This window comes from Treponema berlinense, assembly GCF_900167025.1.
In the GTDB taxonomy this organism is placed as follows: domain Bacteria; phylum Spirochaetota; class Spirochaetia; order Treponematales; family Treponemataceae; genus Treponema_D; species Treponema_D berlinense.
The window spans coordinates 1-57,671 of sequence record NZ_FUXC01000012.1 but is presented as its reverse complement, the minus strand read 5'-3'; the positions used below and the strand labels follow the sequence as shown (position 1 = coordinate 57,671).

The window sequence follows — 57,671 nt, the reverse complement described above, 5'->3', positions numbered from 1 at the left end:
CCACCCTTCCGCATCCGCTCCATTTCCTCCGGAAACTCCGGGGTTCCAATCGGGGCTATAAATTTTCCTCTAATTGAAAGTCTTATCCATAAATGATAAAATCAAACATTATTTTTGGAGGCTTCTAAAATGGCATTAAAGTCTATACAAGACGTTGTAAAAACTGTAAAACGTCCAGAAAAAATTCTTCAGTTTGGTGAAGGCGGATTCCTCCGCGCATTCGTAGACTGGCAGATTGATATTGTAAACGAAAAAACCGACTTCAACGGAAATGTTGTAATCGTTCAGCCGCTCGAAAAAGGCATGGTTGACACAATGAACGCTCAGAACAACCTTTACACAACTGTTCTCCGCGGCATGAAAGACGGAAAACCAACAGTTGAAACACGCACAATCAACTCTATCAGCCGTTCTATCAACCCTTACACAAATTACGATGATTACATTGCATTGGCTTCAAACCCGGACTTGCGCTTTATCGTATCTAACACAACTGAAGCAGGTATTCGTTTCGACGCAGAAATCGACGGCGTTCCAGTAACTCTTGACCAGAAGCCACAGAAAAACTTCCCTGCAAAAGTTACAGCATTCCTTTATAAACGTTTCCAGGCTTTTAACGGCGATGTTTCAAAGGGAATGATTCTTATTCCTTGTGAACTTTCTGACCAGGCAGGTCTTAACCTCCGCATCAACATTCTCCGCTATGCAGAAATGTGGCAGCTCGGACCAGACTTTATCAACTGGTTTGACGAAGCTTGCGATGTCTGCTCTTGTCTTGTTGACCGCATTGTTCCGGGATATTTCCCACTTCTTACAAAAAATGAAAAAACAGGCAAAACTCAGGCTGAAGAAATTTGCGAAAAACTTGGCTACGAAGATAAACTCCTCGACTCAGCAGAACTTTTCCACTTCTGGGTTATCGAATCTAAAAAATCACACGAAGATGAGCTTCCACTCGTTAAAGCAGGACTTTCTGTTAAGTGGGTTCAGAACATGGATTACTACCACACAAGAAAAGTACGCATCTTGAACGGCGCACACACATCTTCTGTATTGGCAGCTTTCCTTGCAGGTTCAAACTACGTTCAGGACATTGTATGTTCAGAAAAAGTTGGAACAGGCTTTAACACACCAAACGCTGACGCCCAGAAATTTATGCGCAACGTAATCTTCAACGAAATCATTCCTTCAATCAACGGAGATCAGGAAGACCTTAAGGAATACGCAGAAAATGTATGGTCACGCTTCCAGAATCCGTTCAACCCGCACCGCTTGATCGAAATTTCTTTGAACTCAGTTGCAAAATACTGGACACGTTGTCTTCCATCTGTAACACAGTACATGGCAAAGAACAACTCAGTTCCAAAACTTCTTTCGTTCTCAATTGCCGCTTTGATTGCTTTCTACAACGGAACAGAAATCAAAACAGACGAAAAAGGCGCAAAATATCTTGAATCAAAGAGAGAAGAAGGCGTTTATCCAAACAAAGATACACTTCCAGTTCTCGAATTCTTTGCTGCCCTCAACAAAGAAACAAAAGACGCAAAAGTTATTACAAACAAAGTTCTTTCAAATGTTGACTTCTGGAAAGAAGACCTCACAAAATACAAAGGACTCGAAGCAAGCGTAGCACAGAACCTCGCAGACATTCAGACTAAGGGTATGAAAGCCGCACTTGCAGACATTGTAAAATAGTTAATTTCAAATACTATAACAGCAAAAAAAGGCTGTCCTGATTTTTAGGACAGCCTTTTTTTGTTTATAGAAAGAGATAAAAAGTAAAGCCGCCAAAGACCCTTTCCGCTTATGCGAGAAAATATGCAAAAACGCACTAGCGATGTGCAGGGTGCGAAGCAGACGGCATTTTTGCCGGCCGGAGCGAATAGCGCAGCCCGGAACGTAGCGCCGCCTTTTGGCGGAGTGCCCGAATTTTGATAATGACTTTTTACTTATAAAATGATAGATTTTCAGAACGCACGTAACTTATTTTTAAGTTACTTTTGGGGGTACTATGAGCAAAATCGCTATTAGAATTAATTCGGCTGACATTGTAGCTGTCGCACTTCAGCCACTGGCAAAAGGTACGGAAGTTACTCTTGAAGCTTCTGGAAATGCGCCGGAAACTAAGGTAACTCTTACAGAGGATATTACAGCCGGTCATAAATTCGCAATCCGCGACATTAAAAAAGACGAGCCTATCATAAAATACGGATATCCGATTGGCGCTGCTACTCAGGATATTCCTGTTGGAAGCCATGTTCACACACACAACATTCACACCTTGCTTTCTGAAAAATTTGAATACACTTATAATGAAGAAAACGCAAAAGCCGCTTACGAAAAATGGTACAAGGAAACCGAAGACTTGCGCAAAAATGTTCCTTCTGTAAACGTTTACAAACGCGCAGACGGCCGCATTGGTATTCGTAACGAAATTTGGATTGTTCCGCTTGTTGGCTGTGTTAATAAAATTTCTGAACGCCTTGCAACATGGGCAAACGCAAAATTTTTTGATGGCGAAGAGCCAAAACCAAATACAAATGGCGGTCTTGAAGGAATTTTTGCATGGACTCATCCTTATGGCTGTTCTCAGATGGGTGGCGACAAAGAAACAACTGCAAAAATTTTGGCAGATTTAGTTCATCACCCGAATGCCGGCGGCGTTCTCGTTGTTTCTCTCGGTTGTGAAGAAAACAATATTCCTTATTTTAAGGAGTTTTTGGGCGAATATGATGAAAACCGCGTAAAATTCATGACAACTCAGCAAACAGAAGATGAACTTTCGGCTGGAAAAGAACTGATTACTGAACTTGTAAAATATGTTGGCCAGTTTAAGCGCGAGTCTGTTCCTCTTTCAGAAGTTGTTCTTGGAATGAAGTGCGGTGGTTCGGACGGAATGTCTGGAATTACGGCAAATGCTTTGATTGGCCGGGTTTGCGATGCTATGACCGGAATGGACGGCCGCGTAATGCTCACTGAAGTTCCAGAAATGTTTGGCGCTGAGCAAATGCTTATGAACCGCTGTGTTGATAAAAAACGCTTTGACGAAACTGTAAATCTTATCAACGGATTTAAAGATTATTACGCCCGCCATAATCAGGTTTGCTACGAAAATCCAAGTCCAGGAAACAAGGCCGGTGGAATTACAACTCTCGAAGACAAATCTTTGGGTTGTGTTCAGAAGGGTGGAAAAGCGCCTGTTACAGGTGTCCTCAAATATGGTGAACGTCTGACAGAAAAAGGTCTTACTCTTCTTGAAGGTCCAGGCAACGACATTGTTTCTACAACAGATATGACTGCTGCTGGAGCAAACATTATTCTGTTCTCTACTGGACGCGGAACTCCTCTCGGTGCTCCTGTTCCAACTGTAAAAATTGCAACAAATCATCCTCTCGCAGAAAAAAAATCTGACTGGATTGATTTTGACGCAGCACGCCTTTTAGACGAGCCAAGCGACAAAGTACGCGACGCTCTCCTTGAATTGATTTGCGATATTTGTTCTGGAAAAAAACAGACAAAGAACGAAATCAACGGCTACCGCGAAATTGCAATCTTCAAAGACGGTGTAACTCTGTAATTTTTATTGAATAACAGATTGCCTGAAAAGTATAAATTTACTTTTCAGGCTTTTTTTTTATTTAAAGTTGTTCGAGCAAAGCACTAAAGGGAATTGTTTTTTTCTGAGAACTTTTATGTTCTCCTAAATGTTTTTCCATCCAAACCATGCTGTACCAGCGGTCAAATTTGTATCCGCAGTCTTTAAAAACTCCTACCATTCGGTAGTTCATTTTTTCGTGGAACTTTACACTGGCTTTTGTAAGAAATTCATCTTCTCGTTCTGTATAGGCAATACAAGCATAACAGTTCAAAATATTTTGTTTTTTAAGAAGAAATTCGAGGTTTTTGAGCAAAATTCCGCCAATTCCCATCTTTCTGTATTCTTTTTTCACATAAATTGATGTTTCTATTGACCAATCGTACGCAGCCCGGGATTTTAATTCTCCGGCATAGGCATATCCCAAAATTTCGTCTTCTGGAGAAACTGCAATCAAATACGGATATTTTTTAAGAGTTTTTTCGATTCGAGCGCGAAATTCCTGCAAAGTTGGAGTTTCAATTTCAAAACTAATCGCCGTATTTTCAACATAAAACTTGTAAATATCTAAAAGCTCGGCTGCATTTTCTGGAGAAGCCACCTTTATTTTTATATTTTCTTTAATATTCATAAATACTCTCGCTTAAACAAAGATTTTCCGGTAAAACTTCAATTTCCTTTCCAAAACGCAAATAAAACAAAAAGGTTCTTATTTTTTCTTCTGGAACTGACAGCATTTGAGAAACTGCGCGTCTATAACAGGCCAATTGTGAATAATAAATTTCCGGACGAATTTCCTGGTTTGTTTTGTAATCAACAACAAAAAAATTTCCATCCTTTTCTTTAAAAACCAAATCAATTATACCAGACAAAATTTTTTCGCCAAACCGGCTTTTAAACTCAAATTCTTCTTTGCGCCAGATTGAACTCAGTGCTTTTTTTCCAAGTTCAGAATTCAAAAATTCTTTCGTCATTTGTTCACAAATTTTTTCAACTTTCTTAATATCACCCGTGCTATTTTCCAATCCCGAAACGTCCTGATTATTATACGGAACTTTTATTTCCTGTCCGTAAAATTTCAACGCAGTTTCGAGATAGGAATGCGCGATTGTACCAAAATTGTTAAAGTCAAAATTTTTGTGTCTTTCAATAATTTCATTTATTTCGGCAAATGGTAAATCCGTCCGGTTTTTATTTTCTAGAGATTTTTTAAATTCATCTTTTTCAGCTTCTTCGTACAGTTTGCTCGGAGAAACATAAATTTTTTCAACCAGATCTTTTTTTATAATTTGAGAGCTTTCGTAAGGACTTTGTTTTGAAAGAGCTTTTACAAAATCAATTTTTGCTTTTTGAGTATTTGGGCGTTTTTGTTCCGAAAAAATTTCGACTTGAGAAAATGGTTCAATTATTTCAATTTTTGAAAAAGGCGAGGCGTCTTGATAATTTGAATTTCCACTTTCGTCCTTTTTACTGTAAAAATCTATAACCGGAGCAAGAACTTTATAAATTGAATCGGCATTTTTTGTTCCGCCTGGCAAATATTCTTCAACATCTTTTGGAACTTCGTAACTGCTGTTTGTAATAAAAATTTCGTCTTCAGCGCGAGTAAGGGCAACATAAGTCAGACGACGCATTTCCGCACATTCTTTTAGCTCATTTTCGTTTTTTGCGAGAATATAAAAATAGTTTTTTGAATCCTTAAAATATGCCGGAGTATTCAGCGCAAATCCAAATTTTGAACTGTAATAAACAGGAACCGTGCTTTTTTCGTTTACAGAACCTCGTTGAGTATCGCAAATAAAGACGATTTTAAATTCAAGGCCTTTACTTTTGTGAACCGTCATAATATGAACGCCTTCTGATTTTTCGACAGGGACGTTTATTTCAAGTTTTGAATTTTCTTCTTCGTATTCAAACAAATAATCGACGAAACTGGCAAGATTTAAATTCTTTTCATCGCCTTCGCGGGCAAGCGCAAACAAAAGGTCGTAAAGTTTTTCGTACATTTTGACAGTTTCGTTCCACATTGTCTCAAACCGATAACCAAATTCATACCAAAGTTTTGAAACAGTCTTTGTAAGAGAATTTTCTTTTGCAAATTTTTTAACTTCTTCATAAAATTTTGCGGCATTTTTAAAACGAATTAAAGAATCTTCCTGCAAAATTTCTGCACTTTCGTCAGAAAAAACATCCTGCTTTAAGGAAAGAACAGCTTCAGTTTCCGTCACTGTTAAATTTACAAAAGGTGAACTCAAAACTTTTCCGTATGCCATTCTGTCGTCAGAATATGCACAAAGTTTTAAATAAGCGGCAATGTCGCTAACAGGTCCATCAGAAAAAAAACCTTTTAAGGTTTCTGTGTTGTACGGAATTCCATGACGCAAAAATGCGCGTTCAAAAACGGCTTGTTTTGAATACGACCTGAGCAAAATCGCCATATCCGAAAAATCATATCCCTCGCTGTGCTTTTCTGCAATTTTTTGGGCAACCCATTCGGCTTCGGCAAAAGTTCCGGTAAAAAATCCATTTGGAGCTTCTGTATTTTTTTCGTAAAAAGCAAGATTTACTCTTCTTTTTGAATTTTCATTTTTTTCTTCAATTTCGAGTTTTTTTTCATCTGGCAAAACAGAATGATAAATTGCTTCGTAAGGCGGAATTTCGTAATTATTTTTTTGCTGACGTTCGTTAAAAAAAACAGACGGCGGAGTTACCGCAAATTCAACATTTTTTGCATTTTTGTCAGAATACAAATCTCCGCCAAAAATTGTATTAAACGCAGAAATCAGTTTTGGATTTGACCGATGGTTTGTGTACATTTGCAAGGTTCCATCAGAAAAATCTTTTGCAAGATTATTAAAAACTTCGACATCTGCTCCACGAAAGCGATAAATACTCTGTTTTTCGTCGCCGACAAAAAACAATTTTTCTTTTTCAAGCTCTTCAACCGATGGAACGCCTTTTTCCATTCTTTCTTTTTTTTCTGCCAGAAGAAAAAGCATATTGCGCTGATCCAGGTTGTTGTCCTGAAATTCATCAATCATAATTGCCTTGTATTTTTCTTTTTCCATGGCACGAATTTCCGGATAATCGCAAAGAATCTGCAATGCCATATTAGAAACGTCGGCAAAAGTCAGGCAGTTCGATGAACGTTTTACATTCATTACAATTTCCTGGAATTCTTCCAGAAGAGGCAAAATTTTTTCCAAATATGGAATTCCGTAAATATAATTTGCAAGCGAAAGCAAATCGCTTTTTGCAGAACGAAACAAATCAATATTTTCCTTAAGCAAATCAACTTCTTCCGATTTTACCCTCGGTTTTGAATAATTTATTCCGTTTATTTTTTCCGCATATTCTTTAATTAACGAAAAATTTTGGTCTTCGATGTTTTCGTCTGTAATCTCTACAATTTCTGGAGAAACATTTTTATTTTTTTCTTTTATATACGCTTCAAACGACTTACTTTCCCGATTTCCAGAAAATTCATCTTCAAACCTTTCAATTTCGCTCAAAATTTCTGAAATTTTGTGAACTGTTTTATTCCATTCCTGAACAATTTTTGCAAACTGCTTTTTAAAATCCGCACGAAAATCTATTGGATTTGCGATTTTTGAATGGGCAAGAACCGGCTCAACAAAAAGTTTGTCCGCAACCGTCTCGTAATCTTGAACTTTTATAAATTCTTTTAAAGTTTCATTGTCGCGATGCTCAAGCAAAAAGGGCAGGGCTTTTGCCTTTACCTGAGTTTTTATGGTTTCATCATCCTGAACAAAATCTGGACTTATTCCGTAAAAACGGCAACCAAGTTTTGCGACGCTATTACAATAACTGTCCAAGGTTTTTATATTCGCCTTATAGAAATTCGCAGCCTGCTCGGGCGCTTCATTTTTTAAGACGTTGTAAATTCTTGAGGACATTTCGACCGTAGCCTTTTTTGTAAAAGTCAAAGTCAAAATCTGCTCAACGTTGTATTTATATTTTTTTATCAAATTCAAATATCGTAGAGAAAGAACTGTCGTTTTTCCAGAACCTGCTCCAGCTGCAACTACCGTATTTTTTATTGAATCAATTGCTTTTTGTTGTTCTGGCAACATCTGTTTTATATCAGCCATTTTTTCCTCCGTTATTCGTGTTTTCCGACGTTAAAAGTTTTTCGGCAGATTGAATTGTATTCACAGGCAGAACATTTTTCGTAATTTTGAACTTTTTCATTCAATTTAAAATCGCCAATTCTTATTCGCTGAACATAATTTTTTACAAATTCTATAACTTTTTCTGTAGTTTTTTTGAATTTTTCGCAATCTGGAATTTCTTTTTTTGAATTTGCCCGTCTTTGCATTTCGTAACCAAAAACCGGCCAAACCTTTGCTTCGTTTATGCTAAAAAACGCCGCATTTTGAATGCAAATATTTTTCTGCTTTTCCATAAGCCAAGTATAAGCCGGCATTTGAAAATCCGGAAAATTTTGTTCTTCAAGCGGCAAATTTTTGTTTATTTCGGCAGATTGAAGATTTTCGCCTTCTTCAGAAGTTTTAAATTCCTCTTCCTTAAAATACAAATTTTTTGGAACCGCCAAATCAGAATTTTTAAAATCGACCAAATAATACTGTCCATTTTCGCAATCTTTTAAAAGACAGTCGATTCTGCCGTTAAAAGTAAAATTAAATTCTTCGTCTTGAATCCGAAGCTCTCCTTCGCAATCGTCAACTTCGCAATTATTAAAAATTTTTGTAAATTCTTTTATGAAATTTAAAATTGTTCTTTTTATTGCAGGTCGCGTGGTTTTTAAGAGTTCCTTTTTTAAGAAGCAGTTTTTTTCGTTTCCTTCTCCGTCAAAATTTATTGCTTCCGTAATTGCGTTTTCAAGAATTTGTTCGTATTTTTCTTCAAGTTTATCTTCTTCAATTTCCAGATGAAAACCATTGTTTTTGAGCGCTTTTAAGTAAATTTCAAGAATTTTATGATACAAATTTCCGGCAGCAAATCTGTCGAGCAAAACCGCAGCCTTGTCCTGTTCTTTTAAATTCATTTCGCGGCAGGCAAAAAGCCACTTTCTCGGACAATCGTAAAATTTTGAAAGCAAACTTTTTGAAACATAAATTGAATTCTCGCCCGCGTTTCCGGCTGATTTTGAATTTAATTCTGTCACGGCATCGACCGCTTTTTCCTGCAAAACTGGTACGATTTTTTGAAAATTCATCCAGTTCTTAAAACTTTTTGACTGAATTTCTGTGATTTTTGGAGGAAATTCACAATTTTCGCTTCCAATAAACCATTCTTTTTCTAAATTATATGGATTTTCCGAAAAAAGAATTTTTTCATTTCTCAAATCGTTCATTTTTAAATAACTCACCGGCTGAGCATAAGCGTCGAGAGTTCTTTCTGCACACGTAAAATATGCTGGTTCTTTTAAACTGTTAAGCTGATAAAGTTGCACAAATTTGTCAGAAACGTTCGATTCGTCGCGATTTAAAAGCTTTTTACGCTTATTTTCGTTCAAAAAAGAAAAATCCTTATAAGAAACATTTAGCGAAGCCTGGCTCGAATCAATAACCAAATGACAGTCAAACGGAGCGCAGGCCGCCGTCTTATATTCATAAATTTGAACTCCAAATTCAGAAGCCTGTTCAAGATATTTTTTACTTTCAAGTTGTTCTGCAAAAAAATCAAACGGAGATGGAACTGTGCAGTCATATTGATTTTCAAGATCTATCAACGCTCCAAGTTCAGAAACGCATCTTCCAAGAATTTTATTTGCGCTGTCGCTGCAATTTTCCATATCAAAAAATTTGTTTCTAAACTCAAAATAAGAGGTTCGAATCGAATTGAAGTTTTTTGCCTGATTGAATTTTTTTAGATAAGTTTTAAGTGAATTATAAAAATTCTCAACCTCAAAATCTTTGTATTTTGCGTCGCCAAAAGATTTTTCCCAAACGTCTATTTTTTCGCCACCGTAAACATAACTGCAAATACAGTGATTTTCCTGACCAAAAGCAATCAATTTTTGAGCAAGCTCCGGGTTTTTCCACGGAAGAGAATCGTTTAAGAGCAATTTTTTTATTGAATCGTAACTGTTTTTTGAACTTACGCATTCTTTTATTTGATTGAATAGATTTCCGGCAGGAGTTCCGCTCAAAGGTCGCGAAAACCTTAATACATGCGGAATTTCCATAAGTTCAAGCTCGCGGTCAATGTATGAACCGTAAAGTTCCATATCTGGAACGCTGATTGCCATTGATTGCCAATCGATTTTTTTTTGATGATGAAGTTCAAAAATTTTATTTGCAATGTTTTTGAGTTCTACGCGCGAATTATTAAAAAATTTTACTTCGCTTTTATTAAAATTATTTTTTTCTGAAAAATCAGGAACGTTTACAAGTGTAATAAATTCTTTTGTTGATTCGAGAATAAATTTGTATTCTTCCCAGTCGGAATTGATTTCTGGAAAAAATATAAAATAATGCTTTCCATTGCTTTTAAAAGGCGGTTTTTCCCAGGCTGGATCAAAAAATCCGTATTTATTTAAGAATTCGGTGTATTTTTCGTAAAGAACGAGCAAATCCTGGTCTTCGGCATCTTTTTGAGAAGAATTTTTTTCGAAATATTCTTTCCACATTCCAAGTTTTGGCAAAATCGAAGCAATCCAGGTGCTAAAACTTTCCGCAGTTTTTGAGTATTTTTCTGAAATTAAACTCTTAAAAAAAGGTTTTTCGGCATTTTGTTCAATCAACCGCGAAACAAAAATCTGGCGCATTGTTGAAGGAACAGAAATTTTATTTTGATTTTCGCTTCTTACGGCTTCGCCTTTAAATTTATCCCATGCCAAAAATCTCTCGAGAGCAACTGCCTGACAGTCCGTAACAAAAATTGAACGGTCTGCCCAAAGAGATGCTGCAATTTCCGTAGGAAAAACAAAAACCGTATCTTGATTTTTTATATTTTCTTTTAAGATTTTTTCAACTATATTTTCTGAAATTTCTGCCATTTTTATTCTGCCAACCTTTTTTCAAAAGAATTTAAATTATACTACGATTTTTATAATCGCGAAACAGAAAAACTTACGCCGGATGCGCAAGGCCCAGGTTTTTGGCGGCGGTTGAGCCGTCAAAAATGAAGCAAAGCGGAACCTGAAGCAGCCGGTTTTTAAGAAAATGTTTCGCAATAAAAAAAATTATTTTTTTTGAGGGAAATGCCGTCCAAAATTTTCATAAATTTTTTTTAGAAAAAGTTCATTTTTGTTTGCCTCGTGTACAATTTTCTAAAATCGTACTAAAATATTAGTGATTGTGATTCTAAAATTTGGAATCGTAAAATTATTTTTTGGAGTTAGATATGAAAAAATTCATGGACAAAAACTTCCTGCTGGACACAAAAACAGCACAAAAACTTTTTGAAGCCTGCAAAGACGAGCCACTTTGGGACTATCACTGTCACCTTATTCCAGCTCAGATTGCTGAAAACAAAAAATTCAAAAACCTTACAGAGATTTGGCTCGGTGGTGACCATTACAAATGGCGTCAGATGAGAACTTACGGAATCACTGAAGATTATATTACTGGCGACAAACCTGATTATGAAAAATTCCTTAAGTGGGCAGAAACAATCGAACACCTTATCGGAAACCCTCTTTACCACTGGACACATCTCGAACTCCAGCGCTATTTTGGAATTTACGAGCCTTTGACAGTTGAATCTGCTCCACGCATCTGGGAAAAAGCAAATGCAATGCTTCAGTCTGACGAACTTTCTGTAAAGGGAATTTTCAAGAAATTCCACGTTTATGCAGTTGGAACAACTGACGATCCTATTGATTCTCTTGAATATCACAAGGCAATCGCTGCAGGAACAGCTCCAATCGGAAAAATTGAAACTAAAGTTCGCCCGTCTTATCGTCCAGACAAGGCTCTCAACATCAACCTTCCGACATACAAAGACTACATTGCAAAACTTTCAGAAGTTTCTGGAATCAACATTAAAACTTCTGACGATGTAATTGCCGCTCTGATCAAACGCCTCGATTACTTTATCGAAAATGGCTGCCGTGCTTCTGACCACGCTCTCGAATATCCACCATGCAAAGTTGATTCTGATGCAAATATCGACGCAGTAGTTGCCCGCGCCATCAACGGCGAAGTTATTTCTGAAGCCGAAGCTGAAGCTTACAAGACAAAAGTTCTCGTAGCTCTTGGACGCGCTTACGAACAGAGAGGAATCGTTCAGCAGTGGCATATGAACGCAATCCGCGACAACAACAAGGCAATGTTCAAAAAACTCGGTCCAGATACAGGATTTGACGGTTCTCACGACAAACCAATCGCAGAAAATCTCGCAGGTCTTCTTTCCTTGATCGAAGCTGCCGGCGGAACTCCAAAAACAATTCTCTACACACTCAATCCAAAAGATTACTACTCAATCGGAACAATCATGGGTTGTTTCCAGGGCAGCGGAATTAAAGGAAAAATCCAGCTCGGTTCAGGCTGGTGGTTCTGTGATCATAAAGACGGAATGGAACAGCAGATTAAGGTTCTCGGAAACCTCGGCATGATTCCAGCATTTGTCGGAATGTTGACAGACTCACGCTCATTCCTTTCATACTCTCGTCACGAATATTTCAGAAGAATTCTCTGCAATATCATTGGAACTTGGGTTGAAAACGGTGAATATCCAAACGACATGGAAATGCTCACAAAAATCGTAAAAGACATTTCGTTCGGAAATGCTCTCAACTACTTTGGAAAATAAAATTTCTAAAGTCTTTAGTAGAATGAACTAACGTTCGTTAGTAAATAACTGCTAAAATAAAAGCCTTTGCACAAAGTTCTTAAAAACCAAGTGCAAAGGCTTTTTTAATCTATTTTTGCTTTTCAAACTTCTTTTTTTCAAATTCAAACTTTTCTTTAAGTTTTTCAACAGCGTCTTTTAATTCCAGCGATTCTGATTTTGTAGACAGCCAGAAGTGTATTTTTTCTTTATTTTCTTCGCTCGCTTTTCTAATCTGCTGCTGCAAATTTTCAAGCCGGACTATAAATTTGCTTTCCTTTGCAAATTTTCTGATTTTTGCCATAAGATTTAACGAATAAACAACATCAACCGTAAAAACACCGTAAAAAAAACCAATCACCATGCAAAAAGTCAGATGATTTGTAAACCAGGCAAGCCACGACAAAATTCTCGGATGAATAAAAAAATAGTAAACCGCGCTTAAAATCCACCAAAAAACAGTATAGAGAGGGCAAATTATTCCCTGAATATTTCCCCTGCAATTTGAATAATCCCAAAGTTTAATTTTCATTCCTTTTATAAAAATCAAGCCGGCAATATACTCAAAAAGCGTAATGCAAAACGCCATAAGCACAAAAAGCACAATTTTTCTCGCAAATGCGTTTTCCACAAAACTTACATCAATAAAACTCAGCAAAAACAAAATCGTAAGCGAAAAACCGTAAAGCGGCAAATAAGGCCCAATCAAAAATCCCGGATTAATCCATTTTTTTTCAGGATTGTTGCTGCTAAAAAAACGTCGCCAGACAACTTCAATTCCCCAGCCAATAAGACTTCCAGCAAAAAATAAAAACTCAACAATTAAAAATACACTCATTTTTCTAAAATACTCAAGTTTTGTTTTATAGTCAATTTTTTTGGACGGCATTTCCCTTAAAAATAAAAATCGACCGTCGGTGTTCTTTTTTCTCAAAAACCGGCTGCTTCAGGTTCCGCCTTTGCTGCATTTTTGGCGGCTTATAGACGCCAAAAACTTACGCCTTACGCATCCGGCGTAGAACTTATTTTTCCACAAAATTCACTTAAAAATTGCAAATTTTGCAAAAAAAGTCCGTTCAATTCAAAAGAATCAAACGGACTTTTAGACTACCTGTTGTTAGTTTAACTAATGCTTGTTAGTTACCTTGCTTTTACAACTTCAATGTCAAATGCAATATAAGCACCGCCAGGAATTACTCCAGGATAACCTTGATCGCCATAAGCAAAATCTGAAGGAATTACAACAGTTCTTTTTTCGCCAAGTGACATATCCTGAACCATAATATCAAATCCCGGAATCATCTGGCCACTTGCTGTAACAAATTCCAATGGACCGCGTCCAGCCGACTGATCAAACACACGGCCATCAACCAAATATCCTTTGTATTCGCAGGCAACGTTTTTGCGTCCGCCAATCTTTACACCGTTTCCGGCTTTTGTTGTTTTCCAATAAATTCCGTTTGCATCAACTGCAAAACCAGGGAAATTCTTTTCAACTTCTGCAATTTTCTTTGCATTTGCAGCTTTTTTTGCTTCTGCAGCCTTTGCTTTTACTTCGCCTTCAAGTCTGTCAAAATCTGCCTGAGTAGCAGTAAAACTCTTTGCTTTTTCTCCCTGACGAACGATAGTTATTTTTTCAATCTTATCATCCTGTTTTACATCATTTACAACTTTCTGACTGTCAGCATTTACAACTTGTCCAAAAATTGTATGTTTTCCGTTCAACCAAGTTGTCGGAACATGTGTAATAAAAAACTGAGAACCGTTTGTTCCCGGACCGGCGTTTGCCATTGCAAGATAACCAGGCTTGTCAAAAGTCAAATCGTCAAAACATTCATCTGCAAAACGATAACCTGGGCCGCCTCTTCCTGTTCCTTCCGGATCTCCGCCCTGGATCATAAAATCTGCAATTACACGGTGAAATTTCAATCCGTCGTAAAAATGTTTTCCTTTGCAAACGTCCAAGGTTCCTTCAGAAAGACCGACAAAGTTTGTTACTGTCAAAGGTGTTTTTTCATAAAAAAGTTCAAGAACAATTGAACCTTTTGAAGTTTCCATTATTGCAAAAACACCGTCTTTTCCTTCAATAGCTTTTAATTCTTTATCCATTGTTTTACATCCTCCAAAACCGATTGTTAGAAAGCAAAATATTGCCGCAAAAAATCTAGTTTTCATATATTTCTCCCAATTAAAATTGCAATGTAAACCAGTTGAAAATTGCATCGATTCTATTTGCAAGTGATTTTTGAATTCTTTCTCCCAAAAGAGGAACTTTTTTGTGCTTAGCAAAAAGAACCATGTAAACGATGAACGAATCTCCATTGTCAATTACAACCATATTTATTTTTACATTTTCAGGATTAAGGGCTTTTACAAAAGCATAAGTCCAGCTTTCTGCATTTGTCAGAAAAAATCCAATTTCTTGCTCGGTTTGCGCATATTCGAGAGAATAAACACTTTTTCCAAACGAATTGTCTTCCAAAAACGCAAAAATTTTCAAGCCGTCAGCAGAACCTTCAAGCACATCTGGCAAAGGCTCGTTTTTTTCTTTTACAGATTTGCAAACATAAGCCTGATGATAAAGTGTTTCCCAACGCTGAGCTCCGTTTGAAAAATATTGCATTCCTTTCATTTTGGAAATCGAACGCACAATTTTAGAAACCTTGCCCATCGAAACTTCTGCATTTTCAGGATTTGAACTTTTTTCTTTTAATTCTTCCTTGCTTATTAAAAACAAGTTTTCAGAAACTAAATTTGGATTTTCAGAAAGATTCCACGCATTTGCCGCGCGTTTACAAAATTCTGTATCCGGAGTAAGAGAAAGTTCAAAACCATCTTTAGACTGAATTAAATGTTTTATAGAGCCTTTTTCTTTTAATTCTGCATAAATTTCATCTTTTAAGAAATTATTCTGTTCCTGACAAAAAATTTGCCCAAAAAAAAGAAAAAATAAACCTGTAAACAAAAAATTCCGTCTATTCATCAAATTCATTAAAAAGTTTGTCCCTTAAAAATTACACGAACCTGCTTGTAAAGTCCTTCGCCTTCGCTGATTGTTTCAACTTCTGGAACATCATTGAGAGTAGTGTGAATCAAACGGCGTTCAAAAGGATTCATTGGTTCAAGCAAAATTGATTTGTGTGTTGAGCGAACTTTGTCTGCTGTGTTGTAAGCAAGATGAACGAGGTTTTCTTCACGACGAACGCGATAATTTTCTGTATCGAGAATTACACGTACATCTTCACGTCCAAGATGTCCTGCATAAACGTTTGCAAGCAACTGAAGGGCATCAAGATTTTTACCACGGCGACCAATCAAAATTGAAGAAGCTTCAGAAGTAAGTTTAATTCCAATTTTTTTGTCTTCGCGGAAAGAAATTTGAACTGCGGCTTCATATCCCATTTTAGAAATTATTTCGTTTATAAAATCAATAAGTTTCTGCTCAAAATCATCCTGCGCAAGCGGATTTGTAACAGTTCTTTTTGCAACATTTTCAGGGTCATAAGAACGTCCGCTGTCAGAATTTACATTTGTTTCTTTTACAGGTGTAATGCGAATTTTTACATAGCCTGCCTTAAAAAGTGATTTTTTCTGTGTTTCAATAATTTCTACATCAAATTCATCACGTTCAAGACCAAGTTCGGCAGCAGCTTTTTCAATAGCTTCTTTTTCGTTTTTTCCTTCAAATTCGTAATTCATTTATTTCTCCATGTGCGTATTGAATGTGCAAAATTTTTTGAATAACTTCCACATCCAATAAAAAAACATCTCCAAAAAATTTAGAGACGTTTTTTAAATTTATTTTTTTATTTTTGCGTTGATGTACAACTGCTGTCCAAGCTGAATCAAGTTGCTGACTGTCCAGTAAAGCAAAAGTCCAGACGGAGCATTGTAGAACAGGAAGAAGAACAAAATCGGCATACCGTACATCATCATCTTCATCTGCATAGCACTCTGACCAGCAGTAGTTCCACCGTTTTGTGTAATTTTTCCAAACAAAAGCTGGCTGATTACATAAATTACCGGCAAAATTCTGATTTGATTTCCAAGGAAAGGCAGATTGAATTTCAATGTTGCCACATGGTCACCAGCGCTCAAGTCGCTAATCCATCCAGGAATAAAACTTGCTCCACGGAATTCAAAATAATTGTTAAACAAATTGTACATTGCAAACAAAATTACAAACTGGAAAAGCATTGGCAAACATCCAGAAAGCGGATTATAACCAATTTCTTTATAAAGCTTCATTGTCTGCTCGTTGAGTTTTTGCGGATTATCCCTGTACTTTTCCTGCAAAGCCTGCATTTTTGGCTGCAAAGCCTGCATTTTTACCGTACTTTTTGCAGTTTTAGCTGTAATAGGGAACATTGCAAACTTCAAAATTGCTGTGACGATTATGATAGAAACGCCCCAGTTATGAACAAGTTTATTTATCATTTCCAGCAAGAATTTAAGAACAATTTCAAGCCAGCTTAAAAATCCGCTTGTCTGAATACTGTTGTCAAAACGAACTCCATCAAGTTTCCAAACGTTGTTTTCCGGTACGTTGTAAATTCTCAAATCTTTTTCGTTGCGAGGTCCAACATAAACGTAATATGTATCGTTAGAACCATTTGCATCTACAGATTTGCGGGAAACAATCGCCTGAGCGTCTGTTTTATCTTTTAGTTCAGTTTTTGAAGAATAGGTAACTTTACTGTTCATCGAAGAACTGTCAGAAGGGCAGAGCAAAACTTCAAAATATTTTCCTGCCATAGAAACCCAGTTCCATTCTTTTTCGTAAGATTTTGTCTGGTTTGTGCCAAGAATAATTCTTTTTTTATTTTTGCCGTTGTATGAAATAAACTGACGATTTTCGTAGCGATTAACTTTTGGATTATAAAAAGGTCCCATCTGAGGAGAAGTTCTCAACGAATAACTTGAACCGTTTAAATCCAAGCCTTGAAAATTTTCTCCAGGAGCAACTGTAACATCAAGCTTAAAAACATAATCGTTTGGATTAAAGGTGTATGTTTTTACGAGAGTAAATTCGCCTTTAGAACCGTCCGGATTATTTACAACATAATTTTTGAAAAATCCGATTTTATTGTCATCAATTTTTTTAGAAACAAAAATATCGTTTACGATTGAATTTTCAGCGCCACCGATAGAAATTGCAAATGCCCGGTTAGAATCGGTAATATTATCTGCCATCTGAATAAAACCGTTTGTATCTGAATCGATGTGGTCTTTTAATTCATAACTGATAATATCGCCACCACGATTTGTAAAAGTAACTTTTACTTTATTTGTTTCGAGTGTGAAATTTTCTTCTGCAAGAGAATCCGAATTCTGTGAATTTACAATGCCAATTTTTTCAGGAATATTTTTTTCAATACTTTCTGAATTTTCAGCGGCAGCTTCAACAGCAGTAGTTTCATTTTTCTGAGTTACAGGCTGCGGCTTTGGCATAAAATAAGTCTGCAAAAAGAAAAATCCAATCAAAACAACAGACGAAAGGCCAATTGCCCACGCAGTATTTTTTTCCATTGTTTTCTCCGGAAATTTTATTTTTTAGTTTTTTTCAGTTATGGAACTGGATCGTAACCGCCCTTAAATAAAGGATTGCATTTTAAAATCCTTTTCGCAGTAAGACAACAACCCTTAAAAGCACCATGTTTTTTTAACGCCAAAAGTGCATATTCTGAGCAACTTGGATAAAATCTACAGCATTTCGGAAATAGTGGCGAAATACAAAGCCTGTAAACTTTTATAAAAAAAGACAAAAATTTTACAACGAAATTTCGCATTATTTTAAAAGTCCAGCTTTTTTACATAATGTTTGAAATTGATCACACCGCGAGTGGAACGAATCTTTTTCGGCAGGAGGATACACTAAAAAAAGCATATCATAGCCAGTGTTCAGGTATGATTTTAGATTTCTAAAGATTTCTCGGCTAAACCGCTTTGCACGGTTACGTTCAACAGCATTACCAAAACCACGGGGAAGAGGAAATCCAATTCTATTGAATTTCAAGTTGTTGGGAAGGTAAAACAATTTTGCCCCAACAACGCTCACTCTTTTCCCGTTTTTAAACAGATTCTTGAATTCTGAAGCACGCTTTATTCTTTCATCAAAAGTAAAACGCCTAGACTCTGACAAGACTGTTTTCATTTTTAAAAGAATTAGTATTTATTCTTTTCGTCAGCTACAGAAAGCTTTGAACGACCCTTTGCACGACGACGAGCAAGAACTGCGCGTCCACCACGAGTTGCCATGCGAGCACGGAATCCGAATTTTCTATTTCTTTTAACTTTACTTGGTTGATATGTTCTTAACATGGGAACATTCTCCTTATTTTACGGACACTGTTAGACAGAATCCAAATTTTAAACAAAAAAGTATAGTGCGATAGAATATAACAAATTTAATTGCTATTAGTCAACATATCGTTTTTTATATCATCGAACATTTTTTGAATTTCCGACGGTAATTCTTTTTTCTGACCAGAATTTTTATAAACAAATCCTTTTTTTTCAAGTTCTTTTTGTTCTTTGTTTATTCTAAATTCTTCGGCATTCCGCTGTTTTTCTTCATCAATTTCCCGATGAATTTTTGAAATTTCTGCATTTGTTCCGGCAAGACGAAAGGCGAGGGTTTCAATTTTAAGTTCTGGAATCTTCATCTGGAAACCTTTTAAAATATATTTTTTATAATTTCCAAGCATTTGAATCCAGCCAGGATGATCCGCTTCGACAAGCAAAATTCCGTTTTTTAAATCGATTACACGCGAATGGCTCGCCATATTTTTGCCAATATTTTCTCCGTTTATGCTGTTCGACCTTATTGATTCAACAATCTGTGTCCACAAACTTGAAATTTTATTTCCCTGGCGAACTTGTTCCGGATCGATATTTTTCATAATTCTTAAAACCATATCGGAAGCTTTTATAAAATTACTGTCGTTCATTCCAAGTTCCTCCGTTGATTTCAAAAATTTTCGTTCCTTCTTTCATATACCTTTCGTAAGGTTCTCCAGGCAAAAATGTACAAAAAAGTTGATCGTATTCTGGCAAAAGCTGAGTTACAAGCTGTCTTTTATCAGGATCCAATTCCAAAAGAACATCGTCCATAAGCAAAATCGGTTTTTTTTCAGTTACATTTGCATAAAAAATTGCCTGTCCGATTCTAAGAAGAATTGCCAAAAGTCGTCTTTGTCCTGTAGAAGCTGTCGATGTAAAATCAGTTCCATTTCTAAAAAACTTAATTTTATCACGATGAGGTCCGCTCATTGTTGTCATAACAACCTTGTCAATTTCTCTTTTTGACTGCAAAATTTCAAATGCCTTTTGCGCCGAAGGAATAATATTCAAACTATCGTCAGATTTCCAACTTGGTTCGTATTTTATGGCAACTCCGTCTATTCCTGTAATTTTTTCGTAAAGTTTTCCAAAAAACTGGTTAAACTGAAAAATTGTATCCCGGCGTTTTTTTTCAATTTCAATTCCATTTTGAACAAGCTGAGCGTCAAAAATTTCCAGCATTTCGTAATTTTTTTCTTTTAACGAAAGATTGCGGCTTTTTAGAATTTTTTTGTAATTCCGGCTTGTGTCAATGTAGAGAACATCATACATCGAAAGACACTGATCAACAAAAAAACGGCGGCGTTCAGGTTCACCGACTGCAAATTCCAAATCATCATGACAAAATAAGACACAGGGCATTGTATTTATCAATTCTTTGCGGTCTTTTATCCATTTTCCGTTTTTGTCGATTTTCTTTTTTCCATTTTCAAAAAAAATCGAAATATTTTCTGTTGAACCATTTTCAAGACGATACAGAGTTTTTATCGAAAAATTGGAAAAACCTTTTGTTGCAACTTCTGCATCGGCCCGAGTTCTAAAAGAATTTCCGTAAGCTGAGTAATAAATTGATTCGAGTAAATTACTTTTTCCCTGTCCATTTTCCCCAACAAAATAAATCTCCTTTGAGAGAAGATTTATCGTTGAGTTCTGAAGATTTCTGTAATTTACAAAAGAAACTGAAAGTACAGGCATCTGCCTTTTTAAGCCATCTGCATCGGCATGATAATGTGGAAATAATCTTCTGCAGGTTCTGGAAGCATTGTTACAGCTTTCATTTCGCCTGAGAATTCAAATTTTATTCTTTCAACATCCATTACACGCAAAGGTTCTTCGATGTATTTGTAATTCATTGCAATTGTAATTTCATCGCCTGCAAATTCACACGGAATTTCAACTTCTGCATCTCCAGAATCTGATTCCTGGGAAGTAAGTCTTAAAACTCCAGGACAAATGTTAAAGAAAACTCTTCCTGCTTTTTTATCAACCATGACAGCAGTTTTTTTAAGAGCACCAATCAAATCGCTTTTCTGAACCTGAAAACTATAAGACTGAGATTCTGGAATTACGCGCATATAGTTTGGAAACTGTCCGTCAATAAGAGTCGAAGAAAGTTCGTAATTCTGGAAACGGAAGAAAATCATTTTATCGACAATTGCAATCGAAATGTTTCCTTCGTCAGAAAGATGTTTTGCGACAATATTTAAAACTTTTGGATGAACGATTGCTGCCGGAAAATCTGCGATTCCTTCTGGAAATTCTTTTGAAGCATAAGCAAGTCGGCGACCGTCAGTTGCTACAAGAACAAGCTTATTATCTCTTTTTTCAAAATAAACTCCATTCATAAAATAGCGGGTTTCATCTGCGCTAACTGCAAAAGAAGTCTGGCTGATCATTTTTTTAATTTCTTTTGATGGAACTTCAAAGAAAGGAACTTTTTCTGCAATTGGAAATTCCGGGAATTTATCCTGAGATGTGCATTTTAACTGGAATTTATTTTTTTTAGTTGAATGACGAATCAAGGCAACTGTCTGATTATCCTTTTGCTGTAATTCAAAAACAATTTCGCCTTCATCAAGAACTGAAAGAATTCCTAAAAATTTATCACAGAATACAGTTGTTGAACCTTCTTCTTCAATTTCGACAGGAATCTTTGTTTCAAAATTTACTTTTATGTCAGTTGCTTTTATTGTAAGAGTATTGTTCTGTGCAATAAAAAGAACATTAGAAAGAATTGATATTGCACTTTTTGTTGAAATGATTTCCTGGGCAATTGAAATCTCATTTATCATCGAATTTCTGTCAAAAGTAAACTTCATTTTTGGACTCCTTAAAAAGTTTAATTTTCAAAATTTTTTATAAACACAAGCTAATAAATTCTAAATTTTAATAAATTTAGTAATAGTAATAATAAGGGTTGTGAATTTGTTGATAACTAATTTAACTCTTTGTTGTTTAAAGAATTAAAAAGTTGATAACTTTGTAGATTGAATTCACATTAAATTCACAAATTCACAGAATTAAATGTTTTCCACACTTTTTACACAACATATTACCATAAGATTAACAATTTGTGTTTTTTATTTTCTAAAATCTTTTGTAGCGCGAATCAGCAGGTTTACTGTTGAATTCATTGAAGAATCAGTTTTTAAAAGACTTTCAACTTTGTCGCGAGCATGCATAATTGTTGTGTGATCTCTTCCTCCAAATTCATTTCCGATTTCTGTAGTTGAATATTCTGTTAAAGAGCAGCAAATAAAAATTGAAATTTGTCTTGGAATTACAAATTTTCTGTCTTTCTTTTTGCTTTTCAGGTCAGCAACTGAAACATTGTAATGTTCAGCAACTACTTTTTGAATATTTTCTATTGTGATTGTTCCAGAATAAGGGTCGTTTATTGTATCTCTAAGCTGATTTTGAGCAATTTCGACTGTTAGAGGTTTTCCGACAAGTTCTGCAAAGCCTATTGACTTTGTGATGCAGGATTCAATATCGCGGACGTTTGTCTGACAGTTTTTTGCAATGTATTCGATTACATCTTGAGGAATAGATTTATGAAGAAGTTCCAGTTTTTTTTGAATGATTGCAAGCCTGTTTTCGTAGTTTGGCGGCTGAAGGTCAACATTTAAACCGCGGCTAAAGCGAGAACTGATTCTTTCTGTAAAACCTTTTAATTCTTTGATTGGACGGTCGCTTGTAAAAACAATTTGTCCGTTTTTATCGTAAATTGAGTTAAAAGTATGAAAAAGTTCTTCCTGAGTTCCTTCTTTTCCTTCAAGAAACTGAATATCATCAAGAAGAAGAACATCAAGACTGCGGTATTTTTTTTTAAAATTATCTATTGTTTGATTTTTTAGAGAAGCTGTAAATTCATTTGTAAAATTTTCAGCGCTTGTGTAGGCGATTTTTGATTTTTCGTTATTTGAATAAATAAAATTTCCCAAAGCCTGCATAAGGTGAGTTTTTCCAAGACCAACTCCACCGTAAATCAATATTGGGTTGTAAGCTTTTCCTGGATTTTTTGCGGCCGAAATAGAAGCGTTGTAAGCGTAAATGCTGTTTTCGCCCGGAACGAAAGTTTCAAAAGTAAAATTTTCGTTTAATTGAGGATGTTTTTTATGAGAATTTTCAGTTGGTCCGGATTTTTTTTCAACTTGATGAACAATTTCTGGTTCAGTTGTTTTTGTTTCCGGTTCTGGTAAAGGTTCTTTTTTTGGAACTGAAACGGTCTGTTTATTTTTTACAATGTGGGTGATTGAAATTTGCTGTCCAGTCAATTCGTTTATTTTATCTTCGAGTCTTTGAACGTATTTTTTTGAATTCATCTGAATCCACATAAATTCTGAAGAAACAGAAACAGTAATTTGAGAAAGTGTGTCTTCTACGTAATCCATATTAAACCAGAGAGTAAATTCGTCTGACTGGTTGTTTGCGTTCATTTCTTCTCGTATCTGTTTAATTGCTTCTTCAAAAAAATCTTTGTAATTCTGGCTGGACATAGAACTGATTATAATTCACCTTTACTTTTTTCTTCAATACAAATATAATTTTTACTATTCAAAAATTCTATCCGTATCTTTTGTAATAAATCATAAAATCATATAATATAAAGGAATAGAAAAATGGCTTCTTCTTATGATGCTGGCAGTATTCAAGTATTAAAAGGTCTTGAAGCTGTCCGCAAGCGTCCTGGTATGTATATTGGATCTACAGGACCAAAGGGACTTCATCACCTTGTTTACGAAACTGTTGATAACTGTATTGACGAAGCAATGGCTGGTTATTGTGATAAAATCGTTGTTGCTCTCGAAAAAGACGACATTGTGCGTGTTGAAGATAATGGTCGTGGTATTCCTGTTGCAATGCACCCGACAGAACACGTTAGCGCTCTTGAACTGGTTTTGACTCGTCTTCATGCCGGTGGAAAATTTGACAAAAAATCTTATAAGGTTTCCGGAGGTTTGCACGGTGTCGGAGTTTCCTGTGTAAATGCTCTTTCAGACTGGCTTGAAGCAACTATTAAACGTGATGGACATATTTACCGTCAAAAATATGAACGCGGAGTTCCGGTTACAAAAGTTGAAACAATTGGAGATACAGACGAGCACGGAACTATAATTCGCTGGAAAGCCGACAAATCGATTTTTACGGTTACGACAACTTACGACTGGGACGTTTTGATTCAGCGTTTAAAAGAACTTGCATTTTTGAACAGCGGAATTGTAATTGTTTTCCGCGATGAACGTCTTGAAACTCCAAAAGAGCAGATCCTCAAATACGAAGGCGGAATTGTTCATTATGTTCAGGAATTAAACTCAAAGGCAAAATTTAAATATCCTGAAGACCCCATTTTTATCGTTGGAGAAAAAGAAGATGAAAATCCAGAAAAAGGCGCTGTAATTACAGAGCTTGCTTTTCAGTACAACGAGGGTTATTCGGAAAATATTCACACTTATGTAAACGATATCCGCACTGGCGACGGTGGTACTCATCTTGACGGTTTCCGTTCGGGACTTCTTTCGGTTCTTTCTAAGGCTCTTGATGGAAATGAAAAACTGAAGAAAAAAATGCCTAAAAAAGATGGAAAAATCGATCAAAAAGAAGATCCGTATGAAAAATTGACGGGCGATGATGTTCGTGCCGGACTTGTTGCAGTTCTTTCGATAAAAGTTCCTGAACCAGAATTTGTTGGTCAGACAAAAGACAAACTTGGAAATCCGGAAGTTCGAGGAATTGTAGATTCTCTTGTAAAAGAAAAACTGACAATTTTCTTTGAGTTGAACCCGGCAATTCTTGAAAAAGTTCTTGAAAAGTCTATTGGAGAAGCAACTGCGAGAATTGCAGCTCGTAAGGCAAAAGACGCTTCACGCAAAAAGTCTGGACTTTCTGGATTTAAAAAACCGGAAAAACTTTCTGACTGCTCAATAAAAGATAATCCTTCTATTTGCGAAGTTTATATTGTCGAAGGTGATTCGGCCGGCGGTTCTGCAAAAAAAGGAAGGGAATCTAAAACCCAGGCAATTCTTCCTCTTTGGGGAAAAATGCTCAATGTTGAAAAAGTTGATCCTACAAAGGTTATGGACAACGACAAACTTAAACCGATTATCGACACTCTCGGCGCCGGTTTTGGAAAAGATTTTAACATCGAAAAAATTCGTTATCACAAAATAATTATCATGGCCGATGCCGATGTCGACGGTTCTCATATTAGAACTTTGCTTTTGACATTTTTTTACAGATATATGCCTGAAATCATTGAAAAAGGTTATGTTTATCTGGCAATGCCTCCACTTTTTAAGGTTCAGCTTGGAAAAAAGGATCCTGTTTACTGTTATTCAGATGCAGAAAGAGATGCCGCATTGGAAGCTCTTGGAGAACAGAGAGAAAAGGCAGATGTTCAGCGTTATAAAGGTCTTGGTGAAATGGACGGAAATCAATTGTGGGAAACTACAATGAATCCTGCCACAAGAAAAATGCGTGTTGTAACTGTTCCTGACGCAGAAGCTGCAAATAGAATTTTTACAGTCTGCATGGGCGAAGAAGTAGAACCAAGACGCGAATTTATTGAATCGAATTCAAGTTACGCGAATTTGGATATTTAACGATAGTATAACGAAAATAAAAGAAAAAAAGGTCATTGAGCCTGTCTAAATGACCAATAGACAAAAAGTGGTTTTGACAGGCTCAACCACCTCAAAACGGAACTAAAAATGTTAGAAGAAGAAAAAACACCGGAAGGTGGAACAGTAATAAAAATTCCAATCGAAGACGAAGTTAAGCAGGCTTATATTGACTATTCGATGTCTGTAATTGTTCAGCGTGCTTTGCCAGATGTTCGCGACGGTTTAAAGCCTGTTCACAGGCGAATTATGTACGCAATGGACAAGCTTAATCTTTCGAGCGGTGGAAAAACAAAAAAATGTGCCACAATCGTTGGTGAAGTTTTGGGACATTACCATCCTCACGGCGATGCTTCTGTTTACGATGCATTGGTTCGTTTGGGACAGGATTTTGCACAACGCTATACGACTGTAACTCCGCAGGGAAACTTTGGTACGATTGCAGGTGATCCTCCAGCGGCTTACCGTTATACCGAAGCCAAAATGTCAAAAATCACCGAGGAAATGACTGCCGACATTAACAAAGAAACTGTAGATATGGTTTCTAACTTTGATGATACGACAGTTGAACCTTCAGTTCTTCCTGGAAAATTTCCATTTCTTCTTTGTAACGGAACAACTGGTATTGCCGTTGGTATGGCTTCTAATATGCCGACTCATAATTTACGCGAAGTTGCAGCTGCCATTGCGGCTTACATTGACAACCCGGAAATTACAATCGATGAATTGATGACTTACATAAAAGGTCCGGATTTTCCGACTGGCGGCGTAATTTACGGTCGTGAAGGAATCAAAAAGGCTTATAGAACTGGTCGCGGAAGAATTACGATTCGTTCAAAATTCAATATTGAAACAGACAAAAAAGGAAAAGAACGCATTGTATTTACAGAAGTTCCTTATGGAGTAAATACAACGAATATAATAAAAAGAATCAATGAACTTGCAGAAAACAAGGTAATTGAAGGTATTGCCGACGCAAACGACGAAACTTCTGACCGTGTTGGAATGAGACTTGTAGTTGAACTTAAAAAGAATGCAATTACAAAAATCGTCTTGAACCAGCTTTTTGCAAAAACAGACTTGCAGTCAAATTTCGGCGTAATCAATCTTGCTCTTGTTCCTCAGCAGAAAGACGGTTTGCGTTATGACGAGCCTCAGTTGCAGCTTCCAAATGTTTATTTAAAACCGCAAGTTCTTACTTTAAAGCAGTTGATTCAATATTTTGTAGAGCATCGTGACGAAGTAATTACACGCAGAACGATTTATGATTTAAAAGTTGCAAAACACAAGATGAAGATTTTGCAGGCTTTGATTACAGCTATCAACAATATTGATGAAGTAATTGCAATTATAAAATCAAGCCGCGACACAGAAGAAGCAAAACTCCGTCTTGAAAAACGTTTTGATTTTGATGACGAGCAGGCACAGGCAATAGTTGATATGCCTCTTAAAAGGCTTACTCATCTTCTTATTGAGGATTTGCAGAACCAGATTAAAGAACTTCAGGCATTGATTGACTATTTGGAAGATTTGCTTGCTCATCACGAAAAAATCCGCCAGTTGATAAAAGACGAAACAAATGAACTTGCAGAAAAATATGGCGATGACAGAAAGACTGACATTGTTGCTGACGAAGTAGAGCAGATAAATACAGAAGATATGATTAAAGAAGAGGAAGTTGTCGTTATGATATCCAAACTTGGTTATATCAAGAGAGTTCCTCTTACTCAGTACAAGGCTCAGAGTCGTGGCGGAAAAGGAAGCTTGAGCGCAACTTTGATTGAAGGTGATTACATCAATCAGATTTTTACGGCAACGACAAAATCATTTATAACTTTCTTTACAAACGCTGGAAAAGTGTATTGGATAAAAGTTCATGAAATTCCTGAAGCAAGCCGTTCAAGCCGCGGTTCAAGCGTAAAATCTTTGATTCAGCTTAGTCCTGACGAAGAAATTTCTACAATTGTAACTATGAAAGATTATACTGATCAGCAGTATATATTTATGTCGACAGCAAATGGAACTGTAAAAAAATGCAAAACTACGGAATTTGCAAATGCAAAGACACGTGGTGTAATTGGAATTAAACTTCATGATGGTGATCATCTTGTTTCTGCAATGCTGACTTCTGGAAATGACGATGCAATGCTTATTACAAGAAAAGGTCAGGCGCTTAGAGTTTCTGAAGAAAGTGTTCGTCCAATGGGAAGAGCAAGTTCTGGTGTTACAGGAATTCGTCTTGCGTCTGGAGATGAAGTTGCAGCTGCAATCAGTGTTGAACAAAATAAGGATGCGCTTGTTATAACCGAAAAAGGTTATGGAAAACGAGTTGGATTTGATGAATTTGGAAAACACGGACGTGGAACTGGCGGACAGAAAATTTTCGGAAATATTGAGGGCAAGGGCGAAATTATAGGCGCAATTGCAGTTTCAGAAACCGATGAAGTAATCTGTATGTCTGGACAGGGAAAAACTCTTAGAGTTTCGGCAGCAATGATTTCAAAGCAGGGAAGGGCATCTTCTGGAACTCGTATTATAAATATTGATGAACCAGATTATGTTGTAGGCTTTGATAAAGTTGCAAACGAAGATGAGAAAGATAAAGAATAATTTTATTTAATTTCTTGTATTATAAAGAATTAGATAGATTATTTTTAATGTAATGACAAAACTTTTTTATTTAATTATAATTAAGTTGAGGGGACTTTTATATTTATTAAATGATCTTTTTATGACAGATTCGTAAAGATCAAATGACCATCAGGTAGACCAGAGATTTTTCTCTGGTCTTTTTTTTGTCCACATTTATTTATAATGGCAGCTGAAGAATTTGGTGTCTTGCCTGTGGATAACTTGTTTAAAAATGAGGCAATCTCAAAAAAAAAGTATTTTGAAAAATTTAATTCCTTATTATAAAAGAATTTAACTAAATTTTGTTGAATTTTATTTTTATGTCCGAGTGTGGAATACTTGTGGATAACTTTTGTTTATGAATTTATTTTATGTTTCATGAGAAACTTTTTTTGAAAAAAAAAAGATAGAATTTTAAGTTTGTCGCAGGCGGAAAACTTATAAATGTTTTTTTGACAGAATGTTTCATGAGAAACTTTTTGCTTTTTTTTACTTAAATAAGATTTTTTTTTATTGTTTGTAAAATTAGTAAAAGTTTGGTTTTGTAAGATGAAAAATATTGGTGAAAATTCCGGTTAAAATGTTTCATGAGAAACATTTTTCTAATATCCGATATTTATTGAATAAATGAATGTTTTGTGTTGATTTGTTGAATTATGAAAACAGTTTAGTGAAATATGAAAGTATGGATTAAAAATATATGGAACTTATTAGATTTGTTTCATGAGAAACATTTGATATTTTTATTAAACGATAAGTATGAATAAATCTATTTAAGTACAAGTATATGTTTATAAGAGACATATACTTATAAGACATATAAGAGTATGAGAGAGTTTTATAAATCCATTTAATTTGAGAGGGTAGTTTTATTCGATAAAAAATGTTTCATGAGAAACATCAAAGTGAAAGAAAAAAATCGTTTTAAACTATTAACCGTTAGTTTGTTTAAAGTTGTTTTAAATGACGAATGTTCGTCATTTAAAAATAAATAAAAAAAGTGTTTGTTTTTATTTATGATAAAAATGCGTAAAAATAAAAAGAAATTTGTAGAATTTTGCGAGAATTTTATTCTAAATAATATTTTTGCATTTTATGAAACTTATTAAAGTTCAATTTTTTTGCAAAGCGCTTTTTTATCATCTTTTTTTGATTATTGTGGATTGAGATGTTTAGTTTATCGCAATTATTATTTTCAAGCTAAGATTTGTTGTTAAAAATGGCGTTTTTGAAAATGCAATGTTTTTTATAGTGTCCATTTATAGTGTCCAATAGTGGTCAAAAAGCAAAACGATTTCTAAATAAACGATAAGTTTTTATTGCAGTTGAGGCCGTCTATAAAATATTGAATGTTAAATAACTGTTTATGCTGTGTAAAAAGGCTGTAAAATATTCTGGAGACCGGTGTATTTTCAAATTCAAATGAAGACATAATATTGAAAAAAATCAAATCAGGTTATAGAATGAAAATAATATAAATTTCAGAATTAACTTTTCTGCTTTCTATTTGACAAAAATCCATAGTTAATTTAGGAGGACAATATGTCCAGAAAGAAACAGTCAATGGATGGAAACCAGGCTGCAGCTCACGTTGCATATGCTTTTACTGAAGTAGCTGGTATTTATCCTATCACTCCGTCGTCTCCAATGGCTGACTGGGTTGACAACTGGTCTGCAAATGGCCAGAAAAATGTTTTCGGTGAAAAAGTAAAAGTAATCGAAATGGAATCTGAAGCTGGTGCTGCTGGTACTGTACACGGTTCTTTGGCATCGGGTGCATTGACAACAACTTTCACAGCTTCTCAGGGTCTTCTTTTGATGATTCCGAATATGTACAAGATTGCTGCTGAACAGCTTCCTTGTGTATTCCATGTTGCTGCACGCTGTGTTGCTACTCAGGCATTGAACATTTTTGGTGATCATTCTGACGTTTATGCTTGTCGCCAGACTGGCGTTGCAATGCTTGCTGAATCTAATCCTCAGGAAGTTATGGACTTGGCTCCGGTTGCTCACCTGGCTGCAATCGAAGGAAAAGTTGCATTTATCAACTTCTTTGATGGTTTCCGCACATCTCACGAAATTCAGAAAATTGAACTTTGGGACTATGCTGACCTTAAAGAAATGCTCAACGTTGACGCTGTAAAAGAATTCCGTGCACATGCTCTTAATCCTGAACATCCTGCAATGCGTGGTTCTCACGAAAATGGTGACGTTTTCTTCCAGCACCGTGAAGCTTGTAACTCAACTTACGATGCTCTTCCTGCTGTTGTTGAAAAATACATCAACAAAATCAATGAGAAACTTGGAACAAATTACGGCCTTTTCGATTACTACGGTGCTGCTGATGCTGACCGCGTTATCGTTGCAATGGGTTCTATTTGTGATGTTGCAGAAGAAGTTATCGATTACCTTACAAAGAAAGGCGAAAAAGTTGGTCTTGTAAAAGTACATCTTTACAGACCTTGGGTTTCTGCTAAATTCCTTGAAAAACTTCCAAAAACTGTAAAGAAGATTGCTGTTCTCGACAGAACTAAGGAACCAGGTTCTCTTGGTGAACCTCTTTACCTTGATGTTGCGGCAACTCTCCGCGAAGCTGGTTTGAACGATGTTGTGCTCACTGGCGGACGTTACGGTCTTGGTTCAAAAGATACTCCTCCAAGTTCAGTATTTGCTATTTATACAGAACTTGCTAAAGATTCTCCAAAATCACGCTTTACAGTTGGTATTGTTGATGATGTTACAAACCTTTCTTTACCAGAAGTTAAACCGGCTCCAATCACATCTGCTGAAGGAACTGTAGAATGTAAATTCTGGGGAATTGGTGGTGACGGTACTGTTGGTGCTAACAAAGACTCAACAAAAATCATTGGTGACCACACAGACAAGTATATTCAGGCTTACTTCCAGTATGACTCTAAAAAAACTGGTGGTATTACAATTTCTCACTTGCGCTTTGGCGATCATCCTATTAAATCACCTTACTACATCAATCAGGCTGACTTTGTAGCTTGCCACAACCAGTCTTACATCATTAAAGGATACAAGATGGTTCAGGATGTTAAGAAGGGAGGAATCTTCCTTATTAACTGCCAGTGGTCTGATGAAGAACTCGACAAACATCTTCCAGCTGAATCTAAAAAATATATTTACGACAACAAAATTAAAGTATACACAGTTGACGCTGTAGATATTGCAACAAAGATTGGTCTTGGAAAGCGCACTTCAACAGTTCTCCAGTCTGCATTCTTTAAACTTGCAAACGTTCTTCCTTCTGAAGAAGCTATCAAATATATGAAGGAAAAAGTTGTTGCTAAGTTCTCTAAGAAAGGACAGGACATTGTTGATATGAACTGTCAGGCAATCGATCAGGGTGCAGGTGCTTTGCACGAAGTTAAGATTCCTGAAAGCTGGGCAAATCCTGCTGCTGACGCTGCAAAACCTGTTCTTAAGGGCGAAGCAAAAACAGTTGCTATGGTTGAAAAACTCATGAACCCAATCGGACTCATGGACGGCGACAACCTTCCTGTTTCTGCATTCAAAGATATTGCTGACGGTCAGTTTGAACTCGGTGCTTCTGCTTACGAAAAACGTGGAACAGCTGTTATGGTTCCTGCATGGAATTCTGAAACTTGTGTTCAGTGTAACTCTTGTGCTTTTGTTTGTTCACACGCAACAATTCGTCCATACCTTCTTACTGCTGACGAAGCTGAAAAAGTTGAAGGCCTTGGAGCAAAAACACTTGCTGTAAAAAATCCAAAACTTGCTCAGTACAAATACACATTGTCTGTTTCTCCTCTCGACTGTATGGGTTGTGGAGAATGTACAACAGTTTGTCCTACAAAATCTCTTACAATGGTTCCACAGGAAAGCCTTGTTAAGAATCAGCCACAGTGGGATTACCTTGTTGCAAATGTTTCTAAAAAGCCAGAAGTTGATGAACTTCCACTTTCGCCAATGACTTCTCAGTACAACCAGCCGTTGCTTGAATTCTCTGGTTCATGTGCAGGTTGTGCAGAAACTTCTTATGCTCGTCTTATTACTCAGCTCTTTGGCGAACACATGTACATTTCAAATGCTACTGGTTGTTCTTCAATCTGGGGTGGACCTGCTGCAACAGCTCCTTACACAATCAACAAGGATTCAAAGAAAGGACCAGCTTGGGCAAACTCTCTCTTTGAAGACAACGCAGAACACGGATTGGGTATGTATGCCGGACAGAAATTTATCCGCGACAGCCTGATTTCTAAACTTGAAGAAGTTGCTGAAAATACAGACAAAGCTTCTCTTAAAGATGCAATTGCAAAATACTTGGAAACAAAGAACGACACAATTGCAAACTCTCCTGCAACAGACGCTCTTGTAAAAGAACTTGAAGCTTGCGGATGTGAAACTTCTAAAGAAATCCTTGAAAAGAAAGACTATCTTGCTAAAAAATCTGTATGGATTTTTGGTGGCGACGGATGGGCTTACGACATTGGTTTTGGTGGATTGGACCACGTTCTTGCTTCTGGCGAAAATGTCAATGTTATGGTATTCGATACAGAAATGTACTCAAATACAGGTGGACAGGCTTCTAAGGCTTCTAACATTGGTGAAGTATGTCAATTCGCTGCTGCCGGTAAAGAGATGGGCAAAAAATCCCTCTCTGAAATCGCTATGAGCTATGGCTATGTTTATGTTGCCCAGATTGCTCTTGGTGCAAACCCTGCTCAGGCTCTCAAGGCAATTAAAGAAGCTGAGGCTTATAACGGACCTTCTCTTATCATTGGATATGCTCCTTGTGAACTCCATGGTGTTAAGGGCGGAATGAACCACTGTCAGGACGAAATGAAGGCTGCTGTAAAAGCCGGCTACTGGAACCTGTTCAGCTTCAACCCGGCTCTTAAGGCAGAAGGAAAGAACCCATTCACCCTTACTTCAAAAGAAGGCGACGGTTCTTACCAGGCATTCCTTGCCAACGAAACCCGCTATTCTTCACTTACACGCAAGTTCCCAGAGAGAGCAAAAGTTCTCTTCGACAGGAACGAAGAAGCAGCTAAAGCAAGGTTTGAACATTTGCAGAAGCTGATTGAACTGTATAAGTAAGAAAGACTTTTCTCATGGGGTGGTTGCCCTGTGGGAGAATGTTAACTGAAAACAAATCCCGCTGTGTCCGGTTTTGCCGGGTGTGGCGGGATTTTTTTTGGGGGTTGTTTGAAAAAAAATTTTTTACTGACGGAATTGAACTTGCGGTTTATGTTTGCCGGTAAGATGGTTTCTGATTTTGTAGAAACAAAACCTTCCTTGAAAAATGTAAAGGACAAACTGAAAAAACAGGAAAAGACTTTACGGCGGATTGCAAAGATGTTTTTAATGCTACAAGGCGTGTGTTTACCTGTGAACTTCCAGCAGAAAATACCGTGGTCGAAGAAGTTTAAGATTTTTAAAAAGATTTTCATCTTGAATCTGCTGTTTTGAATGACTTAAAAAAATTGTTTTGAAAGTATTTTGAAAATCAGTGATTTTTTGTAATTTCTTTCAAGACGGAATCTACATAATGTTTTATGTTTTCTGCTATTGCATTTTTGATTATGACAGAATCTTCTGAATCGCTGTCAAAAGATTCGCTGACCGGCAAAAAAAGACTGTGAATGTCAACTGCAAGTGCTTTTGTAAGTTTTGCAAGATTTTTGTCGCTGGTCCAGCACCTTGAAAGTTCGATGTTTTTAACAGTTTCTTCCGAAAGTTCTGCTTTTTCTGCAAGCTGAAATTGTGTAAGTCTTTGTTCTTTTCGTATTCGTTTTACATTCTCTCCAAGTCTTTTTTTAATATCATCACAAGTCATTCTTATATTTTTAAACTATAAGCGTACTTTCTGAATGATTGCATACGACATTATAATTATAAAAGTGTTGTAATATGACATTTTAGGGTGTATAATAAAACATCTTTTTTAAATTTGAGGTTTGATTAACACTCAATTACTGCGGATACGGAGAAATTATGTTAGGTTGATGGCGCACTGCGTCACTTGCTGTTAGTAAGGTAAATCTTCCGACAGAATTTTCGCCGTAATGGGTAAAATCCAAAGGAGGATTTTTATATGCTTGAATGTTTTGAAATTATTAGAGATCTTTTTGTAAGAGATTCATCGGGTAAACTAGTTAATTTAAAAGGTTATCGACTAGACAATGTGGATAAAGGATATAAAACAAAAGCTAATGTTTTTGACTTAAAGAAAAGTATAGAATCTAAAGGTTTTAAAAATATTCCTGGATTATCAGAATCTTGGTTCTCAAAAAAATAGGTGATTTTTTTTCAACGGCGGGACAAGCCCGCCTTTTTTATTTGACAACATGTATCAAATATGGTACATTATTAACATGGAAATCAAAAAGAAACTGCAAGTAGAATTTTTCAAAACAGAACAAAACAATGAGCCTGTACGAGATTTCCTGAAGGTATTGACACCAGAAGATAAAAAATCTGTTGGTGCTGATATCATGGCGGTTGAAATGTTATGGCCTATAGGTTATCCGACAGTCAGAAAACTTGATACTGATTTATGGGAAGTCAGGTCTAGCATTTCTGATAAAAGAATCTGCCGTGTAATGTTTACAGTCAGTGGCAAAAGTATGATATTACTTCATGCTTTTATAAAAAAGACACAGAGAACTCCAAAAGATGATATGGAGTTGGGAAAGAAAAGAAAATCTCTGGTTTTAGGAGGTCAAAAATGAATAAAGCTTATGTAGGAAGTTCTTTTGATGATTTTCTCGAAGAAGAAGGTATTGCTGAAGAAGTAAAAAATGAAGCAATCAAACGTTTAATTTCATATAATTTACTTGAAGAAATGCAGAAACAGAATATTAACAAAACTGAAATGGCTAAGAGAATGTCCACCTCTCGTGCGGCATTGGACAGACTTTTAAATCCATATAATGATTCTGTTACTCTTGCAACATTGACTAAAGCGGCCAATGTTCTTGGTAAAAAACTGGTTTTGCAGTTGAGATAGGTAAAACCTAACACATATAAGGCCCCAAGTTGTCAATACTAATTCCAAAAAAATACAACTTAGGGCTGTTTTTTTAGAAAAAAACAGTCTTTCTTGTGAGAGAAAAATAAAGTTCCCGTTCAAAATAAAAAAGCAAAGCCTGTATCGCAATTCAAAAAAAAGATTCCAGGAAAAGCGTCCTGAATCAAACACATATAGTCGGTCACGGCAGGGACAGTCTAAGCCGCATATAATTTTCATTTTTCAAAACTCCCGCCGTATACGCTTCTGTTATGTGCAAGCCGCGAGAGCAGCGACTTAAATAATTTCTTCTCATGCAAACGGCGCGAAGCGATGTATGCGAGATGCTCGCCGCACAAGCTTATCATGCCACCTCTGGCCACGTTCATTATTACGGAGAAAGAGAACTGCACCTTCTGAAAACGCCCATTTGAGATGCACATTTCCGATTTTATTATGTTGCGGTCTACGCACACTTAGTGGCTGCGGGTCGGGGGGATTTTTAGCGTGCGAAGGTATTCTTTGTGTTCGGCTGTAACCCGGTAGCTTTCCAGGGCTTTCTGGATTGTTTTGTTGTGGGTCCAGGGGTTGAGTTTTTTTTGTTCCAGGATTTTTATGGTGGGCTCCCACTGTTTGGCCAGAGCGGTGGCGTAGTACCAGGCTATCATCGTTTTGATGTAGTATTCGTCGGATTCTATCTGGAGGGGCATAAAAAGTTGTTGAGGCTCAAAGGCTTCATCCAGAAACAGGGACATTAGTAAATTCACTGCAAAGCGCACGGTGTAAGTTTTTTCGCTTTTTATCCAGACTTTTATTTTTTCCATTATTTCTGGCAGATGCTTTTTGAAAATTTTGGGGCGCATGGTATCGCACACGGCCCAGTTGTCTACAAAGGGCAGGAATTCTTCTACTGCGGAAAGGCAGGTGTTAAAATCTTTAAAACTGTCCAGCAAAAATCCGTGGAGAAGGTTTTCGTCGTAATATTTGTGGGGAAGTTCCTTCAAAAAATTTTGCCAGCCTTCTTCCTTTGAAAACTCTTTTGCAAATTTCCGTAAATCCGGCACCCGGCACCCAAGGAAGGAGTCTGCTGGAACTGTAGGTGTAAGTTTTGCCTGAAAAGCCGCATTTTTTTCATCCCGAAATTCAAAAAGTCGTTTTTGTAAGTCTGTCATAGTTTCCTGCATAGGTTTTATTTAAAAGTCGTAAGGGGGCTTATATAAGGGTATTTGCCTGAGAAAAGTATAACACGGTTTTGGGGAATTTTGGAGTAAGGATTGAAGAGGAATCCTGAGAAGGAAGCTGTGCCGGAGTTTACATTTCTTGTGTGGCTTTTAGGATTTTTAGGGAATTTTCTTTGACGGCGGTTTCTAAAAACAGGACTTTTACGCCTTTTTGTTTTGCTTCTTTCAGGGCTTGTGCGAACTCTGGGTGGGTTTTTATGTTGGCAGCAACTTCTTTTACACCGGGAATCTGTATGACAAACCCCAGGATGCACTCAAAACCTTCATCTATTGCTGTGGTCAGTTCCTTTAAGTGCTTTACTCCTCTTTCGGTGGGGGCGTCGGGAAATAAGCCTTTTCCATTTTCTTCCAGAGTGCAGCCCTTTATTTCCATTAAAAACTTGCGGTTTCCTTTTTCCATATAAAAATCAACTCTGGAATTTCCATAGGTGAATTCCGGCTTTATTATGTCGTAATCTTGAGTTAAAAGATATTCTTTTGCGACTTTGTTTGGTGCCTGACTGTCCATATTGATTAGTAGAAGTCCATTGTCTTTAAAAAGAGGATTTGTCTTGTGGATTTTTTTATAAACTGCAATCAGGTCAAATTGGGTCTTTCTGGTTTTGGCTTCCTTTCTGCCGCGAAAATCTTCTAAAATGACCTGGCAGCCGCTGACAAGAAGTTCTCTGCAACGGCCTGTGTTTTTTACGTGAACAGTTTCTGTCTGACCCTGGATGTTTACATGGGCAATAAAACGATTTGGCCGGTCTATAAAGGTTCCCGAAACAATTTTTTCGTATTCCATAAAATTACTGTATTAACTTCACTAAAAGTATAGTAAAAAAGGCATTGTGGGGCTAGATAGACAAAAAGCAGGTAATGCAGTTTTTTTGGAGCATATCCACCGTCAAGCCGGTCGCTCCGCAGTTCCGCTTTCGCTCCATCCCAGGTACCAGTGCCTGGGACTTATCAGCTGCTCCGGCCCGGGCTAGGGAAACACTGAATAAATCCTATTGAGGATTTTTCAGTGTTAACCTTAAATGTAGCTAATTGTCCGTAAGTCGCTGACTGTAAGTCGCAGTTACGGCAATTTGACGGGAAGTGCTGATTAATCGCTTCAAAGTGTTAATCAGCACTTCCCTAGGTTTTTCGGACAAAATTTAAAATTAGACTGTAAAAACAGACTGTTATTGTGATTTAATTTATTCTTCAATAAAATGTGCAAAGGTTGCAAATTAAAAAAACTTAAGTTGAACCAGATTTTGGGGGTTTTATGAAGGTTGTTTTGTTTAACGGCAGTCGTAAAAATGATGGCTGTACATTTACGGCGTTAAAACTGGTGGCTGAGGCTCTTAAGGCTGAAGGAATCGAAGCTGAAATTATGAACGTTGGCAGACGGATTTTTAACGGTGAGATTGAGTCTGTGGTCAATGAGGCGGCTGTGAAGGTTCAGGAGGCGGAGGGGGTTGTTTTTGACTCTCCTGTTTACTGGGCAAGTCCTCGCGGGGAACTGGTTATGTTTATGGACAGGCTTTGGGCTGCGGCGGGAGGCGATTTGCGGTTTAAACCGGCTGCCAGCGTTTCTACCTGTCGTCGGGCGGGCAATACTGCTACTCTTGATGTTATAAACAAATACTTTGCTTACAGTGCTATGCCAATTGTAACCAGCTGCTATTGGAATGAAATTCACGGGAAGACTCCAGAAGACGTTCTTAAGGACGAGGAAGGTGTGCAGACCTTGACTATGCTAGGAAAAAATATGGCCTGGCTTTTAAAATCCATTGAAGCCGGGAAGTCTTCGGTTACTCAGCCGGTTTGGGTTGATAAAGTGATGACGAGCTTTATTCGTTAATTAAAAAAAAAGCGTAAGGGAATGGAAGGGCGGCAAAGCCGTTGCGGAACGTAGTGGAGCAATGCAGGCGAAAGCCGGAACCCTGGAACTCCCGACGGCAACAAGTTGCCGGAACGCCCGGAAAATCATAAAATTAGAGCAATGTATAAGAATCCGATTATTTTGTGTGATTATTCAGATCCAGATGTTATTCGAGTTGGTGGAAATTATTTTATGGTGGCTTCGAGTTTTAATTTTACGCCGGGGCTGCCGATTCTTTTTTCTAAAAATTTGGTTAATTGGAAACTGATAAATTATGCGGCTGAAAATATTCCGCTTGAACAATACAATTTTCCTCAAAATGCGAAAGGCATTTGGGCACCTTCTTTTTCGTATCACAAGGGAATTTTTTATATAATCGTTGGTTTGCCTGATGAAGGAATTTTTTTAACTCAAACAGATGATATTTTTGGAAAATGGTCTCCTCTTAAATTGATTTATAAGGCGAAAGGTTTTATTGATCCGGCGCTTTTTTTTGATGATGATGGAAATGCTTATGTTTATCATGCTTATGCAAAAAGCCGCTGTGGTTTTAACAGTAAAATCGGGGTTTTAAGGTTTAATAAAAAATTTAAGGTTTGCGAAGGCGAGGATAAGATTATCTTTGACGGAACTGAAAAGCATCCGACGATGGAAGGACCGAAAGTTTACAAGAGAAACGGATTTTATTATATTTTTGCTCCGGCTGGCGGAGTTACGGAAGGATGGCAGACGGTTTTGCGTTCTAAAAATCCTGAAGGTCCGTGGGAAGACAAGATTGTTTTGAAGGAAGGCGAGTCTGGAATAAATGGACCGCATCAAGGCGCTTTTGTCGAAACTCCTTTTGGAGAAAATTGGTTTATTCATTTTCAGGACCGTGGAATTTTTGGAAGAATTGTTCATCTTGAACCGGTTTTGTGGAAAAATGACTGGCCTTTGATGGGAACTTCTGTAAAAACAGGTCTTATGCCTGGAGAGCCGGTTTTAAAATTCAGGTCGCCGAAATCTAGTATCCTAAAAAATTTGAAAAATCCTTTTAAAAAACCAGTCTGCGCTTTTGAAAATTGTGGCCTTGAATGGCAGTGGAGCGGAAATCATTCTGAAAAATTTGCAAAGGCTGAAAGAAGTTTTAATCCGGATGCGGAAAATTTTAGACTGGCTGTTTTGCATTGCGGTTCGAAAAATCAAAACGGTTTTCCAGTTTTATGGAATTCTTCGAATGTTTTAACTCAAAAAATTCAGTATGAAAATTTTTATTTAAAAGCTGTTCTTGACGTAAGCAGTTTGCCAAATGGTTCTCGTGCGGGAATGATTTTTCTTGCAGATGAATATGCTTCTGTGGCGATTGAAAAAACGGTTGCGGGTTTTGACTTTGTTTATTTAAAATCGAAAAATGAAGATTTGACGGACGATACTAGAAGTGAAATTGAAGTTTATCGCGAACATTTAAAATTGAAAAACGAAAATCAACCGGTAAAAATTCGAATGGATTTTATTTCGTTCAGCACATATTCGGGCGCAGTTCAATTTACTGTAAAAACAGGAATGGGCTTGAAAAATTCTTTTAAATGGAAAAGTGATTTTTTTACAACAGAAAGCGCGCATTGGGTTGGAGGCCGGTTCGGAATTTACGCAATAGGAAATGCGAATGCTGACGAAAACGGCAGCGCTTTGTTTAAGTCAATAAAAGTAAGGCATTAAATGTGTGGATTAACTATCGGTCGTTAGTCTATAGTCCCAGTTATGTTTTGGATAACGGCCTTTCATTTCTTTGCAGATTTCTATCCAGGCGCCAGACCAAAAATTTTCCAGATTGTCGGTGATTTGCAGAGGTCTGCGGGCCGGAGAAAGAAGCTTTAAAAGCACAGGAATTCCCGAGATTTTGGGAGTTGAAAAACAGCCGAAAATTTGCTGGATTATGATTTCGAGAATCGGAATGACGTTTAACAAACGAACGTTAGTTAAATAATCGCCGATATTCAAAATTCCTGAACTGATAAGCCGGCTTTCGTATTTTATTTTTGCTTTTTTTCCATTTTCGAGAATAATTGATGAAGGAACTGAGCTGTCGATTTTTGTTCCGTTTAAAAAATAAAAAAGAGCGTCAAAAACTATGTTTTCGTCAATTTTGCTGGAAGTTATAAACGGTAAAAGCCAGATTTCTGCGTTTTTTTGCAGAGATTCAATTTGTGTAAAAAGTTCCGGCTCAATATGGTTTGCGTAAAATTGGGTGCGAAGTAAAAAGTCAAAAGTTTTTTTATCAAATGGAAGGACTGAAAGACCGTTTTTTTGAATTTCTGCGCAAAGTGCTTTTCCAAAATCCTGTGGAGAAACAGGTAATTTTTTTTCTTTTAGAAGGATTGCGCCGTAAGAAGTTTTTTGTGTTTTTTTTGCGGAAAAATTTTTTTTGTCAAATTCCAATTCTTCTGTTATTTCAGAGTGATTTTTGAGCCAGTTTTCGAGTTGAATTGAGTCGATTTTTTCAAAGGAATAAATTTTTCCTGTTGAACTTCCTGCATTTACTTCTGGAGCAATGAGCCATTCTGGACTTTCCTGATACGTTTTTGAAAGAACCGCCTTGTGGGCAGATGGAAACTGATATAAAGTCTGCGCGGCATTTTTAAAAAAAGATTGCTCTTCAAGGGGCTGTTTTTTTCCGAGTCTGTCTGGAAATCCGGAGAGCAAAAGTTCGGTTTGTGAAAATTCTTCATATCCGCTTGTGCTTGAAGAAAAATTGCACTTTTCTATGCGCTTTTTTAATATCGAAAGGAATTTTTTCTTTTGTTCTTCATTTGCAGTTCCGTATTGGCTGAATTTTAGGGCAAAATTCAAGGCTTCCTCAAGATGATTTGTTTTTTTTCCGTAAAGAATAGCACAGGCTAGTCGAGGTTCAATTCCGAGTTCGAGGGCAAATTTTCCATTTTGAGTGATTTTTTCGTTTTCCAAAAAGCCGAATTCTGTTAAAAGCGTTGTCGCGGCGTTCCATGCGGATTTTGACGGAGAATCCAGCCAGAAAAATGAATCTATTTTTGTTGAACCCCATTTTGCACATTCAAGAACGAGAGAAGCAAGGTTGCAGCGGAGAATTTCTGGTTGAATTTCGTTATTGAGAATGTCAAACTTGCTCCAAAGTCTGACGCAACGTCCGCTCATAAGTCTTCCTGCGCGTCCTGCACGCTGGTCGGCACTGAACTGACTTACTTTTTCGGTTACGAGTCTTTCCATTCCAAGCGAAATGTTCATTTTGTTGATTCTTGAAAGTCCGCTGTCGATTACTGTTGTAACGCCTGGAACTGTTAAAGAGGTTTCTGCAATTGATGATGATAAAATTATTCGTCTTGGAGAAGAAATTGGAACTTCTGAGAGAATTTTTTTCTGTTCGGACAATGGAATCGAAGAATGTAAGGTTAAAATTTCAGCTTCTGTCGAGGAAAGCGAATTTTCTAATTCTGAACGGAGATTGTTGATTTCTGCAATGCCCGGAAGAAAAACAAGAATTGAGTCGGTTCTGTTTTGATTTTGAACTAACGAACGGTCGTTTATCGATTGTGAAAATTCTTCTAAAATAGCATTTTTTACTGAAATTTTATCTTTATAAATGATTTCTACTGGAAATTGTCTGCCAGGAATTTCCATAATTGGAGCGGCTGGCTGTGACAAAAATTCTGCAATTCTTTTTGAATTTATTGTTGCCGACATTATTATAACGAAAAGATCGTCGCGCAGAGACATTGCTTCTTTTAAAAACGCAAGTGCAAGGTCTGCGTGTACAGAGCGTTCATGAAATTCGTCGATGACTACTACATTTGTGTCTTCTAAAAGAGGATCATTTTGAAGACGGCGCGTCAAAATTGCTTCGGTTATAACTTCAAACCGGGTTTTTTGAGATATTTTGCTTTCCAAACTCAATGTGTAGCCGACAGTTTCGCCTGTTTTTTCTCCGATAAGTGAAGAAATTCTTTCTGCAAGTGCGACTGTTGCAAGCCGTCTTGGTTCGAGCATGAGAATTTTTCCGTTAAAATTTTCTAAAAGTGCGAGTGGAACTGCGGTTGATTTTCCTGCGGCGGTTTGTGCTGTTAAAACTAAAAATCTTGACGGAGAATTTTTTAGAGTTTGGCAAATTTGTTCAAGGTAAGGAGTTATGGGAAGATTTTTAATTTTTTCGTTTATAAACATTTTTATTCAATTCCTGCTGCCTGCAGAAGAGTTTTTGTGTACGGATGTTCCGGGTTTGACAGAAGCTCATCGGTCGGTTTTTCTTCGATAATTTGACCTTTGTACATGACGCCGATTCTGTCTGCCATGTAAGCAACAACGTTTAAATTATGACTTATAAAAAGATATGTCAAATTCATTGATTTTTGCATTGTTTTGAGAAGATTTAGAATTTGGGCTTGAATTAAAACGTCGAGGGCGCTTACACATTCATCACAAATTACAAATTCCGGATTTAAAATCATTGCACTGGCAATTGCGACTCTCTGTCTTTGTCCTCCAGAAAGCTGATGTGGAAATTTTTCGAGAGAATCTGGTGGAAGTCCGATTAAAGTGCGCATTTCGTTTATCATTTTGCTGCGTTCTAGTTTTGTTTTGCCGATTTTGTGAATTATTAGCGGTTCTTCGATTATTGATTTGATTTTCTTTTTTGGGTTTAGTGAAGAATAGGGATCTTGAAAGATTATTTGGCAGTGGAGCCGGAAAGTTTTTTCATCTTTGACAGGTTTTCCTTCAAATAGAATTTCTCCGGAATCTGGTTTTTGAAGGGCGCAAATTAAACTGCTTAAGGTTGATTTTCCACAGCCGGATTCGCCGACTAAACCATAACATTCGCCTTTGTTTATTGAAAGATTTACGCCATTTACGGCATTTGTAATTCCATTTTTTGTTGAGAAAGATTTAAAAACATTTTTACATTCGATTATTTTCTGCGGATTATTCATTTTGCCATTCTCCAAAATGTACAGGAAGTTTTTCGTGACGTCTTTTTGCATCTGGAATTGAATCTATTAGCGCCTTTGTATATGGATGTTGAGGATTTTTTAATATTTCTTCTGTTTTTCCTGTTTCTACGATTTTTCCTTTGTACATTATATAAATTCTTGAACAGAGTTTTTTTACAACTGTAAAATCGTGTGTTATTAAAAGGAGCGCGGTGTTGAATTCACTCTTTAAGTTCTGAATTATCGAAAGTATTTTATTTTGCGTTGAAACGTCCAGAGCAGTTGTCGGTTCGTCTGCGATTAAAAGTTCGGGATTTGTCATAAGCGCACTTGCAATCATTACGCGCTGCCGCATTCCTCCAGAAAGTTCGTGCGGATAGCAGTTGAAAATTTTTTTTGTATCTTCAAGTCCGGTCATTTTTGCAAGTTTTTCTGCCTGATTATGAGCTTCTTGTTTTGAAATTCCTTTTATGAGCGCTGATTCTTCAATTTGCTTACCGATTTTTAAGAGCGGATTTAAACTTGTCATGGGTTCCTGAAAAATTATTGATTTGTTTTTTCCGGTAAAAGTGATTGTTCCTTCAGTGATTTTTGCATTTTCCGGCAAAAGGTCTATTATGCTGAGAGAGGTTATTGTTTTTCCTGAACCGGATTCTCCGACAAGGGCGACGAATTCTCCGGGAAAAATTTCCAAATTTACGTTTTTTACTGCCGTAAATTTTTTTTGTCTGGAGCAAAATTCAACTGACAAATTTTCTATTTTTAGCAAAGATTTTTGTGAATTCATTTTACTTTCCATTTACTTCCGAAATTCCATCGCCAATTAAATTTACTCCAAAAACAAGAATTATCAGAAAAATGAGCGGAAAAATAATTCCTGTCGGGTTTGTAAAAATATAATGCTGTGCGTCGTTCAACATTCTTCCAAAACTTGGGTATGGTGGACGGACTCCAAGTCCGAGGTAACTTAAGCCAGATTCGTTTAAAATTGCCATTGAAAAACTCAATGTTGCGGTTATGAGAAGATCGCTTAAAATGTTTGGCAAAATATGAATATACATGATTCTGAAATTTCCAGCACCGCGGGCTTTTGCGGATTGCACAAAAAGTGAATTTTTAAATTTGATGTAGCCGGAACGGGTGATTCTTGTAAAGCGGGGAATGCTCATAATGCAGAGAACCAGAATTGTAACCTTGATGTCCGGCTCAAAAACTGCAACGAGCATTAAAGCCAAAAGAATTCCAGGAAAAGCCATTTGTGTGCTGACAAGTTTCATGATGATTGTGTCGGCAATTCCGCCAAACCAACCGCAGATTGATCCTAGAATAAGTCCGGTAAAAAGTCCAAAAATCATTACAATAAAACCGATTATTACGGAAATTCTCAAACCGAACATTATTCTGCTTAAAACATCGCGGCCAAGTGAGTCTGTTCCAAGAAGATGATGAAATGACGGCGGCTGAAGTTTTGCGGCGGCGTTTGTCAAATTTGGATCGTACGGAAGCCAGATTGTTCCTGCAAGCATGAACAGAATTATGAAAGAAAACATGCAAAAACCAGTTAAAAATGTCTTATTTCTTAAGTATTTTGTCAGGTTTTCTTGAAGAATTTTCATGTTTGAATCCATTATTGACTACCTCTCAAAATTCAAATAAATTTTTCCTATGTTAAAAGGAAAAACAGCTGTTTCAAATTATTTGTAATCTATTTTAAATTTATTTTTTTGACCTTGTTCTTGGGTCAATAATTGAATATAGAATATCGACCGCAAAGTTACAGGTCAAAGTCATTGCTGCAAGATAAACTGTCAGACCTTGAAGCAACGGAAAATCTCTTGAAGAAATTGAATGAATTATAAGTTTTCCAATTCCTGGAAGAGAAAAAACATTTTCGATAATTATACTTCCTCCAAAAATATCTGCGGTAATAAGACCGAGTGTTGTAATTGATGGAAGGAGCGCATTTCTGAGCACGTGGTGAACGATAACCTGTTTTTCATTCAAATCTTTGCTTTTTGCCGTTCTTACATAATCCTGCTTCAATTCATTTTCCATGCTTGTTTTTATGTATCTTGCGAGAATTGAAGATGAACCCAGCGAAATTGCCAGCGAAGGCAGAATAAGACTTTTTGGACCGTCAAAACCTACCGAGGGCAACAGTTTTAATCCGACCGTAAAAATTAAAATTAAAATAAGGGCTGTGCAAAATGACGGCATTGAAACCCAAATTTGATTTAAAACCGAAAGACAGCGCCAGACCTTTTTTTTTCTGTTGAGTGCAAATGTGATTCCCAGAAAAGTGCCGATTGCAATGGTAAAAACAAGCGAAAGCAACGACAGAGAGGCGGTTGTTTTTAGGGCTCCTGCAATTAAAGAAGAAACGCTTTGGTTATATTTGTAGGAAATTCCAAGATTTCCGCAAAATGCTCCTTTTAGCCAGTTTGCATAGCGTAATGGAAGACTTTGATTTAGCCCAAGTTGAAGTTCAAGAGCTTCAATTTGAGCCTGATCTGCGTCTGGTCCGAGAATTGCAAGCGCCGGATTGCCGGGAAGAAGCTGGAATGTAAGAAAAGTCACCAAAGTTACAAGGAGAAGTGTTGTCATAAAGTCGATGAATTTTCTTACATAAAAGTTCATTTTTTTGTTCCTGTTTTGTTGAATAATATTCTAGTCAACAAAGTAAAGTGTTGAAAAATCGTAAAAATTTACCGGATAAGGAGTGTAGCCGGCTACATTTTTTTGAGTGATGATATTGCGGCCTGGATCGCAGATGAAAACAGCAGGGCAGTCCATTGTAAGAATTTCCTGACATTTCTTAAAATAATCTGCACGTTTTTTTAGGTCGATTTCTGATTCTGCGACTGCAAAATTTTTGTCGTATTCAGGATTGCTGTATTTTACAAAGTTGCGTTTGTAATCTGAACAGTAACGGCGGAGAACTTCTGCCGGATCAATTTTTCCTGCAAATGCAATTACAGTCGTCTGATATTCAGCTTTTGAATAAACTTTGTCGAGCCAGGTTGTCCATTCAACAGGAACAATTGTGCAGTTGATACCAAGCGGTTTGAGCATATTTACGATAATCTGGGCGGTATCAACGTGAGGCTGGTAGTTTGCAGGAACAGTAATCGTCATATCGAATCCGTTTTTGTAAGCCGACTTAGACATATATTCTTTTGCTTTTTCAATATTGTAAGAAAAAATTCCGGCAAGTTTGTCGTTGTAGCAATCGCCTAAAATCGGGCTAAAATTTGAATAAAGTTCAGTTGCAAAACCGTCAAAAACGCCGTTAATGATTTCTGTTTTGTCGATTGCGCAGGTAATTGCCTTTCGGACGTTGAGGTCAGAAAGCGGAGGATAAGAATTGTTCATTCCAAGAATTTGAACCATATTTTGCGGATGACTTATGATTTTGAAATTCTTTTTGAGCATTTTTGCGTTTGTTCCGGAAATCATCTGTGCAACGTCGATTTGACCAGACTGAAGCGCGGAAATTGTTGAATTTTCGTCGGTCATGATGAGAATTTCGATGTTTTTAATCTTTCCGGCACGTTCTTTGTCGTAGTAATCATCGTTGCGTTCAAAAACTATTTTTTCGTGGAGAGAATATGAAACGAATTTATAAGGGCCTGTTCCAACCGGCACTGTTTCGTTGTCGTTGTAATCGTGCAAAAGAATTGGGCTTGTTGCTACAAGAAGCAAAAAGGCGCCAGATGTTTTTTTCAGTTCGATTACAAAAGTGTAGTCGTCTGGAGCAGAAACCGATTTTACAATCTGCATATTGTCGGAACGTGTTGTAAGACCGTCGAGACCTGCCAAATTTTTGTAAGTGTAAACACAGTCGGCGGAAGTAAATTCTGTTCCGTTGTGAAATTTTACGCCTTTGCGAAGTTTAAAAGTATAAGTTAAAGAATCGTCAGAAACTGAATAACTTTCTGCAAGAGCAGGATAAAGCGAACCGTTTCCATCGTATTTTAAAAGTCCTTCAAAAATATTGTCTGTAACGGCAGCTGTTTCGGCAGAGGCAGATTTCCATGGAAAAAAACTGTCCGGTTCAGAGCACATTGTCATTCTCAAAGTGTCGTGGGATTTTTTTGTTCCACATGAAGAAAATGCGAGAGTTGCGGCAATCAATGCCAGCGTAAAAAATTTTATTGATTTTTTCATTTTTATGTTCCTTCTCTAGGTTTTTGCGGTCTAAAATTAACCGCAGCGTTTTTTAAGAATTAAGTTCAAGCGCCTTTTTTACGCCGATAAGCGTAAGTTCCGGGAAAATTTCGTCAAAAATATTGTAACTTTCAAAAATTTTTGCAAAACCGCCTGTACCGACAATGTACGGCTTGTCTTCGGGATTTTCGCTTTTAAAGACTTCTGAACTGATTGTGCGGCAAATTTCTTTTATTGCGCCTGCTGTTCCAAAATAAATTCCAGACTGAATTGCTTCGATTGTTGCAGTTGCACAGGCTTTTTCGCTTTTTTTAATGTCGACATGCGGCAGTTTTGAAGTGCCGGAAGCAAGTGCCTGAACTGAAATTTTTAAGCCGGGAAGAATTGAGCCGCCTAAATATTCCTTGTTTTTTGTAAGTGCGTGAATTGTTGTTGCTGTGCCCAAGTCAACAATGATTAAATTTTTGTTTGGACAAAGCGAAACTGCACCGATAGAATCGGCGATTAAATCCGCTCCGATTTCTTTTGGATTTTGCATTTTTAGTTTTAAACCGTTTTTGATTCCGGCCTGAATAAAAAGAGGCTCGATTCCAAAATATTTAAGGATTCCACTGGAAAGAGAATAGTTGATTGGCGGAACAACTGAGCAAATTCCAATTTGAGTGATTTTTTCGGGAGAAATGTCGTTTTCCCGAAGAACGGAGCGAAGGAAAATTCCAATTTCGTCGGAGGATGAATTTTTGTGAGTTGTCTGGCGGAACTGTAAAATCAGCTGGTCGCCGTCAAAAACTCCTCCTGTGATGTTTGAATTTCCAACATCGAGAGTAAGTGTCATAGTACCTGTCCTTAAGATCAAGTCTATTAAGGCAAATGCCTTTTAAGATGTGAAAAAATTTGTAGTCACTGCTGCCAACGGCAGTCAATGCTTTTTTTAACATACAGTTTTGTAAAAAAAAAATAAAGTAGGGGCACAGATTTATTTACATGTGCGCATTTGCGCACGACCGGGTATGTAGCCCGGCCTGGAACCCCGGAGTTGCCGGACGGCAATGAGCGAATAGCGAAGGGTGGAAAGCCGGTTTTTGAGACAACTGTGATTTTTGACTGAAAATTGTTTTTTCAATGGAAGATGTGCTCCAAATTTTATGTTAAAAGTTTTTATTATTGACTATAATTGAATTATGAAAATCGTAATTGTTGGTGCCGGTTTTACTGGAATTCAACTGGCAAAAAGACTTGTAAACGGAAAAAATGATGTTGTTTTAATTGATAACGATGATGAAGTTGTAAGGCATGCTTCTAACAGTCTGGATTGCAATGTAATTCATGCGGAAGGCAATAATCTGGATGTTCTGGAAGAAGCTGGAATTAAAAATGCCGATGCCCTTGTTTGCGTTACCTCGAATGACGAAGTAAATATGATTACGTGCTCGCTGGTTGACGCTGTTTATCCGGATGTTACGAAAATTGCGCGTGTCCGGAACTATGCTTATTATGTGGACACGACATCTGTTGAAAAAGCTAAAAACCGCCGGCCGCTTTATGGTGTTGATTATATGGTTCATCCTGACGTTGAAGCTGCGGAAGCGATTTCCAATGCGGCAAATCACGGAGCTATTACCGAGGTTATGCCTTTTGGCGATCAATATGAACTTATTAGAATTACCGTAGAAAAAGGAAGCCGTCTGGAAAATCAGAAAATTATTAGTCTTAGGAAAATTACGGACAGACCGATTCTTGTTGCCTATGTTGAAAGTAACGGCGAAACCCGCTTGCCAAGTGGCGAAACTGTAATTAAGGCGGAAGATTGCATTGGCGCGCTGATGTTAAAGCAGGATATTCCGGAATTCTTAAAACTTTGCGGTTCAAAACTTAAAGAAATTAAAAAAATTGCAATTATTGGTGCTGGAAGGGTTGGAACGATTGTTGCCGAAAAACTGATAGAACGAAAGTCTAATTTTATTACGCGGCTTTTTAAGCGTGAAGGAAATCCGACTCAAGAATTCTGCATTATCGACAGCGACGAAAATCTTGCTAAGGCTGCGGCTGAAAAATTTTCCAAGATAAAAGTTTTTTGTACGGATGCGACGGAAGAAGGTTTTGTTGAAGAAGAAGGAATTGACAAATATGACCTTGTAATCTGTACTACTTCTAATCACGAATTGAATATTGTAATGGCGGCTTATTTTGAATCCCTCGGCATAAAAAACAGCATTGCGCTGGTTCAAAATAATGCTTTTGGCGAAATTGCCAGAAAAATTGGAATTGAAGTTGCTGTTCCGATTCGGGATACGGTTGTTGATTCGATTATGAGCCACTTAAAAGGAAAGGCGGTGACAGGCGTTCATACGGTCAATGACGGTTCTCTTGAAATTATGGAAATAAAAGTTGATGAAAAAAGTCCGGCAGTTGGCTGCACTCTCCGCGATATTGCGGAAAACGGTAAATTTTTGGTTCTGATGATGCAAAAAAACGGATCGGACGAATATTTTATTCCGATTGGAAGCACAAAAATTGAAGTTGGCGACGAAATTGTAATGATTACGACTCTTGAAGAGAATCAGCATGTGCTTGAAAAATTTGGAGCGGAACTTTAAATGCAGACGGTTTTTGTTTTTGTAAGAATTTTTGCAATTATTCTTTCGATAATCGGAACTTCGTTTTTGCTGCCGATTGGGACGGCTCTTGCTTTTGGCGAATATGAAGTGATTCTTCCGTTTTTAATTCCAATGGTTGTTGCGTGGATTTTTGGTTCTGCTTTTTATTTTGGCGGAAAAAAAGTTCCCGTAAAATTTGGAACAAGAGCGATTTTTGTTTTTGTAAGCTTTGCCTGGGTTGCGATAAGTTTTTATGGCGCGATTCCGCTTTTTGCCGGCGGTTGGATTAGCGATTTTTCGAGCGCGGTTTTTGAATCCGTAAGCGGTTTTACTACGACTGGAGCAACGGTTTTAAAAGATGTTGAAATTTTGCCCCGCGCTGTAAATTTGTGGCGAATGGAAATGCACTGGCTTGGCGGCATGGGAATAATTGCGCTTACAACTGCGGTCTTGCCTTTGCTTGGCGTTGGAGGTTTTGCGCTTGTAAAAGCTGAATCAACTGGTCCGGAAAAAGGAAAAATCACTCCTAAAATGGCAAATACTGCAAAAGCTTTGTGGGGAATTTATTTTGCTTTGACGGTTATTCAGACTGTAATTTTAATGTTTTGTGGAATGGATTTTGTGGACGCTCTAAGCCATTCTTTTTCGACTTTGGGAACAGGCGGGTTTAGTTCAAAAAATGCAAGTATTGCAGGATTTAATTCTCTTTCTACCGAAATTGTCTGCACAGTTTTTATGTTTCTGGCAGGTGTAAATTTTAGCCTTTATTTTTACGTGATTACCGGAAAATTCAGCGAATTAAAAAACAACAGCGAATTCAAAGCTTATGTCGGTATTTTTGGAATTGTTGTTTTATGTCTGGCTTTTTCGCTTGTTAAGTTTTATGGCGGTTTTGGAAAAGCCTTAAGGTACGCTTCGTTTCAGGTTGCAACGATTATGAGTACGACCGGTTTTGCTACTGCGGATTTTATGAAATGGCCAGCGGCAAGCCAGTTTTTTATATTCATTTTGTTTTTTATAGGCGGATGTTCTGGTTCAACTTCCGGCGGTATTAAAGTTATTCGCTGGGTAATTCTTGCAAAAAAAGCACGCGTCGAAATGCTTAAGATGATTCATCCTCACGGAGTTTTTTCTGTTCGTGTAAATGGTTCGCCAGGACGCGAAGACCTGGTTTTAAACATTGCGCCTTTTGTCTTTCTTTATTTTTGTCTTGCATTTATTTCGACTTTTGCTGGAACTCTTGGCGGACTTTCTGTTTTTGAGTCGTTTACGGCAAGTTTTTCGATGCTTGGAAACATTGGTCCTGCTTTTGGTCCGTTTATGGAATATAACTGGATTCCTTCGTTCTTAAAATGGATTTTTAGTTTTATGATGATTGCCGGTCGTCTTGAAATTTACAATTTGATAATTCTTTTTACAAAAGATTTTTGGAAAAATTAAAATGCTTAATTCATCTCTCTTAAAAAACAAAGGTCTTAATTACTTTTTTGCGTTGTTTGTAATTCTAATTTGGGGAATTACTTTTGTTAGTACAAAATATTTACTGCGAAGTTTTAGCGCGTTTGAAATTCTTATAGTCCGCTTTATAACTGCTTACACAATGCTTTGGCTCATGAAGCCAGAGAGAATAAAACTGCTTCGCAAAAAGGATGAATTATGGTTTTTTGCGGCTGGAGCGAGCGGAGTCTCTGTTTATCAGTTTTTGGAAAATATTGCGATTGACTATACTTTGCCGGCGAATGTTTGCATTATTGTTTCAATCTGTCCAATGTTTACGGCGATTATTGCCCAGATTTTTTTGAAAGAAAAAAATATTAACCTTCTTTTTGTTGTCGGATTTTTGCTTGCGATTTCTGGAATTGTGTTTGTTACTTTTAACGGCGCGCTCGTATTTCATTTGAGCCCAAAAGGCGATTTTCTTGCCTTGGCGGCTGCGGTTTGCTGGGCATTTTATTCTTTAAGCGTTACAAAAATCGCTTCATTTAATTTGAGTCCGATAAGTTCTACCCGGCGGCAATTTTTCTGGGCACTGGTTTGTATGATTCCCATTGCGGTTTTTGGAATTTTGAATGGAAAAAATTCTCCAATGACTTATATAAATCTTTCTGCAGCGGCAAATGCTGAACGCTGGTCGGATATTTTTAACTGGTTAAATTTTGGATTTTTAGGAATTGCAGCAAGCGCTTTTGCTTTTGCGGTTTGGAATTTTGTTTGTAAAAACCTTGGAACTGTAAGGGTTACGGTTTTTCTTTATTTGACTCCAGTTGTAACGATTGTTTTTGCGTTTTTAATTTTGGGCGACAAAATTACCTTGATGGGAAGCATTGGCGCGGTTTTGACGATTGCAGGCCTTGCAATTTCTGAAGCGAGCAAGAGAAGAGAAAAAGGCAGACGGAATATGCCAAACGAACGGTAGTTTGTAATTTTTGTTAAAATTGAAAAAAAATGCTCGACTAACTGTTTGTGTTCGCTCGAAAACTAAAACATAAAAAGCTGCGAATCCTTAAAAGTTTCCTGTTTTGCTTGTTGAATAATGTCGTTTGGACGGGAATTTCCAATTAAAAAAGATGAGTTTTTGTCGTGCTGTAAAAAATTTTTTTGAACGGTTTTTTCATCATAATTTGTGTAACAGTATTTGCAAAGGTTTGGACAGGAATTGTAATATCCAATGTCGCGTGTTGGAAGACAGGAACAATGTTTTCGTAGGATTTGATGCACATTTTTGGACAAACGAACGTTAGTTATTCTTTCGATAAGTTCTTTTGAAATACATTCGCCTTTTTGAACGCCATAGTCAGATAAATCGAGTTTTTCTGCGCAAGATTCAATTTTTATTCCGTATTCTCCAGCAATTCTTGCAAAACTTCCAGCTAAAAATTTTTGATCGTTTTCGTTTACTTCTTTTAATTCTGGAAATTTTTTAATTGTTTTTGAATATAAGTCGACAAAACTGATTACGCAACGGTCGGTATAAGGAGAAAGTTTTTCACACATTTTTTTGAATTCGCGGATATGAGTTGCCACTGTGTAAGTTGAATCAACAAAAATCGGATCATATCTCCAGCAGACTTTTTCTTTTCCAAGTTTTTGAGAAAGTTCAGCAAAAGTTTCGATTACGGTTTGTTTTTCGGGAACATTGGGTTCGATTTCTTTTCCATACGGAGTGATTGTGACAAAAAAATAAGTTCCAAAATTTTTGAGTTCGTCCAGATAAGGAATAAGCGGTTTTGGATTTTTTGTGCAGAAAACAAGGCAGTCAACGATTTTTGGTTCAAGTCTGTAACGTGTGACTTTTTGCGGAACATAAGGATTACGTACATCGACAAACCCGGCACGGATACGATTTATAAACCATTCAGAATAAAAAGCGGGAATATCCGTCCGTCCAGAAGCAAATATAATCATAAAATTATTATAGAACAAAAGCGGTTTTGTTGGAAATTGAGAAACTGAAAAATATTTTTAAAAGTAAAAAAAAAATCCCCGCTGAACAGAACATTTTCCGTACAGCGGGGACATTGCGCTAAAAGCGGTTTTTCTATTTTACAATCAACTTGTTCATAGATTTTATAAAGTCTGTCGGGCTTGAAAGTTCGGCTCCGCTTACGAGGAGTGCCTGGTCGAGAAGAACTTCCGAAACGTCAGAAATATAACCTTCGTCGGTTGAGTTTTCAAGCGTTTTTACGATTGCGTGGTCTGCGTTTACTTCGAGAATTGGTTTTACTTCTGGAGCTGCCTGACCCATGGCGCGCATCATTCGTTCCATCTGGATTCCAGGATCGTGTTCGTCAACAACGATACAAGACGGACTATCGCTCAATCTTTTTGAAAGAACTACATCTTTTACACGCTCTCCAAGTGCTTTTTTTATTTTTTCCTGAACAGGTTTAAAAGCTTCTTCCTTTTTCTTTGCTTCGTCTTTGTCGATTCCGAGTTCTTCGTCTGAACCTGCGCGGTTTACGCCCTTGAGTTCAAAGTCTTTGTATTTCATAAGGCTTGGAATTACAATGTCGTCAATATCGTCAGCCATAATCAATACTTCAAAGCCCTTGTTTTTGTATGCTTCGAGGAGAGGACTTGCACGAAGGTTCTTTTCGTTGTTGCCTGTAATATAGTAGATTGCTTTTTGATCCGGCTTCATTCTCGAAACATAATCCTTAAAGCTTGTCCATTTTCCGTCGCCGTTTCCGCTTTCGTCAGTAGACTTGAATCTTACGATTTCTGCAATTTCGTCGCGGTTTGTGTAGTCAGAATAAAGTCCTTCTTTCATTGGACGATTGAAGTTTTCTACAAATTTATTCCATTTTTCAATCGCTTTTTTATCGTCGTCGGTAGGATTTTCTGCTTTGCGCGCTTTGTCCGCTGTTTCGCCGAGTTTTTTAAATTCGCTCAAAAGTTTTTTTACAGAAGCCGACTTAATATTGTCCAAAATTCTATTCTGCTGCAAAATTTCGCGGCTTACGTTCAAAGGCAAGTCTTCCGAATCAATAATTCCTCTCACAAAACGCAGATAAGACGGCAAAAGCTCGCGGTCGTCGTCCGTAATAAATACGCGTTTAACATAAAGTTTTACGCCGCTTTTGTAATCTGCCTGATACATATCGAACGGAGCCTGCTGAGGAACATAGAACAAAGTCGTATATTCCTGAGTTCCTTCGGCGTGAGTGTGGACATAATGAAGCGGATCCTGGCTGTCGTGGCTGATTGTTTTGTAGAAAGCGTTGTAATCTTCTGGTTTAAGCTCAGATTTTGGACGTTTCCAAAGAGCAGATGCAGTGTTTACCTGATCAACTTTGTTTTCGCTTCCAGTAACGTTGCCTTTGTCGTCGTATTTGTTCTGTGTGTAGTGCAAATAAATCGGGAAAGCAATGTGGTCAGAATAGCGCTTAATAAGTTCTTCAATCTTCCAGCGAGAAGCATAATCTTTGCTGTCATCGTTCAAAACCATCTCGATTGCAGAACCGTGAGTTTCCGGCTTGTCAAAACCAAATTTTTTTGCTTCGTCAGAATCAGACTTGATTTCTTCAATTGAGTAAGAATTTGTGCCGTCGCTCGACCATTTGTAAATTTTGTCAGATGCGGCCTTTCGTGTATAAACATTGATTTCTTTTGCAGCCATAAAAGCCGAATAAAAACCAACACCAAACTGACCGATTAAATTAGATTCGCCGGCATTTTTGTCGTTTGAAATTTTTTCGATAAAAGCCTTGGTTCCTGAGCGGGCGATTGTTCCGAGGTTGTTGTTCAAGTCCTCCTCGTTCATACCGATTCCCGAATCCTGAACAGTGAGCACTTTTGCAACGTCGTTAAAACTGATGTCAATTCTCGGTTCAGTCTTTAAATTTTTGTAAGCGTCTTCCGAAACCATAAGGTAGTTCAATTTGTCCAAAGCGTCGGAAGCATTAGAAACAATTTCTCGAAGGAAAATATCCTTGTTTGAATACATCGAATGAATTATCAATTTAAGAAGCTGATTAACTTCTGTCTGAAACTGATACTTTGCCATTTATCTATCTCCCAAAATTTAAAAGTTTTTCACTTTAAAGATAATAAAAAAAAACGCATAAGCATAGAAAAAAAATAAAAATTTTAGGAGCACATTTTCCGAAACAAAAAAGAAACTCGGTTAAAAAAAAGAATAAGAGTCAAAACCGGCTTTCCACCCTTCGCTAGGCGCTCATTGCCGTCCGGCAACTCCGGGGTTCCAGGCCGGGCTACAAACCAGTTCGTGCGCAAAAGCGCACACAAAACTGTGTCAAAAATACCCGAATTTTTAAAAGAATTGCAAAAAAACGGACAAAAATGCTCAAAAAAATGAGTTTGTTCAGAAACCTGTCCAAAATTTGCCCGGAAAAAAATGCAAAACCGAAAATTTGCGGTTTTTACAGTTTATTTTTTGCAAAAAATTCGTTCTCGGATTGAAAAAATGTTTTTTTATTTAAGATTTTTAACTTGGCACACTTTTTGCTGATAGATATATGAAAGCTAGAAAAAACTAAGTTTTCAAAACTTTGGAGGTAATGTATGAACGATTTAGCACTTTTTAATGACTTGTTTAATGATTTTGGAGATGACGGTTATACAATGCCGGCATTTAGTTACAAAAAAATGTTCCATATGCCAAAGGTAGACGTAAAGGAAAACAAAGAAAACTATACTTTGACAATGGATATGCCTGGAAAAACAGACAAAGACGTTGATATTGAATTGAACCAGAATGTTTTGACAGTTTCTTCTAAAGACGAAGTTAAAAAAGAAGAAAAATCAGACAAAAAAGACGAGACAAAATGGCTCATTCGTGAACGCACAGTTTCATCATTTAAGAGAAGCTTTACACTCCCAGATGATGTAGACAGCGAAAAATTAACAGCCAACGTAAAAGACGGTGTTTTGACAGTTTCAATGCCAAGAAAAGCCCTTGCGCAGCCAAAACACATTGCAATAACCAAGGCATAAGCATATAAAATCTAGGCGTTAAAATAAAAGCATCCGTTTTTAAGAAATCTTGCTTAAAAACGGATGCTTTTTTTAGTTTAAATTATTGCTTTCTATTTTTTTTAATATAATTTTTTGGTTGTCAGCAAAAGTCAGAGTTAGTTCTTTTTTATCTTGAGAGAATTCAAAACTTAATTTAATCGGAATTATTTTTTCAAAATCTTGAATTTCATCATTTTGAATTTGATAATAAGGCTCTAAAATCAAAAATGACTTTTTTATGGAGAAATCTCCGCCATCGGTTTGATTTTTTTGCGCAAAAGATTTTAACTTTTCTGTGGAAAAATTTTCTGGAGCTTTTGCTTTGTCAAGATCAAGTTTTGTAATTTTGTTTTGTATTTGTTTTTTGTAAGTTCCGTTTTCGGTAAAACTAAATACCATTTTGCTTTCTGTATAAACACTGGCAAATAAAGTTTTTGGATTTTCTGGTTCTCTCAATAAATCAGATTTTAAAATGGAAAAATTTTCCCAATAACCAGCAAAATCCTTTTTTGAAAAATTTTCTTTTTTGCAGGAAACGGCGAGAATAAGAAAGATAAATAAAATAGAGAGATTTATAAATTTTTTCATAAGTATTTGCTTAAAAATAAAAGTTTTTTATTTAATTTTTTGCCATTGAATGCGGCAATAGTTTCGTTTTTGGATTTTTTAATGTTTATGGACTTAATCCCTTTTGAAACAAGATGAGCCATTTGCTCTGGAGAAATAAATGATTCGAATCTTACCATTATGTCATTTTTGACGGGCTCGATATAAAGCAATTCTTTCTGAGATAGAACTATTGTTTCGGAATCCGTTTCTATTGAAATTTCTAAATTAAGAATTTGCTGTTTAGAAAGATTTTTTACGCAGAGTGAAATTTTTATAGAAGTTGGAGCGCAAAAACCTTCATTATTAAGAAAAGATGTTGTGTCGATAGAAAAATCGGGAATCAATTTGTTTTGGTATTTGCAAGGAGTTGTAAATACCATTTGTGAATTATTTTTTGAAGGAAAATCTAATACAGAAGAATTTGTTTTACAGCAAAAAAATGTAAAACATAATAAAAAAATAAGATATATTTTTTTCATATTAAGACATATAACATTGAAAAACTAGAATTTCTCTAGCTTTTCAATGTTTAAGATGGCATGATATAAAAGGCTGGGAAAAAGTGGTACTCTGGTTTGACGGAATCAGAGAGCCGGCGGAAGGTTCTAACTACTGGTGAAGAAGCCACTGCGTGAATGGCAGCCGCTTACTTCGGGTTTAAGATTAATCAAAGCCGACCGCCGTACGCCATAATGAGGCGTGGGGGCATTCCCCACGACCTCGGATAGGAGCACGGTATACCACTACCAGCGTTTACTCCTGATTCCATTTTATCATATAAGGGGTAAAAAATGGAACAGAAGAGATTTGTAGGTATCGACCTGGGGAAAAGGACTTATGAAATTA

At 36.9% G+C, this 57,671-nt stretch carries 45 protein-coding genes and 1 pseudogene; 16 read left to right on the top strand and 30 right to left on the bottom strand.

Annotation, left to right across the window (positions count from 1 at the left end; all coding sequences use genetic code 11):
- The first annotated feature begins 129 nt into the window (after positions 1–129).
- On the top strand, positions 130–1,695 hold the full coding sequence (locus tag B5D47_RS09545; RefSeq protein WP_078931613.1) for a tagaturonate reductase: 1,566 nt from the start codon (positions 130–132) through the stop codon (positions 1,693–1,695).
- A 316-nt stretch (positions 1,696–2,011) separates the two neighbouring features.
- The gene (locus B5D47_RS09540) at positions 2,012–3,577 is read left to right on the top strand and encodes a UxaA family hydrolase (protein WP_078931612.1); all 1,566 of its coding nucleotides are present in this window, start codon (positions 2,012–2,014) and stop codon (positions 3,575–3,577) included.
- Between the two features lie 61 nt (positions 3,578–3,638).
- Here the strand turns inward: B5D47_RS09540 and B5D47_RS09535 are convergent, their stop codons facing one another.
- The 3 genes from B5D47_RS09535 to B5D47_RS09525 are packed head-to-tail and all read right to left on the bottom strand — an operon-like array spanning position 3,639 to position 10,580.
- Positions 3,639–4,226 (bottom strand): GNAT family N-acetyltransferase, encoded by a 588-nt coding sequence (locus B5D47_RS09535; protein WP_234970003.1) that lies wholly within the window; start codon positions 4,224–4,226, stop codon positions 3,639–3,641.
- The gene (locus B5D47_RS09530) at positions 4,216–7,707 is read right to left on the bottom strand and encodes a UvrD-helicase domain-containing protein (RefSeq protein ID WP_078931611.1); all 3,492 of its coding nucleotides are present in this window, start codon (positions 7,705–7,707) and stop codon (positions 4,216–4,218) included. Before B5D47_RS09530 ends, B5D47_RS09535 begins: the two co-directional genes overlap by 11 nt.
- Before the next feature lie 11 nt (positions 7,708–7,718).
- On the bottom strand, positions 7,719–10,580 hold the full coding sequence (locus B5D47_RS09525; RefSeq protein WP_078931610.1) for a PD-(D/E)XK nuclease family protein: 2,862 nt from the start codon (positions 10,578–10,580) through the stop codon (positions 7,719–7,721).
- Between the two features lie 347 nt (positions 10,581–10,927).
- Between B5D47_RS09525 and uxaC the strand changes: the two genes are divergently transcribed.
- On the top strand, positions 10,928–12,337 hold the full coding sequence (gene uxaC, locus B5D47_RS09520) for a glucuronate isomerase (protein WP_078931609.1): 1,410 nt from the start codon (positions 10,928–10,930) through the stop codon (positions 12,335–12,337).
- Between the two features lie 109 nt (positions 12,338–12,446).
- Here uxaC and B5D47_RS09515 read toward each other — a convergent pair whose 3' ends face one another.
- The 12 genes from B5D47_RS09515 to dnaA form a co-directional block, all read right to left on the bottom strand.
- Positions 12,447–13,193 carry a putative ABC transporter permease gene (locus tag B5D47_RS09515; protein ID WP_078931643.1) on the bottom strand — a complete coding sequence of 249 codons (747 nt, stop codon included), beginning with the start codon at positions 13,191–13,193 and terminating at the stop codon, positions 12,447–12,449.
- 302 nt (positions 13,194–13,495) lie between these two features.
- Positions 13,496–14,530, bottom strand: a complete 1,035-nt coding sequence (locus B5D47_RS11860) for a peptidylprolyl isomerase (protein ID WP_078931608.1) — start codon at positions 14,528–14,530, stop codon at positions 13,496–13,498.
- 13 nt (positions 14,531–14,543) lie between these two features.
- Positions 14,544–15,347: a DUF6675 family protein gene (locus tag B5D47_RS09505; protein ID WP_078931607.1), complete on the bottom strand. Its 804-nt coding sequence runs from the start codon at positions 15,345–15,347 to the stop codon at positions 14,544–14,546.
- Positions 15,347–16,054, bottom strand: coding sequence for an RNA-binding cell elongation regulator Jag/EloR (jag, locus tag B5D47_RS09500; protein WP_078931606.1), 708 nt, complete (start codon positions 16,052–16,054; stop codon positions 15,347–15,349). Before jag ends, B5D47_RS09505 begins: the two co-directional genes overlap by 1 nt.
- A gap of 99 nt (positions 16,055–16,153) precedes the next feature.
- On the bottom strand, positions 16,154–17,884 hold the full coding sequence (yidC, locus tag B5D47_RS09495; protein WP_078931605.1) for a membrane protein insertase YidC: 1,731 nt from the start codon (positions 17,882–17,884) through the stop codon (positions 16,154–16,156).
- A gap of 38 nt (positions 17,885–17,922) precedes the next feature.
- On the bottom strand, positions 17,923–18,144 hold the full coding sequence (yidD, locus tag B5D47_RS09490) for a membrane protein insertion efficiency factor YidD (RefSeq protein WP_078931604.1): 222 nt from the start codon (positions 18,142–18,144) through the stop codon (positions 17,923–17,925).
- Entirely contained in the window at positions 18,144–18,509 is a 366-nt protein-coding gene (rnpA, locus tag B5D47_RS09485; protein WP_200806573.1) for a ribonuclease P protein component, read from the bottom strand. Before rnpA ends, yidD begins: the two co-directional genes overlap by 1 nt.
- Before the next feature lie 11 nt (positions 18,510–18,520).
- Positions 18,521–18,676, bottom strand: a complete 156-nt coding sequence (gene rpmH, locus B5D47_RS09480) for a 50S ribosomal protein L34 (RefSeq protein ID WP_078931603.1) — start codon at positions 18,674–18,676, stop codon at positions 18,521–18,523.
- Between the two features lie 86 nt (positions 18,677–18,762).
- Positions 18,763–19,305 carry a DciA family protein gene (locus tag B5D47_RS09475; RefSeq protein WP_078931602.1) on the bottom strand — a complete coding sequence of 181 codons (543 nt, stop codon included), beginning with the start codon at positions 19,303–19,305 and terminating at the stop codon, positions 18,763–18,765.
- Positions 19,292–20,392, bottom strand: coding sequence for a DNA replication/repair protein RecF (gene recF / locus B5D47_RS09470; protein WP_078931601.1), 1,101 nt, complete (start codon positions 20,390–20,392; stop codon positions 19,292–19,294). Before recF ends, B5D47_RS09475 begins: the two co-directional genes overlap by 14 nt.
- A gap of 8 nt (positions 20,393–20,400) precedes the next feature.
- The gene (gene dnaN / locus B5D47_RS09465) at positions 20,401–21,516 is read right to left on the bottom strand and encodes a DNA polymerase III subunit beta (protein WP_078931600.1); all 1,116 of its coding nucleotides are present in this window, start codon (positions 21,514–21,516) and stop codon (positions 20,401–20,403) included.
- A gap of 261 nt (positions 21,517–21,777) precedes the next feature.
- Positions 21,778–23,196, bottom strand: coding sequence for a chromosomal replication initiator protein DnaA (dnaA, locus tag B5D47_RS09460; protein WP_078931599.1), 1,419 nt, complete (start codon positions 23,194–23,196; stop codon positions 21,778–21,780).
- A gap of 123 nt (positions 23,197–23,319) precedes the next feature.
- Here dnaA and gyrB point away from each other — a divergent pair, with 123 nt between their 5' ends.
- From gyrB to B5D47_RS09440, 4 genes are all read left to right on the top strand, one after another.
- A complete protein-coding gene (gyrB, locus tag B5D47_RS09455) occupies positions 23,320–25,299 on the top strand; it encodes a DNA topoisomerase (ATP-hydrolyzing) subunit B (protein ID WP_078931598.1) in 1,980 nt (659 codons plus the stop codon).
- 108 nt (positions 25,300–25,407) lie between these two features.
- On the top strand, positions 25,408–27,927 hold the full coding sequence (gyrA, locus tag B5D47_RS09450) for a DNA topoisomerase (ATP-hydrolyzing) subunit A (protein WP_078931597.1): 2,520 nt from the start codon (positions 25,408–25,410) through the stop codon (positions 27,925–27,927).
- Between the two features lie 1,563 nt (positions 27,928–29,490).
- Entirely contained in the window at positions 29,491–33,033 is a 3,543-nt protein-coding gene (gene nifJ, locus B5D47_RS09445; RefSeq protein ID WP_078931596.1) for a pyruvate:ferredoxin (flavodoxin) oxidoreductase, read from the top strand.
- A 108-nt stretch (positions 33,034–33,141) separates the two neighbouring features.
- Entirely contained in the window at positions 33,142–33,405 is a 264-nt protein-coding gene (locus B5D47_RS09440) for a hypothetical protein (RefSeq protein ID WP_143592670.1), read from the top strand.
- Between the two features lie 37 nt (positions 33,406–33,442).
- Here B5D47_RS09440 and B5D47_RS09435 read toward each other — a convergent pair whose 3' ends face one another.
- On the bottom strand, positions 33,443–33,772 hold the full coding sequence (locus B5D47_RS09435) for a helix-turn-helix domain-containing protein (RefSeq protein WP_078931594.1): 330 nt from the start codon (positions 33,770–33,772) through the stop codon (positions 33,443–33,445).
- Positions 33,773–34,030: 258 nt separating this feature from the next.
- On the opposite strand from B5D47_RS09435, the gene B5D47_RS09430 reads away from it, so the two are divergent.
- The 3 genes from B5D47_RS09430 (at position 34,031) to B5D47_RS09420 (ending at position 34,945) form a co-directional block, all read left to right on the top strand.
- Positions 34,031–34,234 carry a hypothetical protein gene (locus B5D47_RS09430; protein ID WP_078931593.1) on the top strand — a complete coding sequence of 68 codons (204 nt, stop codon included), beginning with the start codon at positions 34,031–34,033 and terminating at the stop codon, positions 34,232–34,234.
- 76 nt (positions 34,235–34,310) lie between these two features.
- Positions 34,311–34,667, top strand: a complete 357-nt coding sequence (locus B5D47_RS09425) for a type II toxin-antitoxin system RelE/ParE family toxin (RefSeq protein ID WP_078931641.1) — start codon at positions 34,311–34,313, stop codon at positions 34,665–34,667.
- The gene (locus B5D47_RS09420) at positions 34,664–34,945 is read left to right on the top strand and encodes a helix-turn-helix domain-containing protein (RefSeq protein ID WP_078931592.1); all 282 of its coding nucleotides are present in this window, start codon (positions 34,664–34,666) and stop codon (positions 34,943–34,945) included. The genes B5D47_RS09425 and B5D47_RS09420 overlap by 4 nt, the downstream gene beginning before the upstream one ends.
- Before the next feature lie 351 nt (positions 34,946–35,296).
- Here the strand turns inward: B5D47_RS09420 and B5D47_RS11700 are convergent.
- The 3 genes and pseudogenes from B5D47_RS11700 to sfsA all read right to left on the bottom strand — a co-directional run.
- Positions 35,297–35,401: pseudogene (locus B5D47_RS11700) on the bottom strand (IS110 family transposase); the annotation flags it as partial.
- Positions 35,402–35,421: 20 nt separating this feature from the next.
- Positions 35,422–36,117 carry a DNA alkylation repair protein gene (locus tag B5D47_RS09415; RefSeq protein WP_078931591.1) on the bottom strand — a complete coding sequence of 232 codons (696 nt, stop codon included), beginning with the start codon at positions 36,115–36,117 and terminating at the stop codon, positions 35,422–35,424.
- Positions 36,118–36,256: 139 nt separating this feature from the next.
- Positions 36,257–36,970 carry a DNA/RNA nuclease SfsA gene (sfsA, locus tag B5D47_RS09410; RefSeq protein ID WP_078931590.1) on the bottom strand — a complete coding sequence of 238 codons (714 nt, stop codon included), beginning with the start codon at positions 36,968–36,970 and terminating at the stop codon, positions 36,257–36,259.
- Between the two features lie 468 nt (positions 36,971–37,438).
- Here sfsA and B5D47_RS09405 point away from each other — a divergent pair, with 468 nt between their 5' ends.
- The gene (locus tag B5D47_RS09405; RefSeq protein WP_078931589.1) at positions 37,439–38,017 is read left to right on the top strand and encodes a flavodoxin family protein; all 579 of its coding nucleotides are present in this window, start codon (positions 37,439–37,441) and stop codon (positions 38,015–38,017) included.
- Between the two features lie 141 nt (positions 38,018–38,158).
- Positions 38,159–39,736: a glycoside hydrolase family 43 protein gene (locus B5D47_RS09400; protein WP_078931588.1), complete on the top strand. Its 1,578-nt coding sequence runs from the start codon at positions 38,159–38,161 to the stop codon at positions 39,734–39,736.
- Between the two features lie 9 nt (positions 39,737–39,745).
- Here B5D47_RS09400 and hrpB read toward each other — a convergent pair whose 3' ends face one another.
- The 7 genes from hrpB to B5D47_RS09365 all read right to left on the bottom strand — a co-directional run bounded on the left by hrpB (position 39,746) and on the right by B5D47_RS09365 (position 47,977).
- Positions 39,746–42,211 carry an ATP-dependent helicase HrpB gene (hrpB, locus tag B5D47_RS09395; RefSeq protein WP_078931587.1) on the bottom strand — a complete coding sequence of 822 codons (2,466 nt, stop codon included), beginning with the start codon at positions 42,209–42,211 and terminating at the stop codon, positions 39,746–39,748.
- 2 nt (positions 42,212–42,213) lie between these two features.
- On the bottom strand, positions 42,214–42,975 hold the full coding sequence (locus B5D47_RS09390; protein ID WP_159443521.1) for an ATP-binding cassette domain-containing protein: 762 nt from the start codon (positions 42,973–42,975) through the stop codon (positions 42,214–42,216).
- Positions 42,968–43,762: an ABC transporter ATP-binding protein gene (locus B5D47_RS09385; RefSeq protein ID WP_159443520.1), complete on the bottom strand. Its 795-nt coding sequence runs from the start codon at positions 43,760–43,762 to the stop codon at positions 42,968–42,970. The genes B5D47_RS09390 and B5D47_RS09385 overlap by 8 nt, the downstream gene beginning before the upstream one ends.
- Before the next feature lies 1 nt (position 43,763).
- Positions 43,764–44,603, bottom strand: coding sequence for an ABC transporter permease (locus tag B5D47_RS09380; protein ID WP_078931584.1), 840 nt, complete (start codon positions 44,601–44,603; stop codon positions 43,764–43,766).
- 88 nt (positions 44,604–44,691) lie between these two features.
- The gene (locus tag B5D47_RS09375) at positions 44,692–45,612 is read right to left on the bottom strand and encodes an ABC transporter permease (RefSeq protein WP_078931583.1); all 921 of its coding nucleotides are present in this window, start codon (positions 45,610–45,612) and stop codon (positions 44,692–44,694) included.
- A gap of 30 nt (positions 45,613–45,642) precedes the next feature.
- The gene (locus tag B5D47_RS09370; RefSeq protein WP_078931582.1) at positions 45,643–47,142 is read right to left on the bottom strand and encodes an ABC transporter substrate-binding protein; all 1,500 of its coding nucleotides are present in this window, start codon (positions 47,140–47,142) and stop codon (positions 45,643–45,645) included.
- A 52-nt stretch (positions 47,143–47,194) separates the two neighbouring features.
- On the bottom strand, positions 47,195–47,977 hold the full coding sequence (locus B5D47_RS09365; RefSeq protein ID WP_078931581.1) for a type III pantothenate kinase: 783 nt from the start codon (positions 47,975–47,977) through the stop codon (positions 47,195–47,197).
- 346 nt (positions 47,978–48,323) lie between these two features.
- On the opposite strand from B5D47_RS09365, the gene trkA reads away from it, so the two are divergent.
- From trkA to B5D47_RS09350, 3 genes are read left to right on the top strand one after another with little or no spacing between them, the layout of a single operon-like run.
- A complete protein-coding gene (gene trkA, locus B5D47_RS09360; RefSeq protein ID WP_078931580.1) occupies positions 48,324–49,739 on the top strand; it encodes a Trk system potassium transporter TrkA in 1,416 nt (471 codons plus the stop codon).
- Positions 49,740–51,179 carry a TrkH family potassium uptake protein gene (locus tag B5D47_RS09355; RefSeq protein ID WP_078931579.1) on the top strand — a complete coding sequence of 480 codons (1,440 nt, stop codon included), beginning with the start codon at positions 49,740–49,742 and terminating at the stop codon, positions 51,177–51,179.
- 1 nt (position 51,180) lies between these two features.
- The gene (locus B5D47_RS09350; RefSeq protein ID WP_078931578.1) at positions 51,181–52,155 is read left to right on the top strand and encodes a DMT family transporter; all 975 of its coding nucleotides are present in this window, start codon (positions 51,181–51,183) and stop codon (positions 52,153–52,155) included.
- A gap of 62 nt (positions 52,156–52,217) precedes the next feature.
- On the opposite strand, the gene B5D47_RS09345 is transcribed toward B5D47_RS09350, so the two are convergent.
- Complete coding sequence (locus B5D47_RS09345; RefSeq protein ID WP_078931577.1) at positions 52,218–53,144, bottom strand: DUF1848 domain-containing protein; 927 nt, start codon at positions 53,142–53,144, stop codon at positions 52,218–52,220.
- A gap of 133 nt (positions 53,145–53,277) precedes the next feature.
- On the bottom strand, positions 53,278–55,245 hold the full coding sequence (gene htpG / locus B5D47_RS09340) for a molecular chaperone HtpG (RefSeq protein WP_078931576.1): 1,968 nt from the start codon (positions 55,243–55,245) through the stop codon (positions 53,278–53,280).
- A gap of 518 nt (positions 55,246–55,763) precedes the next feature.
- Between htpG and B5D47_RS09335 the strand changes: the two genes are divergently transcribed.
- On the top strand, positions 55,764–56,195 hold the full coding sequence (locus B5D47_RS09335) for an Hsp20/alpha crystallin family protein (RefSeq protein ID WP_078931574.1): 432 nt from the start codon (positions 55,764–55,766) through the stop codon (positions 56,193–56,195).
- A 72-nt stretch (positions 56,196–56,267) separates the two neighbouring features.
- Here the strand turns inward: B5D47_RS09335 and B5D47_RS09330 are convergent, their stop codons facing one another.
- Positions 56,268–56,804: a hypothetical protein gene (locus tag B5D47_RS09330; RefSeq protein ID WP_078931573.1), complete on the bottom strand. Its 537-nt coding sequence runs from the start codon at positions 56,802–56,804 to the stop codon at positions 56,268–56,270.
- Positions 56,801–57,205, bottom strand: a complete 405-nt coding sequence (locus tag B5D47_RS09325) for a hypothetical protein (RefSeq protein WP_143592668.1) — start codon at positions 57,203–57,205, stop codon at positions 56,801–56,803. Before B5D47_RS09325 ends, B5D47_RS09330 begins: the two co-directional genes overlap by 4 nt.
- Positions 57,206–57,671 lie beyond the last annotated feature (466 nt).

What these genes read in the sequence shown, in the direction of transcription:
- B5D47_RS09545 (WP_078931613.1), top strand. Translation starts at nt 130, where the DNA reads ATGGCATTAAAGTCTATACAAGACGTTGTAAAAACTGTAAAACGTCCA.
- B5D47_RS09540 (WP_078931612.1), top strand. Translation starts at nt 2,012, where the DNA reads ATGAGCAAAATCGCTATTAGAATTAATTCGGCTGACATTGTAGCTGTC.
- B5D47_RS09535 (WP_234970003.1), bottom strand. Translation starts at nt 4,226, where the DNA reads ATGAATATTAAAGAAAATATAAAAATAAAGGTGGCTTCTCCAGAAAAT.
- B5D47_RS09530 (WP_078931611.1), bottom strand. Translation starts at nt 7,707, where the DNA reads ATGGCTGATATAAAACAGATGTTGCCAGAACAACAAAAAGCAATTGAT.
- B5D47_RS09525 (WP_078931610.1), bottom strand. Translation starts at nt 10,580, where the DNA reads ATGGCAGAAATTTCAGAAAATATAGTTGAAAAAATCTTAAAAGAAAAT.
- uxaC (WP_078931609.1), top strand. Translation starts at nt 10,928, where the DNA reads ATGAAAAAATTCATGGACAAAAACTTCCTGCTGGACACAAAAACAGCA.
- B5D47_RS09515 (WP_078931643.1), bottom strand. Translation starts at nt 13,193, where the DNA reads ATGAGTGTATTTTTAATTGTTGAGTTTTTATTTTTTGCTGGAAGTCTT.
- B5D47_RS11860 (WP_078931608.1), bottom strand. Translation starts at nt 14,530, where the DNA reads ATGAAAACTAGATTTTTTGCGGCAATATTTTGCTTTCTAACAATCGGT.
- B5D47_RS09505 (WP_078931607.1), bottom strand. Translation starts at nt 15,347, where the DNA reads ATGAATTTGATGAATAGACGGAATTTTTTGTTTACAGGTTTATTTTTT.
- jag (WP_078931606.1), bottom strand. Translation starts at nt 16,054, where the DNA reads ATGAATTACGAATTTGAAGGAAAAAACGAAAAAGAAGCTATTGAAAAA.
- yidC (WP_078931605.1), bottom strand. Translation starts at nt 17,884, where the DNA reads ATGGAAAAAAATACTGCGTGGGCAATTGGCCTTTCGTCTGTTGTTTTG.
- yidD (WP_078931604.1), bottom strand. Translation starts at nt 18,144, where the DNA reads ATGCGAAATTTCGTTGTAAAATTTTTGTCTTTTTTTATAAAAGTTTAC.
- rnpA (WP_200806573.1), bottom strand. Translation starts at nt 18,509, where the DNA reads ATGAAAACAGTCTTGTCAGAGTCTAGGCGTTTTACTTTTGATGAAAGA.
- rpmH (WP_078931603.1), bottom strand. Translation starts at nt 18,676, where the DNA reads ATGTTAAGAACATATCAACCAAGTAAAGTTAAAAGAAATAGAAAATTC.
- B5D47_RS09475 (WP_078931602.1), bottom strand. Translation starts at nt 19,305, where the DNA reads ATGAACGACAGTAATTTTATAAAAGCTTCCGATATGGTTTTAAGAATT.
- recF (WP_078931601.1), bottom strand. Translation starts at nt 20,392, where the DNA reads ATGCCTGTACTTTCAGTTTCTTTTGTAAATTACAGAAATCTTCAGAAC.
- dnaN (WP_078931600.1), bottom strand. Translation starts at nt 21,516, where the DNA reads ATGAAGTTTACTTTTGACAGAAATTCGATGATAAATGAGATTTCAATT.
- dnaA (WP_078931599.1), bottom strand. Translation starts at nt 23,196, where the DNA reads ATGTCCAGCCAGAATTACAAAGATTTTTTTGAAGAAGCAATTAAACAG.
- gyrB (WP_078931598.1), top strand. Translation starts at nt 23,320, where the DNA reads ATGGCTTCTTCTTATGATGCTGGCAGTATTCAAGTATTAAAAGGTCTT.
- gyrA (WP_078931597.1), top strand. Translation starts at nt 25,408, where the DNA reads ATGTTAGAAGAAGAAAAAACACCGGAAGGTGGAACAGTAATAAAAATT.
- nifJ (WP_078931596.1), top strand. Translation starts at nt 29,491, where the DNA reads ATGTCCAGAAAGAAACAGTCAATGGATGGAAACCAGGCTGCAGCTCAC.
- B5D47_RS09435 (WP_078931594.1), bottom strand. Translation starts at nt 33,772, where the DNA reads ATGACTTGTGATGATATTAAAAAAAGACTTGGAGAGAATGTAAAACGA.
- B5D47_RS09430 (WP_078931593.1), top strand. Translation starts at nt 34,031, where the DNA reads ATGCTTGAATGTTTTGAAATTATTAGAGATCTTTTTGTAAGAGATTCA.
- B5D47_RS09425 (WP_078931641.1), top strand. Translation starts at nt 34,311, where the DNA reads ATGGAAATCAAAAAGAAACTGCAAGTAGAATTTTTCAAAACAGAACAA.
- B5D47_RS09420 (WP_078931592.1), top strand. Translation starts at nt 34,664, where the DNA reads ATGAATAAAGCTTATGTAGGAAGTTCTTTTGATGATTTTCTCGAAGAA.
- B5D47_RS09415 (WP_078931591.1), bottom strand. Translation starts at nt 36,117, where the DNA reads ATGACAGACTTACAAAAACGACTTTTTGAATTTCGGGATGAAAAAAAT.
- sfsA (WP_078931590.1), bottom strand. Translation starts at nt 36,970, where the DNA reads ATGGAATACGAAAAAATTGTTTCGGGAACCTTTATAGACCGGCCAAAT.
- B5D47_RS09405 (WP_078931589.1), top strand. Translation starts at nt 37,439, where the DNA reads ATGAAGGTTGTTTTGTTTAACGGCAGTCGTAAAAATGATGGCTGTACA.
- B5D47_RS09400 (WP_078931588.1), top strand. Translation starts at nt 38,159, where the DNA reads ATGTATAAGAATCCGATTATTTTGTGTGATTATTCAGATCCAGATGTT.
- hrpB (WP_078931587.1), bottom strand. Translation starts at nt 42,211, where the DNA reads ATGTTTATAAACGAAAAAATTAAAAATCTTCCCATAACTCCTTACCTT.
- B5D47_RS09390 (WP_159443521.1), bottom strand. Translation starts at nt 42,975, where the DNA reads ATGAATAATCCGCAGAAAATAATCGAATGTAAAAATGTTTTTAAATCT.
- B5D47_RS09385 (WP_159443520.1), bottom strand. Translation starts at nt 43,762, where the DNA reads ATGAATTCACAAAAATCTTTGCTAAAAATAGAAAATTTGTCAGTTGAA.
- B5D47_RS09380 (WP_078931584.1), bottom strand. Translation starts at nt 44,603, where the DNA reads ATGGATTCAAACATGAAAATTCTTCAAGAAAACCTGACAAAATACTTA.
- B5D47_RS09375 (WP_078931583.1), bottom strand. Translation starts at nt 45,612, where the DNA reads ATGAACTTTTATGTAAGAAAATTCATCGACTTTATGACAACACTTCTC.
- B5D47_RS09370 (WP_078931582.1), bottom strand. Translation starts at nt 47,142, where the DNA reads ATGAAAAAATCAATAAAATTTTTTACGCTGGCATTGATTGCCGCAACT.
- B5D47_RS09365 (WP_078931581.1), bottom strand. Translation starts at nt 47,977, where the DNA reads ATGACACTTACTCTCGATGTTGGAAATTCAAACATCACAGGAGGAGTT.
- trkA (WP_078931580.1), top strand. Translation starts at nt 48,324, where the DNA reads ATGAAAATCGTAATTGTTGGTGCCGGTTTTACTGGAATTCAACTGGCA.
- B5D47_RS09355 (WP_078931579.1), top strand. Translation starts at nt 49,740, where the DNA reads ATGCAGACGGTTTTTGTTTTTGTAAGAATTTTTGCAATTATTCTTTCG.
- B5D47_RS09350 (WP_078931578.1), top strand. Translation starts at nt 51,181, where the DNA reads ATGCTTAATTCATCTCTCTTAAAAAACAAAGGTCTTAATTACTTTTTT.
- B5D47_RS09345 (WP_078931577.1), bottom strand. Translation starts at nt 53,144, where the DNA reads ATGATTATATTTGCTTCTGGACGGACGGATATTCCCGCTTTTTATTCT.
- htpG (WP_078931576.1), bottom strand. Translation starts at nt 55,245, where the DNA reads ATGGCAAAGTATCAGTTTCAGACAGAAGTTAATCAGCTTCTTAAATTG.
- B5D47_RS09335 (WP_078931574.1), top strand. Translation starts at nt 55,764, where the DNA reads ATGAACGATTTAGCACTTTTTAATGACTTGTTTAATGATTTTGGAGAT.
- B5D47_RS09330 (WP_078931573.1), bottom strand. Translation starts at nt 56,804, where the DNA reads ATGAAAAAATTTATAAATCTCTCTATTTTATTTATCTTTCTTATTCTC.
- B5D47_RS09325 (WP_143592668.1), bottom strand. Translation starts at nt 57,205, where the DNA reads ATGGTATTTACAACTCCTTGCAAATACCAAAACAAATTGATTCCCGAT.